At 64.7% G+C, this 54,788-nt stretch carries 57 protein-coding genes, 1 tRNA gene and 2 pseudogenes (2 of these 60 running past the window's edge); 29 read left to right on the top strand and 31 right to left on the bottom strand.

Going from position 1 to position 54,788, the window contains the following annotated elements:
- Positions 1 to 943: the 5' portion of an ATP-binding protein gene (locus AC0L20_RS16735; RefSeq protein ID WP_473289801.1), read on the bottom strand. 371 nt of this gene lie to the left of the window's left edge; 943 of the gene's 1,314 nt are visible here — the first part of the coding sequence; its start codon is at positions 941 to 943; the stop codon falls past the left edge of the window.
- Between the two features lie 104 nt (positions 944 to 1,047).
- Positions 1,048 to 1,920, bottom strand: coding sequence for a tRNA glutamyl-Q(34) synthetase GluQRS (gene gluQRS / locus AC0L20_RS16730; RefSeq protein WP_473289799.1), 873 nt, complete (start codon positions 1,918 to 1,920; stop codon positions 1,048 to 1,050).
- A gap of 111 nt (positions 1,921 to 2,031) precedes the next feature.
- Here gluQRS and AC0L20_RS16725 point away from each other — a divergent pair, with 111 nt between their 5' ends.
- Entirely contained in the window at positions 2,032 to 2,685 is a 654-nt protein-coding gene (locus AC0L20_RS16725) for a DNA-3-methyladenine glycosylase family protein (protein ID WP_473289797.1), read from the top strand.
- On the opposite strand, the gene AC0L20_RS16720 is transcribed toward AC0L20_RS16725, so the two are convergent.
- Positions 2,682 to 3,569, bottom strand: a complete 888-nt coding sequence (locus tag AC0L20_RS16720; protein WP_473289794.1) for a LysR family transcriptional regulator — start codon at positions 3,567 to 3,569, stop codon at positions 2,682 to 2,684. The genes AC0L20_RS16725 and AC0L20_RS16720 overlap by 4 nt on opposite strands.
- 176 nt (positions 3,570 to 3,745) lie before the next feature.
- Here AC0L20_RS16720 and AC0L20_RS16715 point away from each other — a divergent pair, with 176 nt between their 5' ends.
- The 8 genes from AC0L20_RS16715 (at position 3,746) to AC0L20_RS16680 (ending at position 12,566) form a co-directional block, all read left to right on the top strand.
- Positions 3,746 to 4,720 (top strand): NAD(P)H-dependent flavin oxidoreductase, encoded by a 975-nt coding sequence (locus tag AC0L20_RS16715; protein WP_473289791.1) that lies wholly within the window; start codon positions 3,746 to 3,748, stop codon positions 4,718 to 4,720.
- A 33-nt stretch (positions 4,721 to 4,753) separates the two neighbouring features.
- Positions 4,754 to 5,938 carry an ABC transporter substrate-binding protein gene (locus tag AC0L20_RS16710; protein ID WP_473289789.1) on the top strand — a complete coding sequence of 395 codons (1,185 nt, stop codon included), beginning with the start codon at positions 4,754 to 4,756 and terminating at the stop codon, positions 5,936 to 5,938.
- 22 nt (positions 5,939 to 5,960) lie between these two features.
- Positions 5,961 to 7,469 (top strand): acyl-CoA synthetase, encoded by a 1,509-nt coding sequence (locus AC0L20_RS16705; RefSeq protein ID WP_473289787.1) that lies wholly within the window; start codon positions 5,961 to 5,963, stop codon positions 7,467 to 7,469.
- 223 nt (positions 7,470 to 7,692) lie between these two features.
- Complete coding sequence (locus AC0L20_RS16700; protein WP_027514171.1) at positions 7,693 to 8,013, top strand: PepSY domain-containing protein; 321 nt, start codon at positions 7,693 to 7,695, stop codon at positions 8,011 to 8,013.
- Positions 8,014 to 8,025: 12 nt separating this feature from the next.
- Positions 8,026 to 8,655 carry a hypothetical protein gene (locus AC0L20_RS16695; protein ID WP_473289785.1) on the top strand — a complete coding sequence of 210 codons (630 nt, stop codon included), beginning with the start codon at positions 8,026 to 8,028 and terminating at the stop codon, positions 8,653 to 8,655.
- 254 nt (positions 8,656 to 8,909) lie between these two features.
- Complete coding sequence (locus AC0L20_RS16690) at positions 8,910 to 10,685, top strand: flavin-containing monooxygenase (RefSeq protein ID WP_473289783.1); 1,776 nt, start codon at positions 8,910 to 8,912, stop codon at positions 10,683 to 10,685.
- Between the two features lie 132 nt (positions 10,686 to 10,817).
- A complete protein-coding gene (locus AC0L20_RS16685; protein ID WP_456767525.1) occupies positions 10,818 to 11,795 on the top strand; it encodes a peptidyl-alpha-hydroxyglycine alpha-amidating lyase family protein in 978 nt (325 codons plus the stop codon).
- 213 nt (positions 11,796 to 12,008) lie between these two features.
- Positions 12,009 to 12,566, top strand: coding sequence for an HNH endonuclease (locus AC0L20_RS16680; RefSeq protein WP_247357783.1), 558 nt, complete (start codon positions 12,009 to 12,011; stop codon positions 12,564 to 12,566).
- A gap of 74 nt (positions 12,567 to 12,640) precedes the next feature.
- Here the strand turns inward: AC0L20_RS16680 and AC0L20_RS16675 are convergent, their stop codons facing one another.
- Positions 12,641 to 13,642: a glycoside hydrolase family 16 protein gene (locus tag AC0L20_RS16675; protein WP_473289780.1), complete on the bottom strand. Its 1,002-nt coding sequence runs from the start codon at positions 13,640 to 13,642 to the stop codon at positions 12,641 to 12,643.
- Positions 13,643 to 13,936: 294 nt separating this feature from the next.
- Between AC0L20_RS16675 and AC0L20_RS16670 the strand changes: the two genes are divergently transcribed.
- The 3 genes from AC0L20_RS16670 (at position 13,937) to AC0L20_RS16660 (ending at position 16,944) form a co-directional block, all read left to right on the top strand.
- Positions 13,937 to 14,158, top strand: coding sequence for a dodecin (locus tag AC0L20_RS16670; protein ID WP_473289778.1), 222 nt, complete (start codon positions 13,937 to 13,939; stop codon positions 14,156 to 14,158).
- 168 nt (positions 14,159 to 14,326) lie between these two features.
- A complete protein-coding gene (locus AC0L20_RS16665; RefSeq protein ID WP_473289777.1) occupies positions 14,327 to 16,231 on the top strand; it encodes a diguanylate cyclase domain-containing protein in 1,905 nt (634 codons plus the stop codon).
- A gap of 65 nt (positions 16,232 to 16,296) precedes the next feature.
- The gene (locus tag AC0L20_RS16660; protein ID WP_473289775.1) at positions 16,297 to 16,944 is read left to right on the top strand and encodes an HAD family hydrolase; all 648 of its coding nucleotides are present in this window, start codon (positions 16,297 to 16,299) and stop codon (positions 16,942 to 16,944) included.
- Positions 16,945 to 16,975: 31 nt separating this feature from the next.
- Here AC0L20_RS16660 and AC0L20_RS16655 read toward each other — a convergent pair whose 3' ends face one another.
- From AC0L20_RS16655 to AC0L20_RS16620, 8 genes are all read right to left on the bottom strand, one after another.
- Positions 16,976 to 17,944, bottom strand: coding sequence for an ABC transporter ATP-binding protein (locus tag AC0L20_RS16655; RefSeq protein WP_027514177.1), 969 nt, complete (start codon positions 17,942 to 17,944; stop codon positions 16,976 to 16,978).
- Positions 17,941 to 18,936 (bottom strand): ABC transporter ATP-binding protein, encoded by a 996-nt coding sequence (locus AC0L20_RS16650; protein WP_473289772.1) that lies wholly within the window; start codon positions 18,934 to 18,936, stop codon positions 17,941 to 17,943. The genes AC0L20_RS16655 and AC0L20_RS16650 overlap by 4 nt, the downstream gene beginning before the upstream one ends.
- Positions 18,936 to 19,853 carry an ABC transporter permease gene (locus tag AC0L20_RS16645; protein WP_007597392.1) on the bottom strand — a complete coding sequence of 306 codons (918 nt, stop codon included), beginning with the start codon at positions 19,851 to 19,853 and terminating at the stop codon, positions 18,936 to 18,938. Before AC0L20_RS16645 ends, AC0L20_RS16650 begins: the two co-directional genes overlap by 1 nt.
- A complete protein-coding gene (locus AC0L20_RS16640) occupies positions 19,819 to 20,778 on the bottom strand; it encodes an ABC transporter permease (RefSeq protein WP_106941042.1) in 960 nt (319 codons plus the stop codon). The genes AC0L20_RS16645 and AC0L20_RS16640 overlap by 35 nt, the downstream gene beginning before the upstream one ends.
- Positions 20,779 to 20,806: 28 nt before the next feature.
- Complete coding sequence (locus AC0L20_RS16635; protein WP_456767518.1) at positions 20,807 to 22,597, bottom strand: peptide ABC transporter substrate-binding protein; 1,791 nt, start codon at positions 22,595 to 22,597, stop codon at positions 20,807 to 20,809.
- A gap of 261 nt (positions 22,598 to 22,858) precedes the next feature.
- Complete coding sequence (locus AC0L20_RS16630; RefSeq protein ID WP_473289769.1) at positions 22,859 to 24,277, bottom strand: M20 family metallopeptidase; 1,419 nt, start codon at positions 24,275 to 24,277, stop codon at positions 22,859 to 22,861.
- Between the two features lie 153 nt (positions 24,278 to 24,430).
- Positions 24,431 to 24,820 (bottom strand): hypothetical protein, encoded by a 390-nt coding sequence (locus AC0L20_RS16625; protein ID WP_473289767.1) that lies wholly within the window; start codon positions 24,818 to 24,820, stop codon positions 24,431 to 24,433.
- Positions 24,817 to 25,434, bottom strand: a complete 618-nt coding sequence (locus AC0L20_RS16620; RefSeq protein WP_473289765.1) for a hypothetical protein — start codon at positions 25,432 to 25,434, stop codon at positions 24,817 to 24,819. The genes AC0L20_RS16625 and AC0L20_RS16620 overlap by 4 nt, the downstream gene beginning before the upstream one ends.
- A gap of 269 nt (positions 25,435 to 25,703) precedes the next feature.
- On the opposite strand from AC0L20_RS16620, the gene AC0L20_RS16615 reads away from it, so the two are divergent.
- The 3 genes from AC0L20_RS16615 to AC0L20_RS16605 all read left to right on the top strand — a co-directional run bounded on the left by AC0L20_RS16615 (position 25,704) and on the right by AC0L20_RS16605 (position 28,063).
- Positions 25,704 to 26,675 (top strand): S1C family serine protease, encoded by a 972-nt coding sequence (locus AC0L20_RS16615; RefSeq protein WP_473289763.1) that lies wholly within the window; start codon positions 25,704 to 25,706, stop codon positions 26,673 to 26,675.
- A gap of 28 nt (positions 26,676 to 26,703) precedes the next feature.
- Positions 26,704 to 27,774, top strand: a complete 1,071-nt coding sequence (locus AC0L20_RS16610) for a phospholipase (protein ID WP_473289762.1) — start codon at positions 26,704 to 26,706, stop codon at positions 27,772 to 27,774.
- 82 nt (positions 27,775 to 27,856) lie between these two features.
- Positions 27,857 to 28,063 (top strand): hypothetical protein, encoded by a 207-nt coding sequence (locus tag AC0L20_RS16605; RefSeq protein WP_027514183.1) that lies wholly within the window; start codon positions 27,857 to 27,859, stop codon positions 28,061 to 28,063.
- Positions 28,064 to 28,144: 81 nt separating this feature from the next.
- Here the strand turns inward: AC0L20_RS16605 and AC0L20_RS16600 are convergent, their stop codons facing one another.
- The 3 genes and pseudogenes from AC0L20_RS16600 to AC0L20_RS16590 form a co-directional block, all read right to left on the bottom strand.
- Positions 28,145 to 28,804, bottom strand: a complete 660-nt coding sequence (locus tag AC0L20_RS16600) for a DsbA family protein (RefSeq protein WP_473289760.1) — start codon at positions 28,802 to 28,804, stop codon at positions 28,145 to 28,147.
- A 98-nt stretch (positions 28,805 to 28,902) separates the two neighbouring features.
- Entirely contained in the window at positions 28,903 to 29,379 is a 477-nt protein-coding gene (locus AC0L20_RS16595) for a PaaI family thioesterase (RefSeq protein WP_473289995.1), read from the bottom strand.
- Positions 29,380 to 29,385: 6 nt separating this feature from the next.
- Positions 29,386 to 29,811 (bottom strand): annotated as a pseudogene (locus AC0L20_RS16590) (acyl-CoA thioesterase); the annotation flags it as partial.
- A gap of 109 nt (positions 29,812 to 29,920) precedes the next feature.
- On the opposite strand from AC0L20_RS16590, the gene AC0L20_RS16585 reads away from it, so the two are divergent.
- Complete coding sequence (locus AC0L20_RS16585) at positions 29,921 to 30,469, top strand: TetR/AcrR family transcriptional regulator (protein ID WP_473289758.1); 549 nt, start codon at positions 29,921 to 29,923, stop codon at positions 30,467 to 30,469.
- 47 nt (positions 30,470 to 30,516) lie between these two features.
- On the opposite strand, the gene AC0L20_RS16580 is transcribed toward AC0L20_RS16585, so the two are convergent.
- Positions 30,517 to 31,008: a hypothetical protein gene (locus AC0L20_RS16580; protein ID WP_473289756.1), complete on the bottom strand. Its 492-nt coding sequence runs from the start codon at positions 31,006 to 31,008 to the stop codon at positions 30,517 to 30,519.
- A gap of 201 nt (positions 31,009 to 31,209) precedes the next feature.
- Here AC0L20_RS16580 and AC0L20_RS16575 point away from each other — a divergent pair, with 201 nt between their 5' ends.
- Complete coding sequence (locus AC0L20_RS16575; RefSeq protein WP_473289755.1) at positions 31,210 to 31,497, top strand: PsiF family protein; 288 nt, start codon at positions 31,210 to 31,212, stop codon at positions 31,495 to 31,497.
- Positions 31,498 to 31,595: 98 nt separating this feature from the next.
- Positions 31,596 to 32,681 carry an AbrB family transcriptional regulator gene (locus tag AC0L20_RS16570; RefSeq protein ID WP_473289753.1) on the top strand — a complete coding sequence of 362 codons (1,086 nt, stop codon included), beginning with the start codon at positions 31,596 to 31,598 and terminating at the stop codon, positions 32,679 to 32,681.
- Between the two features lie 3 nt (positions 32,682 to 32,684).
- On the opposite strand, the gene AC0L20_RS16565 is transcribed toward AC0L20_RS16570, so the two are convergent.
- Positions 32,685 to 33,224 carry a disulfide bond formation protein B gene (locus tag AC0L20_RS16565; protein ID WP_473289752.1) on the bottom strand — a complete coding sequence of 180 codons (540 nt, stop codon included), beginning with the start codon at positions 33,222 to 33,224 and terminating at the stop codon, positions 32,685 to 32,687.
- A gap of 154 nt (positions 33,225 to 33,378) precedes the next feature.
- Here AC0L20_RS16565 and AC0L20_RS16560 point away from each other — a divergent pair.
- The 3 genes from AC0L20_RS16560 (at position 33,379) to AC0L20_RS16550 (ending at position 34,353) form a co-directional block, all read left to right on the top strand.
- A tRNA-Leu gene (locus AC0L20_RS16560) sits at positions 33,379 to 33,463 on the top strand.
- A 193-nt stretch (positions 33,464 to 33,656) separates the two neighbouring features.
- Positions 33,657 to 33,959: a hypothetical protein gene (locus AC0L20_RS16555; RefSeq protein WP_473289751.1), complete on the top strand. Its 303-nt coding sequence runs from the start codon at positions 33,657 to 33,659 to the stop codon at positions 33,957 to 33,959.
- Between the two features lie 160 nt (positions 33,960 to 34,119).
- Complete coding sequence (locus tag AC0L20_RS16550; RefSeq protein ID WP_247817356.1) at positions 34,120 to 34,353, top strand: hypothetical protein; 234 nt, start codon at positions 34,120 to 34,122, stop codon at positions 34,351 to 34,353.
- 62 nt (positions 34,354 to 34,415) lie between these two features.
- Here AC0L20_RS16550 and AC0L20_RS16545 read toward each other — a convergent pair whose 3' ends face one another.
- Positions 34,416 to 36,242 carry a caspase family protein gene (locus tag AC0L20_RS16545; RefSeq protein WP_473289749.1) on the bottom strand — a complete coding sequence of 609 codons (1,827 nt, stop codon included), beginning with the start codon at positions 36,240 to 36,242 and terminating at the stop codon, positions 34,416 to 34,418.
- Between the two features lie 326 nt (positions 36,243 to 36,568).
- On the opposite strand from AC0L20_RS16545, the gene AC0L20_RS16540 reads away from it, so the two are divergent.
- Positions 36,569 to 36,997 carry an Ig-like domain-containing protein gene (locus tag AC0L20_RS16540; RefSeq protein ID WP_473289748.1) on the top strand — a complete coding sequence of 143 codons (429 nt, stop codon included), beginning with the start codon at positions 36,569 to 36,571 and terminating at the stop codon, positions 36,995 to 36,997.
- A gap of 32 nt (positions 36,998 to 37,029) precedes the next feature.
- Here the strand turns inward: AC0L20_RS16540 and AC0L20_RS16535 are convergent, their stop codons facing one another.
- Complete coding sequence (locus tag AC0L20_RS16535; protein WP_473289746.1) at positions 37,030 to 38,862, bottom strand: caspase family protein; 1,833 nt, start codon at positions 38,860 to 38,862, stop codon at positions 37,030 to 37,032.
- A gap of 133 nt (positions 38,863 to 38,995) precedes the next feature.
- Between AC0L20_RS16535 and AC0L20_RS16530 the strand changes: the two genes are divergently transcribed.
- The 3 genes and pseudogenes from AC0L20_RS16530 to AC0L20_RS16520 all read left to right on the top strand — a co-directional run bounded on the left by AC0L20_RS16530 (position 38,996) and on the right by AC0L20_RS16520 (position 41,902).
- Positions 38,996 to 39,145 carry a hypothetical protein gene (locus tag AC0L20_RS16530; RefSeq protein WP_473289743.1) on the top strand — a complete coding sequence of 50 codons (150 nt, stop codon included), beginning with the start codon at positions 38,996 to 38,998 and terminating at the stop codon, positions 39,143 to 39,145.
- A gap of 138 nt (positions 39,146 to 39,283) precedes the next feature.
- Positions 39,284 to 39,967, top strand: a complete 684-nt coding sequence (locus AC0L20_RS16525; protein WP_473289741.1) for a response regulator — start codon at positions 39,284 to 39,286, stop codon at positions 39,965 to 39,967.
- A pseudogene (locus AC0L20_RS16520) lies at positions 39,964 to 41,902 on the top strand (sensor histidine kinase). The gene AC0L20_RS16525 and the pseudogene AC0L20_RS16520 overlap by 4 nt, the downstream one beginning before the upstream one ends.
- A gap of 117 nt (positions 41,903 to 42,019) precedes the next feature.
- Here the strand turns inward: AC0L20_RS16520 and AC0L20_RS16515 are convergent.
- Positions 42,020 to 42,301 (bottom strand): hypothetical protein, encoded by a 282-nt coding sequence (locus AC0L20_RS16515; RefSeq protein WP_027565657.1) that lies wholly within the window; start codon positions 42,299 to 42,301, stop codon positions 42,020 to 42,022.
- Between the two features lie 235 nt (positions 42,302 to 42,536).
- On the opposite strand from AC0L20_RS16515, the gene AC0L20_RS16510 reads away from it, so the two are divergent.
- A complete protein-coding gene (locus AC0L20_RS16510; protein WP_007597470.1) occupies positions 42,537 to 42,761 on the top strand; it encodes a cysteine rich repeat-containing protein in 225 nt (74 codons plus the stop codon).
- Between the two features lie 96 nt (positions 42,762 to 42,857).
- Here AC0L20_RS16510 and AC0L20_RS16505 read toward each other — a convergent pair whose 3' ends face one another.
- The 4 genes from AC0L20_RS16505 to AC0L20_RS16490 form a co-directional block, all read right to left on the bottom strand.
- Positions 42,858 to 43,571 (bottom strand): hypothetical protein, encoded by a 714-nt coding sequence (locus tag AC0L20_RS16505; protein WP_247285760.1) that lies wholly within the window; start codon positions 43,569 to 43,571, stop codon positions 42,858 to 42,860.
- Positions 43,572 to 43,657: 86 nt separating this feature from the next.
- On the bottom strand, positions 43,658 to 44,368 hold the full coding sequence (locus AC0L20_RS16500) for a hypothetical protein (protein WP_027514200.1): 711 nt from the start codon (positions 44,366 to 44,368) through the stop codon (positions 43,658 to 43,660).
- Positions 44,369 to 44,500: 132 nt separating this feature from the next.
- On the bottom strand, positions 44,501 to 44,749 hold the full coding sequence (locus AC0L20_RS16495; RefSeq protein WP_027514201.1) for a hypothetical protein: 249 nt from the start codon (positions 44,747 to 44,749) through the stop codon (positions 44,501 to 44,503).
- Between the two features lie 141 nt (positions 44,750 to 44,890).
- Entirely contained in the window at positions 44,891 to 45,865 is a 975-nt protein-coding gene (locus tag AC0L20_RS16490) for an NAD(P)H-dependent flavin oxidoreductase (protein WP_473289738.1), read from the bottom strand.
- A 109-nt stretch (positions 45,866 to 45,974) separates the two neighbouring features.
- Here AC0L20_RS16490 and AC0L20_RS16485 point away from each other — a divergent pair, with 109 nt between their 5' ends.
- Positions 45,975 to 47,537, top strand: a complete 1,563-nt coding sequence (locus tag AC0L20_RS16485; protein ID WP_473289736.1) for an AMP-binding protein — start codon at positions 45,975 to 45,977, stop codon at positions 47,535 to 47,537.
- A gap of 10 nt (positions 47,538 to 47,547) precedes the next feature.
- Here the strand turns inward: AC0L20_RS16485 and AC0L20_RS16480 are convergent, their stop codons facing one another.
- The 7 genes from AC0L20_RS16480 to AC0L20_RS16450 form a co-directional block, all read right to left on the bottom strand.
- Entirely contained in the window at positions 47,548 to 48,321 is a 774-nt protein-coding gene (locus AC0L20_RS16480) for a thioesterase family protein (RefSeq protein WP_473289734.1), read from the bottom strand.
- 90 nt (positions 48,322 to 48,411) lie between these two features.
- Positions 48,412 to 49,380, bottom strand: a complete 969-nt coding sequence (locus AC0L20_RS16475; RefSeq protein ID WP_007615379.1) for an NAD(P)H-dependent flavin oxidoreductase — start codon at positions 49,378 to 49,380, stop codon at positions 48,412 to 48,414.
- A 150-nt stretch (positions 49,381 to 49,530) separates the two neighbouring features.
- Positions 49,531 to 50,931 (bottom strand): aspartate ammonia-lyase, encoded by a 1,401-nt coding sequence (locus AC0L20_RS16470; RefSeq protein WP_473289731.1) that lies wholly within the window; start codon positions 50,929 to 50,931, stop codon positions 49,531 to 49,533.
- 31 nt (positions 50,932 to 50,962) lie between these two features.
- Positions 50,963 to 51,499, bottom strand: coding sequence for a hypothetical protein (locus AC0L20_RS16465; protein ID WP_473289730.1), 537 nt, complete (start codon positions 51,497 to 51,499; stop codon positions 50,963 to 50,965).
- Between the two features lie 48 nt (positions 51,500 to 51,547).
- The gene (locus tag AC0L20_RS16460) at positions 51,548 to 52,150 is read right to left on the bottom strand and encodes a YqaA family protein (protein WP_456767491.1); all 603 of its coding nucleotides are present in this window, start codon (positions 52,148 to 52,150) and stop codon (positions 51,548 to 51,550) included.
- Between the two features lie 45 nt (positions 52,151 to 52,195).
- A complete protein-coding gene (gene hisE, locus AC0L20_RS16455) occupies positions 52,196 to 52,597 on the bottom strand; it encodes a phosphoribosyl-ATP diphosphatase (RefSeq protein WP_456767490.1) in 402 nt (133 codons plus the stop codon).
- A gap of 115 nt (positions 52,598 to 52,712) precedes the next feature.
- On the bottom strand, positions 52,713 to 53,084 hold the full coding sequence (locus AC0L20_RS16450; RefSeq protein WP_473289727.1) for a hypothetical protein: 372 nt from the start codon (positions 53,082 to 53,084) through the stop codon (positions 52,713 to 52,715).
- Between the two features lie 224 nt (positions 53,085 to 53,308).
- On the opposite strand from AC0L20_RS16450, the gene AC0L20_RS16445 reads away from it, so the two are divergent.
- Together AC0L20_RS16445 and AC0L20_RS16440 are read left to right on the top strand one after the other, a co-directional pair.
- Positions 53,309 to 54,355, top strand: a complete 1,047-nt coding sequence (locus AC0L20_RS16445; protein WP_473289725.1) for an ABC transporter substrate-binding protein — start codon at positions 53,309 to 53,311, stop codon at positions 54,353 to 54,355.
- Between the two features lie 89 nt (positions 54,356 to 54,444).
- Positions 54,445 to 54,788 carry the 5' end (the start) of a glucan ABC transporter ATP-binding protein/ permease gene (locus tag AC0L20_RS16440; RefSeq protein WP_473289724.1) on the top strand. 1,453 nt of this gene lie beyond the right edge of the window, so 344 of the gene's 1,797 nt are visible here — the first part of the coding sequence; its start codon is at positions 54,445 to 54,447; the stop codon falls past the right edge of the window.

Raw genomic sequence — 54,788 nt, 5'->3', positions numbered from 1 at the left:
GCAGCGCCGGGACCGCATCCATCTCGGCTTCGCCCTTCGACTTGCGGGACTTGCCCGATCCCGTGGCATCCACCGACACCGTCAACGTAAAGGTGGCGCCGCCGCCGGGCCGAGGGGCGACCGTGATGTCACCGCCCATCGCGCGCGCCAGTTGCTTCACCGAGGACAGGCCGAGGCCGGCGCCGCCGAAGCGCGAGGCAATGGTGACATTGGCTTGGGTAAACGGCCGGAACAGCCGCTTGATCTCGGCCATGGTGAGGCCGATGCCGCTGTCGGACACCGCGAAGGCGACACCGACGCTGCCCTTGTTCTTTGCTTTGCCTTTGCTCTTGGTGTTGCCCTTGCTGTTGCTCTTGCTCTTGGCGGAACGCCAAGGCGCGACCGTGAGCGCCACGCCGCCGTGCTCGGTGAACTTCACGGCATTGTCGATCAGGTTCTCGAGCGCGGCGCGCAGGCGGACGGGATCACCGACCACCAGCCCCGGCAGCTTCTCCGAGATATTGACCTCGGCCTGGAGGCCCTTGGCCGCGGCGCGACCGGCCAGCGAATCGCCGGCGTTGCGGGCGAGCGTCCGCAGGTCGAACAAATCCTGCCGCAGCGAGCTTCCACCCCCGACCGTCTTTCCGGTCCCCTTGCCACTTCGGGCGGCATCGACGAACAGGGTGGCAAGGTTCGCCAGATGCTCGGCCCCGGCCTTGATCGTGTCGGCCCAGCGTCTTTCCCGTTCCCCGAGATCCGACGTCGCGAGCAGGTCGCTGATCGCGAGAATGCCGGTCAGGGGGGTGCGGACCTCATGGGCAAAGGCGGCAAGCGCGGCCTGGACGACGTCCGGCTCGACCCGCTTGGTGCTGCGCTTGCGCAACCGGGCAGTCGGCCCGGAGCGCTTCCGAGCCACTCGCTTGGACGTCCCCGTAGTGCGCGCTACGCGCGTTTTCGCCGCCATAACTCCCCTTCGAAGTATCCCCTTCGAACCCCGGGCCGTCAGGTGAGCATGGCACGGCGGAACACCCGGAGTCACGGCGGCGTTTGGCTAACCCCCAGAGAAACTTAATCTAATCCCACCAACTGGCGGATAGCGGCCGGCGTGGCGCCGGCAGCGCGCAGTTCACGAAGGCCGGTCGAGCTGATTGATTTCGACAGTTTCCGGCCACCCTGGTCGCGAACTAGCCCATGGTGGCGGTAGACGGGTTCCGGCAGGCGGAGCAGAACCTGAAGCAGACGGTGGACCGAAGTGGCGTGGAACAGGTCCTGGCCCCGCACGATTTCGCTGATGTCCTGGAGCGCATCGTCGACAACGACGGACAGATGGTAACTGGTCGGCGTCTCCTTGCGGGCCACAATGACATCGCCCCAGGCTTCTGGCCGCGCCGGAACGACACCACGCACACCATCGGGCCCCTCGCCCAGTTCGTTCCAGCTCAGGCCGGCGGCGCGGCGGCAGGCCGCGGCCATGTCGAGCCGAAGCGCATAAGGCGCACCGGTGTCGATGAGGCGGTCTCGCTCGTCGGCGGACAGTGATCTGGCGTCGCCGGGATAGAGCGGCGCGCCGTCGGGATCGCGCGGCCACGGCCCATCCGCCTCGCGCGCCGTAACCAGCCTTGCGATCTCGGCGCGGCTTTCGAAGGCTGGATAGACCAAGCCGAGCCCCGAGAGCCTGTCCAGCGCCGCCCGATACGCGTCGAAATGCTCCGACTGCCGCCGCACCGGCGTCTCCCAGGCGACGCCGAGCCAGGCGAGGTCCTCGTAGATCGCTGTCTCATACTCCGGCCGGCAACGCGTCGCGTCGATGTCCTCGATCCGCAGCAATAGCCGCCCACCGGTCTCGCGCGCGCGGTCGAAATTGAGCAGCGCGGAATAGGCGTGGCCGAGGTGCAGAAAGCCGTTTGGGCTCGGGGCAAATCGGAAAACGGGTGGCGACATATGCACAAATCTCGTCATGGCCGGACTTACCCGATCATCCATCTCCAACACTCTGTTACGATAGGAGATGGATGCGCAAGGCAGGCCCGCGCATGACAAGTTGAGCAAGCGATGACCATCCACCTCGAAACCCAATCCGATCTCGAAGAGGCCGTCCACGCGCTGGTCAAGCGTGATCCGCGGCTCAAGCCGGTGCTCGCAATCGCCGGCATGCCGGCGTTGCGGCGGCGCGAGCCGGGCTTTGCGGGGCTTGCCCATATCGTCTGCGGGCAGCAGCTCTCCACAGCAAGCGCCGCGGCGATCTGGGGGCGGCTGTCGGCAGCTTTCGATCCGTTCGACCATGAGGCGGTCCGCCGCGCCCGCACCGACCGGCTGGGGCGGCTCGGCCTGTCCGCCGCCAAGATCAAGACGCTGAAACATCTCGCGCGCGAGATCACCGCACAGCGGCTGAACCTCGACGTGCTCGCAGAAGAAGACGCCGATGCCGCGCATCACACGCTGATCGCGCTGCCCGGCATCGGACCCTGGACCGCAGACGTCTATCTGCTGTTTTGCCTGGGCCATGGCGACGCCTGGCCGGCCGGCGACCTCGCCGTGCAGGAAGGCATCCGCATCGGGCTCGGCTTGCAGGCGCGGCCAACGGAGAAGCAGATGGCGCCGCTCGCCGAACCCTGGCGCCCCCTGCGCGGTGCGGCGGCGCATCTATGGTGGAGCTATTATCGCGCGGTGAAAAAACGCCAAGGCGTCATTGCGGGACCAGCTTAGCCCCGCAACCTAACGCGATCGGTCCGGGCGCAATCGGCGACGAAGTCGATGACGGCCCGCACCGCCGGCAGCTCGACGAGGTCGGGATGGGCGAGCAGCCACAGGTCCGCCACGCTGGCGAGCTTCTGCGGCGCGACACGCACGAGATCGGGATAGCTTTCGGCGACAAAGCACGACAGGGCGGAGATTCCGAGTCCGGCGCGGACTGCCGCCAGCATGTCGCCCTGCGACGAGCAGCGCATCACCACCCTGGCCTGACGCGTGACGACGTCGCTCCATCGCGCAAGCTGGACGTTGGAGGTCTGATCGGCGAAACCGATGACGCTGTGCCCCTTCCACTCGCCGCGCCGTTCCGGCAAGGACCGCCCGCCGGCGTAGTCCCGCGAGGCGTAGAACCCGGTGCCGAGACGGCCGATCTTGCGGCCGACCAGATTTTCCTCGCCGCTGTCGAAGGGCCGCAGCACCACGTCCGCCTCGCGCCGGCGCACGCTCGCCGGAAACGGATGCGTGATGATCTCGAGCTGGACGTGATCATGCGCGCGCAGGAAAGCAGGCAGGCACGGCATCAGCCAATGCGACGCCAGCGTCGCGCCGATCGACAGCTTGACGGTCCCGCGCGCCTTATGCCCTCCAGCCGAGACGGCCGTCTCGGCCCTCAGCGCGGCCGCCGCCATCGCCTCAGCGTGCTCGCGCAGCGTCCGCCCATCCGCGGTCAGAGCCAGGCCGTCGGCGGCGCGCGCCACCAGCCTGGTACCGAGCTGAGCTTCCAGCGCCGCGATCTTGCGGCTGACGGTGGGATGGCTGCTGTGCAGCCGGCGCGCCGCACCGGTGAAGCTGCCGGTATCGGCGACCGCGACGAAGGTCTTGCAAAGGTCCCAGTCCATCGGCGGCCTCTGTTCAAATCTGAATAGTCATACGTTCAATATTGAACGATAGGAGGCCGCACTCCAACCCCTATAATGGTGTGAAATGAACCATGGGCGGCAACTCGCCCGCGACAATCAACAGGGAAACGCCTCGTCATCCGCCTGCCGGCGGACTGCGTTTCCGGGAGGACATCATGGCGCTGCCCGCTCTCTTGAAGGATTCGCTCGAGCTGCCCGTGGTCGGCTCGCCGCTCTTCCTAGTCTCGGGCCCGGAGCTGGTGATCGCCCAGTGCAAGGCCGGTATCGTCGGCTCGTTTCCGGCGCTCAATGCCCGTCCGGTGGAAAAGCTCGACGAGTGGCTGAGCCGCATCGAGGACGAACTCGGCGAATACAAGTCGCTCAATCCCGGCAAGAAGGTCGCACCCTACGCCGTCAACCAGATCTGCCACGCCTCCAACGACCGACTGATGAAGGACATGGAGATCTGTGTGAAGCACAGGGCGCCCATCATCATCACCTCGCTGCGACCGCCCGCCGAGCTCGTCGAGGCCGCACATTCCTACGGCGGCCTCGTGTTCCACGACGTCATCAACGTCAAGCACGCGCGCAAGGCCGCCGAGCAAGGTGTCGACGGCCTGATCCTGGTTTGCGCCGGCGCTGGCGGACATGCAGGAACGCTCTCGCCTTTCGCACTGGTACGCGAGGTCAAGCAATGGTTCGACGGCGCGATCCTGCTGTCCGGCGCAATCAGCGACGGCTTCGCAATCGCCTCCGCGCTGACGCTGGGCGCCGACCTCGCTTATATGGGCACGCGCTTCATCGCGACGAAGGAAGCCAATGCTGACGAAGCCTACAAGTCCGCCCTGACACAGCACGCCGCACACGACATCGTCTACACCAACCTCTTCACCGGCGTGCACGGCAACTATCTCGGCCCTTCGATCGCCGCGGCCGGGCTCGATCCGGACAATCTGCCGGCCGCCGACAAGACGAAGATGAACTTCGGCTCCGGCGGCAACATGAAGTCCAAGGCGTGGCGCGACATCTGGGGCTCGGGCCAGGGTATCGGCCAGATCGCAGACGCGCCGCCCGTCGCCGAGCTCGTCGACCGGATGAAACGGGAATTCGACCAGGCCCGACAGGATTTCCTGATGCGCGCCAGCGCCTAAGGGCTCGGACCGACAACAAAACGGGAGGACACCATGAAGCTGGCAGCCGCACTGATCGGCATGTCGTTGCTGACGCTCGCCGGCGGCAGTGCCCATGCTGAAGGCAACGAGGAGATTCGCATCGGGCAGACCCTGCCCTACAGCGGTCCGGCCTCTGGCTTCGGCGCAATCGGACGGACGCAGGAAGCGTTCTTCGAGAAGGTCAATGCCGAAGGCGGCATCAACGGCCGTAAGGTCAAGTTCATCACGCTGGACGACGCCTATTCGCCGCCGAAGACGGTCGAGCAGACCCGCAAGCTGGTGGAGCAAGAGGAGGTGCTGATGATGTTCGGCTCGCTCGGCACCGCCACCAACAGCGCCGTGCAGCGCTATCTCAACGCCAAGAAAGTGCCGCAGCTGTTCGTGCTCTCCGGCGCCACCAAATGGGCCGATCCGCAGAAGAACCCGTGGACCATGCCGGGCATGGCGGCCTACGAATCCGAGGGCGTGGTCTATGCCAAATACATTTTGCAGGCCAAGCCCGACGCCAAGATCGCGATCCTCTCGCAGAACGACGATTTCGGCCGCGACTATGTCGCGGGGTTCAAGCGCGCGCTCGGGACCAAGGCGGCCGGCATGATCGTCGCGGAAGCAAGCTACGAGACCAGCGCGCCGACGATCAGCTCGCAGCTCTCGACGCTGAAGGCGTCAGGCGCCAACGTGCTGTTCGGCGTCGTGCTCGGCAAGTTCACCTCGCAGATGGTCAAGGGCGTGGCCGAGATCGGCTGGAAGCCGGAGCTGTTTTTCGTGCCGACCTCGGCGTCCTCGATCTCGTTTCTGGAACCGGCGGGCCTCGACAACGCCGTTGGTCTGATCTCGTCGAGCAACCAGAAGGACACGATGGACCCGCAATGGGCCGACGATCCCGGCGTGAAGGAATATTTCGCCTTCATGAAACGCTACATGCCGACCGCGGACCTCTCCAACTCCAACTACGCCGCGGGCTATCACTATGCCACGCTGCTGATGACGGTACTGAAGGCGTGCAAGGATGATGTCAGCCGCGACAACATCATGCGCCAGGCGGCCTCGCTGAAGGATGTGAAGCTGCCGCTGCTGCTGCCGGGAATGACTGTTGCGACCGGCCCCGACGACTATCTGCCGTTCCAGCAGCTTCAGCTCCGGCGTTTCAACGGCAAGAGCTGGGTCGGGTTCGGCGACGTGCTGGATGACCGCTAGACGAGCGGGATGAGGAGACGCCATGATCATCAGCGGCGAACGCCAGATCAGCTATGACGACATCCGGGCCCGGATCAGGCGGGCGATGAGCGGCTTCCGCGCCCTCGGGCTTGCGGAGGCAGCGCCGGTCGCGATGATGCTGCGCAACGATTCCGCTCTGTTCGAGGTGGTTGCGGCCTCGGCCGCGCTGGGAAGTCCGGTGGTGCCGATCAACTGGCATCTGAAAGCCGAGGAGGTCCGTTACATCCTGGCCGACAGCGGGGCGAAGATCCTGGTCTGCCATGCCGATTTGCTGCCGCAGATCCGCGATGGCATACCGGCGGATGTCCTTCTCCTGGTCGTCGCGACCCCGCCCGAACTCGCAGCGACCTTCTCGATCCCTCGGGAGCTGACCGAGATCCCGGCGGGACTGACCGATTGGGACCGCTGGCGCGACGACCATCCGCAAGCGCAGGAGCCGCCGCGGCGGGCCGCAGCGATGATCTACACATCGGGCACCACGGGCATGCCGAAGGGCGTGCGGCGCATGCCGATGCAGCCCGAACAGGCGGCCGCCTCGGAACGTGTGGGCGGGATCGCCTATGGCATCAAGCCGCGGGAAGACCAAATCGTGCTGATCAACGGCCCGATGTATCACTCGGCGCCGCATTCCTACGGCATGCTGGCGTTCCGCAGCGCTTGCACCATCATCCTCCAGGCGCGGTTCGATGCCGAGGAGCTGCTTGCGCTGATCGAGCGCCACCGCGTCACGCACATTCACATGGTACCGACCATGTTCGTCCGGCTGCTGCGGTTGCCCGAAGCGGTCAGACAACGCTACGACCTGTCGTCGCTGCGTTTCGTCGTGCACGGCGCCGCGCCCTGCCCGCCGGACGTCAAGCGCGCCATGATCGACTGGTGGGGACCCGTCATCAACGAATATTTCGGCTCCACGGAGACCGGGATCCCGGTGTGGCACTCGGCCGAGGAGGCACTGAAGAAGCCCGGCACGGTCGGCCGCGCCATCAAAGGCGGCATCGTCAGGATCTTCCGCGATGACGGCAGCCCCTGCAGTGCCAACGAAGTCGGCGAAATCTACATGCGCCAGACGGCGGTGCCCGATTTCGACTATCACGGCAGGTCGCAGGCAAGGGCCGAGGCCGGCCGTGACGGCCTCGTCAGCGTCGGTGATGTCGGTTACCTCGACGCGGACGGCTATCTGTTCCTGTGCGATCGCAAGCGCGACATGGTGATCTCCGGCGGCGTCAACATCTATCCCGCCGAGATCGAGAACGTGCTGATCGGAATGCCCGGCGTGCGCGACTGTGCCGTGTTCGGCATCCCCGACGCGGAATTCGGCGAACGGCTGTGCGCCTTTGTCGAGCCTGAAGCGGATGCCGAGCTCTCGGCCGACGCTGTCCGATCGTTCCTGCGCGAGCGGCTTGCCAATTTCAAGGTGCCCAAGGACGTCGAATTCCGCGACGCGCTGCCCCGCGAGGCAACGGGAAAGATTTTCAAACGCAAGCTGCGGGAGTCCTATTGGGCCACGTGAGCCGGGAGCTCACTTTGGCCCATGATCGATGCAGCCGAGCTTTTCGAAATACGAACTTCTCAGGCAAAAGTGCAGTCTGCATAAACGGGAAAGAGCGGCAATCGTTCCTGGAGTCTTGAGAATTCGCGAACGTTGAATCCACGCGCTTCGATTTCCGAGCAACCGCAACCAATTCGAATCTCGTCTGTTGTCGACCGGCACAATCACTGCCGGAGGATAAACTATGTCACGTCTAATTTCGCTCGCTGCGGCTGTCCTGCTGCTCGGATCAATGCCCGTAAGCGCGCAATCGCAAAAGGCACAAAGCGGCCCGGGCAACAACGCCGTCAACAGCTCTGATCATAACAACTCAAACGCACCCGTCGCAGGCCGCAACAGCTTCACCGAGGGACAGGCGAAGTCGAAGATCGAGGGCGCGGGCTATTCCAATGTTTCCGGCCTGCAAAAGGACGACAATGGCGTCTGGCGCGGCAAGGCCGACAAGGCCGGGACCAAGGCGGACGTGAGCGTCGATTTCCAGGGCAACGTGAACCCCGCCAAGTAAGGAGGATAAAACATGACCACCACCATTTCTCGACTTTATGACACCTATCCGGATGCGGAACGTGCGGTCAGGCGTCTGGAGGCCGCGGGCGTGCCGCACTCCGACATCAGCATCGTCGCGAACAATTCCGATAATTGGTACGGCTCCTCCACCGGCAAGGTCGACCGCGATCGCGACGGCGTCGACGATCGCGCCGAAGGTGCCGGCACGGGCGCCGGGATCGGCGCTGGCCTCGGCAGCGCGGCGGGCCTGCTTGCAGGACTCGGCTTGCTGGCTATTCCGGGACTCGGACCGGTGGTTGCCGCCGGATGGCTGGCTTCGACCGCAGTTGGTGCCGCGGCCGGCGCCGCGACGGGCGGCATCGTTGGCGCGCTGACCGAAGCCGGCGTCTCCAAGGACGATGCGTCGCGCTACGCGGAAGGCGTCCGTCGCGGCGGAACGCTGGTATCGGCGCGGGTACCCGACCAGGACAGCACGCGTCTCGATGCCCTTTTGCACGAGAAGGCCGTGAACCTGCAGGAACGCAGCACCGCCTGGCAGAAGTCCGGCTGGAACGGCTTCGATGCCGCAAGCCCGCCGTTGTCACCCGACGATGTCGGCCGTGAGCGTGAGCTGTACGGCGCGGGCACGCGGGTGAGGTAGGGATGTTCCGCTCGCCGCTATGCGAGCGGCTGTGAATCCCAAGAGCGCGAGGGAGGCTCCACCAAGGTGGAGCCTTTTTCGCGTGCCCCCTCCTCGAACACCACGAGGGTACCGCAGGTCTCTCTCAACGGGCGCATTCCGCTGAAGCAGGGGCACATGCTCTTACTGCTCGGGTAATCGACTATTGGCCGTCTGCGAAACAGTATAGCTTTCGACCCTAGAGGAAACGCCGCGAAGACGGCACGAGGTCGCGCATGCTGGACAGGACGAAGGATATTGCCGCATCCGCGCAAGCCTGGCTCGACGAATTTGAGCGCACGCTTGTCGCACCTGATGGCGCTGGGCTGGATCGTCTTTTCCTCGCCGACAGCTATTGGCGCGACGTGCTGGCACTCAGCTGGAACCTGCAAACGATCGCCGGCGGCGACTCGATCAAGCAGGAGCTGACAACGCTCGCCGCAGGCGTCGCGCCGGGCAGCTTCAAGATCGCGCCGAACCGGGCGCCACCGCGCTGGGTCACGCGTGCCGGCACCAATAATATCGAAGCCATCTTCAATTTCGAGACCGCAATCGGCCGCGGTAGCGGCATCGTCCGGCTCGTGTCCGACGCCGCCGACAGCGACCGCCTGAAAGCGTGGACGCTCCTCACCGCGCTCGACGAGCTCAAGGGCTTCGAGGAGCAGCTCGGCACCTCGCGGCCGCGCGGCCAGGCCTATTCGCGCGACTTCCGTGGACCGAATTGGCTCGACCTGCGCAACGCCTCGCGCGACTACGCCGATCGCGATCCCGCCGTGCTGGTGGTCGGCGGCGGCCAGGCCGGGCTCGCGATTGCGGCGCGGCTGAAGCAGTTGAAGATCGACACGCTGACCGTCGATCGCGAGGCACGGATCGGGGACAATTGGCGCAAGCGCTACCACGCGCTGACCCTGCACAACCAGGTGCAGGTCAATCATTTGCCCTACATGCCGTTTCCGCCGAGCTGGCCGACCTATATTCCCAAGGACAAACTCGCCAACTGGTTCGAAGCTTATGTCGAGGCGATGGAGCTGAACTTCTGGACCGGCACCGAATTCGAAGGCGGCGCCTACGACGATGCCAAGGGCAATTGGACCGTCACATTGCGAGGCGCCGACGGTGGCAAACGGACCATGCAGCCGCGCCATGTGGTGATGGCAACCGGCGTCAGCGGCATCGCCAATGTGCCTTTCATTCCGACCCTCGACAACTTCGAGGGCACGCTGCTGCATTCGAGCCGCTACGAGGACGGCGAGACCTGGACAGGCAGGCGCGCCATCGTCATCGGCACCGGCAATAGCGGTCACGACATCGCGCAGGATCTTCACTCCAGCGGCGCCGACGTGACGCTGGTGCAGCGTTCACCTACGCTCGTCACCAACATCGAGCCGTCGGCCCAACTCGCTTATGCGACCTACAATGAGGGCACGCTTGAGGACAACGATCTGATCGCGACCTCGATGCCGACGCCGCTGGCGAAAAAGACCCATGTGATGCTGACGGAGCAATCGAAGGACCTCGACAAGGAGCTGCTCGACGGATTGCGGCGCGTCGGCTTCAAGCTCGACTTCGGCGAGGCCGGCACCGGCTGGCAGTTCAAGTACCTCACCCGCGGCGGCGGCTATTATTTCAATGTCGGCTGCTCCAACCTCGTCGTCGAGGGTGCGATCAAGCTCAGGCAGTTTTCCGACATCGAGAGCTTCGTCACCGGGGGCGTCCGGATGAAGGACGGCACGATCCTTCCGGCCGAATTGATCGTGCTTTCGACCGGTTACAAGACACAGGAATATCTGGTGCGGAAACTGTTCGGCGACGGCGTCGCCGAGCGCGTCGGCCCGATCTGGGGCTTTGGCGACGGCCTCGAGCTGCGCAACATGTATGCACGCACGAAGCAGCCCGGCCTCTGGTTCATCGCCGGCAGCCTCGCGCAATGCCGGATCAACTCGAAATATCTCGCGCTGCAGATCAAGGCGATCGAGGAAGGGATTTTGGGGCGTGAGGCGGGCGCAATTTGAGCCGCCTCGCCATGGCGAGCGCAGCGAAGCAATCCTGTGTCTATTCGGAGAGACAGCCTGGATTGCTTCGCTGCGCTCGCAATGACAGTGTGGAGACGATCGCGCATCGCCGACACGAAGAGGAGAACACCCATGCCAGCCATTCTCGGCACCGGCGAGCACCGCTACCGCGTCGTTGAAAATTTCGCAAAGCTGCCGGACGGATGGCAGCTCACCGACGTCGCTTCGGTCGCTGTCGACAGCAAGGACCGCGTCTACGTCTTCAACCGCGGGGCCCATCCGATGGTCGTGCTGGACCGCGAGGGCAATTTCTTGCGTAGTTGGGGCGAAGGCCTGTTCTCGCGCGCTCACGGCCTGCACATCGATGCCGACGACAATCTCTATTGCACCGATGACGGCGACCACACCGTGCGCAAGTGCACCACCGACGGCAAGGTGCTGCTGACGATCGGCATTCCCGAGAAACCGTCGCCATTCATGAGCGGCGATCCCTTCCACCGCTGTACCCACACCGCGCTGTCGCCGAAGGGCGAAATCTACGTCTCCGACGGCTATGGCAATGCGCGTGTGCACAAATTCACGCCCGGCGGCAAGCTGATGACAAGCTGGGGGGAGCCCGGCACCGACCCCGGCCAGTTCAACATCGTGCACAACATCGCCACCGATGCCGACGGCTTTGTCTATGTCGCCGACCGCGAGAACCATCGCGTTCAGGTGTTCGACGGCAACGGCAAGTACGAGACGCAGTGGAACAATCTGCACCGCCCTTGTGCGCTATGCTGCTGCGGTGGGGCTAAGAGCCCGACCTTCGTTATCGGGGAACTCGGCCCCGGCCTGGCCGTCAACCGCAAGGTGCCCAATCTCGGCCCGCGGTTGTCGATCGTGGACGCCAAGGGCAACCGCATCGCGCGGCTCGGCGGCGAGGCAGGCCCGGGCGTTGCGAGCGGTAAATTCCTGGCACCGCACGGCATTGCACTGGATTCCAGGGGCGACATCTATGTCGGCGAGGTCGGCGTCACCGACTGGAAAACCAGCTTTCCGGATGAGGAGATGCCGGCCGCGGTGCGCGCGACGCGATGTCTACAGAAGCTGGAGCGGGTGCGGGAGTAACTGCCTCGGCACATCTACGTCGCGCTGTCAGGACGACGCTGCCCCATCGCCTCGGACCTGGAAATCACGGCGTTTTGCGCGCTTTGCCACCCCCCGGCCGCATTGCTTGCGCCGGAATAAGTCGCTCAACGGGCTTCACAATCCCGTCACGCTGCATGTAGTATGTGAGTTACGTGCTGCTTCGCAGCGTACATTGGAGGCCAGGAGCGTTACTTGAACGCACATGTCTCGCAAGGCCATTGGCCGGTGTTGGTGCTGAATGCGGACTTCCGGCCGCTGAGTTACTACCCACTGTCTTTGTGGTCGTGGCAGGACGCGATCAAGGCGGTATTCCTCGACCGCGTCAACATCGTCGCGCATTACGATCAGGCCGTCCACAGCCCCACGCTGCAAATGCAGCTGCCGAGCGTCGTCTCGCTCAAATCCTTCGTCAAGCCGACCACCCACCCTGCCTTCACCCGATTCAACGTCTTCCTGCGCGATCGTTTCGCCTGCCAATATTGCGGCTCGCCCGAAGACCTCACCTTCGACCATATCATCCCGCGCAGCAAAGGCGGCCAGACCACCTGGGAGAATGTGGTCGCGGCGTGCTCGCCCTGCAATCTGCGCAAGGGCAATCTGACGCCGGTGCAAGCCAGGATGTTTCCACGCCAGCACGCGTTCGCGCCGACCGTGCACCAGCTCCACCGTAACGGCCGGCTGTTCCCACCGAACTATCTGCACGACAGCTGGCTGGACTACCTCTACTGGGATACGGAGCTGGATCCGTAGCGTCGGCGCGCAGGCCCGCGGCAGTCCATCGTTGACTCGCGCCGCTCAACGCCGGGAGAGATCAGCGAGCGTCGCTATCTGCGCGCCTGCTCCAGATCGATCTGATAGACGGAAATCCGGTCGATCTCGAATGCGACGGTAGGCGGCGACTCCGCGTCGACCGGTCCGACGCCGAGAAAGAATTTCGATCCGATCGCGAGATTGACGATCATGTACATGGGATCGTCGAAACCGATCGGGACCTTGATGTCGGACACCGGCCTGCGGTCGATGAAATAGACCAGGCGATCCTCCTCCCACAGCACACCGTAAGTGTGGAATGTGCTCGACGCGTCGCCGACCGCGAAGTCGAAGCCGCAGGACTGGATCTTCTGGGTCGAGGGAATCCGCCAATGCGTCGTCATCACGAGATCACCCGGCTTTTCGCCGCGGCCTTCCAGCACGTCGACCTCCGGCGGCCAGCCGCCGTCATCCGCCAGCATCCAGAACGCCGGCCATACCGCGTGCCCGACCGGCACCTTGGCGCGGATCTCGAAATAGCCGTGCTTCTGCGCGAACGTGCCCTGGGTCGTCAGTATCCCGGAGATGTACTCGTTGTCGAACAGCACCGGTTTCAATTCCGGCGGCGTGCGGCTGGCGACGATCGACAGCACGCCGTCCTTGACCTTGAAGGGATCGAGCCCGAGCGGCGCCGCGGCGCGCCCGGCGTAGCGCGGATCGACATAGATCTGTTGCTCACCATTGGCGCTGGTCTTGCGCTTGAACTCGGAGCCGTCGCCGCCCCAATAGCGCGCCTCCGGCCAGGCCGCACCGCCGGCGTAATGCGGCACCCAGCGTCCGTTCGCCAGCGGATGCTCGTCAAAATCCTCGTTGAAGGTCCGGCGTAGCGGCAAGAAGACCAGCGAGGCCGGATTGACCGTTTCCAGCCGACGGCACTCGATGGTGGAGGGATCGGTCGTGACCTGCAGCGACATGCTCACCGGCGCAGCATCGAGATCGTCCTGCGCGATGGCCGGCGCAGGCACTACGCAGAGACCGATCGCAGCCAGAGCGCCCCTCGTCCAACGCGCGATCATCACCGCTCTTCGAAAATGCCAGAGGAAGGGCGGAAGTTAGCTCGCCCATATCGCGACGGGCAAGAGCGGGGCCCGCGACCGCGTACCAATTCGGGAGCGCCACCCGCCCACGCCATCCAGATTTTCGTGCACTTATAAAAAATGGAGCACCGCGCGCGGCAGGCGACCGGCGGGTCTCCCTCGGGGACGGAACTCGAAGCGCCGGCATCCGTTCAGAGTCGAGGCCGGATGTCGCGCGGACGCCGGTTGTCCGCGACATATCCGGCCCCGCCACAGCACAAGGGGAGAATAGTCATGGCCGCAAGCGAGACGGATCACGTCTACAAGATCCTGGAACTGGTCGGATCGTCCGAGACATCAATCGAGGAGGCGATCAAGAACGCGGTCAGCCGGGCCGCCAAGACCGTTCGCGAGATGAAATGGTTCGAGGTGGTGCAAACGCGCGGCCATATAGAGAACGGTGCCGTGCGCCACTACCAGGTGACGCTACGGGTCGGCTTCACGCTGGATGAGTAAGGCAGAAAACGCCGGGCGAAGCCGACGCCCGAGACCAGCCTGGTTAGCTCGACAATAGCCCGTCCATTGCCGAGGATTGTTCCAACCGGAAGCGCACAATCCGCGCGGATGTTGCAACAGGCCGTTAAGGCCAAAGTGAGAGGTTTGCACCGAAATGGAGCAAGCCTGATGGCCACGGGCCGCGAACTCGGAAAGACGCGCCTTCCGCTCTGGGCAGCGGGTTTCGTCATCCTGACCTGCTTCGCCATCCTCGGCTTGAGCGGCTGGCGTGAATGGGAAACACGCAATGCCGATCTCAAGAACGCCGAGATCGACGTCGCCAATCTGGCGCATTCGCTGATTCAGCACGCGGACGACACGTTCGAACTCGTTGATACGATCCTCGTCGGGTTAGTCCATCGGCTCGAGATCGACGGCACGGGTCCGGACACGATTACCAAGCTTCAGGCCTATCTGCCGACACGGAAATCGTCGGACCGCATCCGCGGCATCTTCGTTTATGACGCGACCGGGCAGTGGCTTGCCACGACCGAGCGGCTCGACTTCTCCAAGCTCAACAACAGCGACCGCGGATATTTCCAGCGTCATCGCGACTCGCCCGAGATGGGCACGTTGATCGGACCGCCCGTGAAGAGTCGAGCCGGGGGCCAATGGGTCGTCACCGCGTCCCGCCGGATCAACGATGCCGACGGCGGCTTCGCCGGTGTTGCCCTGCTCACGATCGACGTCAGCTATTTCGTCAAGTTCTACGAGCGGTTTGACATCGGTACCAACGGCTCGGCATCGCTGCTCAACGATAGCGGCATCATGCTGGCGCGCAGCCGCGACGACAGCGGCGCCTTTGTCGGACGCGACCTGTCCAATGCGCCCTTGTTCAAGGGATGGGAAAGTCGTCCCGCCGCGGCAGTCTACTATTTCAAGTCGCCGCTCGATGGCGTCCAGCGGCTCAGCTATTACCAACGCAGCAGCCGCTATCCCCTGATGGTGCTCGCGAGCAAGTCGCGGGACGACGTGCTGGCGCCCTGGCGGCAAGCCGCGGCTGCGCGCACCATCTTCGTCCTTGGCCTCGTGCTGCTGATCGCGGTGATCGGCTTCTACCTGGTCCGTCAGCTCGTGCAGCGGCAGCGCATGGCCCAGGCCCTTGTCGTCAGCGAAGCAAACTTCCGCCTGTTGGCCGAGCAATCCAGCGACATGGTGACCCGGATCGGGCTGGACAACCGGCTGCTCTACGTTTCCCCCTCGTGCGTGCGCATCACGGGCTGGTCCTCCGACGAACTGCTGTCCACCTCGGCCCTGGCCGGCATTCACGCCGACGACATGGAGCGGGTCGAGCAGGCTATCGCCGCGCTGAAGAATGGCGAGGCCGAGGAGACGCGGTTCGTCTATCGCCAGCGGCATCGCGACAAGGGCGAGATCTGGGCGGAGGCGGCGTTGCACGTGACCCTGGCGTCGGACAGCGGCGAGATCGACGGCGTCGTCGCGGTGGTGCGCGACATGACCGAGCAGAAGGATCTTCAGGACAAGCTCGCCTCTCTTGCAACGACCGACGGCCTCACCGGCCTCGCCAACCGGCGCGCTTTCGACGAGCGTCTCGCAGACGAATGGGCGCGCGCAAGGCGCGACGGCACGCAGCTCTCGCTCCTGCTGATCGATGTCGATCATTTCAAGAAATTCAACGACCAATACGGCCATCTGGCCGGTGACGGATGCCTGCGCGCGCTGGCCCAGATCCTGTCCGCGCACACCAAGCGCCCGGCCGATCTCGCGGCACGCTATGGTGGCGAAGAATTCGCCGTGCTGTTGCCGAACACCGGTCCCGAAGGCTGCGCCGAGGTCGGCGATGGGATTCGCAAGGCCCTGCACGATCTCGCCATGCTGCATGCGCAAAGTCCCCCTTCCCGCCTGGTGACTGCAAGCGTCGGCGGCGCGACGAGCCTTCCATCCCAAACCACGACGGACTGCAGCACGCTGGTCGCCGCCGCCGACCGCGCGCTCTACGCCGCCAAGGACAACGGCCGTGACCGGCTGGTGATGTCGGGACAGGTCGTTCCCTGGCCCGCCAGGAGCGCGTGACGGATCGACCGCTGGCCCGATTTGTCGCCGGCGCTCCAGCGCGGTATGGCTTGGATCACGGCCGGATGTTCGACCCATCCGAGAGTGCCGCTGTGACTGGTAGAATCAAGCTCGTCCTCTTCGACATGGACAATGTCCTTTGCGACTACGACAGGGCAAAGCGTGTCGCATGGCTGGCGAAGCTTGCGGGGACCACGAGCGAATCCGTCCACAAGGCGATCTGGGACAGCGGCTTCGAGTTGCTCGGCGATTCCGGCACTCTCGATGCCGCGGACTATTTGCGGGGTTTCGGCGACCGCATTGGCTATCCGCTGTCACTGGACGAGTGGATCGAGGCGCGACGCCGGTCAATGCAGACCGATCATGCCATGCTGGAGATTGCCGGCAGCTTGCGTCAAACCGTCGACATTGCCGTCCTGACCAACAACAGCACGCTGGTCGCCGACCATATCGCTGCGCTGCTGCCGGAATTGCCGCCGCTGTTCGGCTCGCGGATCTACGCCTCGGCCCGGTTCAAGACGGCGAAGCCGGACCCGCGCTGCTTCCGCCTCTGTCTGTCTGAGCTCGACGTGAAGCCGGAGAGCGTCCTGTTCGTCGACGATCTCATGGCCAATGTCGCCGGCGCGCGAGAGGCTGGTCTGTTCGCGCATCACCACACCTCGGTTGAGGCTTTCAGGCAGGCCCTTTCGGAGCACGGCCTGCTTCACGCATGAATGCGCGCTCCGGATTTCTCGGCGTCAGGCGTCAGGCGAGATGGCACGCCACAAAGTGCCCGCCCGCTCCTTCCTTCAGCTCCGGTGCGCTTTCCGCGCAACGTGGCTGGGCGATAGGACAGCGGGTGTGGAAGTGGCAGCCCGACGGCGGCTTCATCGGGCTCGGAACGTCGCCCTTGAGCCGGATGCGCTCGCGCTTGAGCTTCGGATCGGGCACCGGCACCGCTGATAACAGCGCCCTCGTGTAGGGATGCTGCGGATTGCGGTAGAGGTCGCTCGCCTTGGCGAGCTCGACGATACGGCCAAGATACATGACCGCGACGCGGTCCGAGATGTGCTCGACCACCGACAAATCGTGCGCGACGAAGAGATAGGTGAGGTTCAGCTCGGCCTGGAGATCTTCCAGCAAGTTGATGACCTGCGCCTGGATCGAGACGTCGAGCGCGGACACCGGTTCGTCGCAGACGATCAGCTTCGGCTCGACCGCGAGCGCGCGCGCGATCACGATACGCTGGCGCTGGCCGCCGGAGAATTCATGCGGATAGCGCCGCATGTGCTCGGCCTTGAGCCCCACCTTCACCAGCAGGCTCGCGACGCGATCCTCGCGCTCCTTGGCCGATGAGCCGAGCTTATGGATGACGAGCGCCTCGCCGAGGATGGCGCCGACCGTCATGCGCGGATTGAGGGAGGCGAACGGGTCCTGGAACACGAGCTGCATGTTCCGCCGCATCGCGCGCAAATCGGTACCGCTGAGCTGGCCGACGTCCTGGCCGTCGAACACGACCTCGCCGTCGGTCGGCTCGATCAGGCGCAGCACGCAGCGTCCCGTCGTCGACTTCCCGCAGCCGGATTCGCCGACGAGGCCGAGCGTCTCGCCGCGATTGACCGAAAATGAGACTCCGTCGACCGCGTAAACGCTGCCGACCTGGCGCGACAACAGCCCGCCGTGCACGGGGAAATATTTCTTCAGGCCGCTGACGCGGAGCAAGGGCTCGGTCATGCTGCGCCTCCCAACTGCGTATCTCCCAGATGACAGGCCATGCGGTGGCCGGGCGCGATCTCGCGCAGCAACGGCTCCCTCTCGGTGCAAACGCTCATGGCGTGGCGGCAGCGCGGCGCGAAGCGGCAGCCGACCGGCGGATTGATCAGGATCGGCACCGAGCCGCCGATCGCCTCCAGCCGCACCTTGTGCTCGCTGGCGAGATCGATGCGTGGGATCGAGCGGATCAGTCCCTGGGTATAGGGATGACCGGGATTGCCGAAGAGGTCGTCGACAGGCGCCTCCTCCACCACCTTGCCGGCATACATCACGACGACGCGTTGCGCGGTCTCGGCGACGACACCCATGGCATGGGTGATCAGCATCACCGCCATGCCGAAGCGTTCCTTCATGTCCTGGAGCAGGTCGAGGATCTGCGCCTGAATGGTGACGTCGAGAGCCGTGGTGGGTTCGTCGGCGATGATCAACTTCGGCTTGCAGGCGAGCGCCATCGCGATCATCACGCGCTGGCGCATGCCGCCGGAGAACTGATGCGGATAGTTGTGCACGCGGCCTTCGGCGTTGGGTATCTGCACCAGCTTGAGCATCTCGATGGTGCGCTCGAGCGCCTGTTTCCTGGTGACGTTCTCATGGCGGCGCAGGCTTTCGGCGATCTGCTCGCCGATGGTGAGCACCGGATTGAGCGAGGTCATCGGCTCCTGGAAGATGAAGCCAATCTCCTTGGCGCGGATCTCGTCGAGCTGACTGCTCGTCAGCGGCACGAGATCGCGGCCTTCGAAGATGATCTCGCCCGCCGCGATGCGGCCCGGCGGCATCGCGATCAGCTTCAGGATCGACATCGCGGTGACGGTCTTGCCGCAGCCGGATTCGCCGACGACGCAGAGCGTCTCGCCCCGGTTGATGGAGATGTCGACACCGTCGACGGCCTGGAGGATGCCGTCGTCGGTGGAGAAGTGGGTTTTCAGTCCCCTGATCTCGAGCAACGGCGCCATCAGATCACCCGCCGCGCATCGAGCGCGTCACGAAGGCCGTCGCCGATGAAGTTGATGGCGACCACTGCGATGAAGATCGCGCCGCCCGGAAACAGCGCCCAGTGCGGGCCGATGTCGAGAAAGTCCTTGGCATCATAGAGCAGCCGGCCCCAGGTCGGCGTATCCGGAGGGAAGCCGAGGCCGAGGAAGGACAGCGTCGATTCCGCGATGATGGCTGCGGCGACGTCGATGGTGCCGGCGATGATCACCGGACCCAGCGCATTGGGCAGGATATGGCGCACCACCTGCCGCACCGGGCTTGCCCCGAGCGCGCGCGCGGCTTCGACGAATTCCTTCTCGCGGATCGACAGGAACTGGGCGCGGACGAGGCGGGCGACCGGCATCCACCGCAAGCCGCCGATCACGAGCACGATCAGGATGAAAATGCCGCCCTCGGGGCCGAAAGCGGCCTTCAGCCCGTCGCGGAAGAGATAGATCAGCAGCAGCAGCAGGGGCAATTGCGGCAGCGACAAAAAGAGATCGGTGAGCCACATCAGTCCATGACCGAGTGCACCGCGCGACATGCCTGCGAGCGCGCCGATCAGCACCCCGACAAAGACCGAGACCAGCATAGCGGCGAGACCGACCGCGAGCGAGATGCGCCCGCCATAGATCATGCGGGCAAGGATATCCTGCCCGAGATCGTCGGTGCCAAAGGGATGGGCCAGCGACGGCCCCTGCATGCCCGCCACGATATCGATGTCGTCGATCTTGACCCGCCAGATAAAGGGGCCGACCACCACCGCCAGGATCAGAACGAGGAGCAGGAACGCGCTGACCACGGCAAGCTTGTGGCGGCTATAGCGCCGCCACGTCTCGCGCCAGGGCGAGTAGACGCGCCGCTCAGCGGAGGGAGATGCGAGGGTCAAGCCAGCCATAAAGAACGTCCGCGATGAGATTGAACAGCACGACCAGGCACGCGAAGACGAAGGTGACGGCCATCACCACCGGCGTGTCGTTGGAAAGGATGGAGGAGATCAGCAGCGAGCCGATGCCGGGGATGCGGAAAATCTGCTCGGTGACAATGGCGCCGCCGAATACCGCCGGGATTTGCAACGCAATCAGCGTGACGACCGGGATCATCGCGTTGCGCATCACATGCTTGATGATCACCCGCCGCTGGCCGATGCCCTTGGCGCGAGCGGTGGTGACGTAGTCGAGCCGGATCACGTCAAGCATCGCCGAGCGCACGAAACGCGTCATCGACGCAGCCTGGAACAGGCCGAGCACCGCCACCGGCATGATCGCCTGACGGATCGTCTCCGCCAGCCAGTGAATACCGGTGCCCTTGATGTCGGTCGTGTAGACGAAAGGCAGCCAGTCCAGCGTGACCGAGAAGATCAGGATGAACAGGATGCCGGTGAAGAAGGTCGGCAGCGAGAAGCCGACAAAGGCGAGCGTATTGGCGACCTGGTCGAACAGCGAATAAGGTTTCGTTGCGGCGTAGACCCCGACCGGGATCGCGATCAGGAGCGCCAGAATCTGCGCCGAACCGATCACGTAGAGCGTCGTTGGCAGTCGCTGGAGGATGAGCGTGTCGACGTTCATCCGGCTGACGAAGGAGAAACCCCAGTCGCCGTGCAGCATGGCGTTGAGCCAGTGCAGGTAACGAAGGTAGATCGGATCGTCGAGGCCGAACTTCGCCCGAAGCGCGAGAGCGACTTCGGGCGGCACGTTCGGATTGGTCGCCAGCTCCGAGAAGGGATCGCCCGGGGCTAGTGCGAGCACGACGAACAGCACGAGCGAAATTCCGAGCAGGCTCGGAATCGCGATCAGGAGGCGACGCAGGACATACTGGCTCATGAAGAAGGACCGCTCTAGGCGTGCGTGATCATTCTTCGCGGTACCAGTCGAACAAATTGTCGGTCTCGTTGGCCCAGCCGGAAACGACCGGGCGCAGATTGTTGGCGGCTGCCTCGACCTTCAGGCGGTGCTGCACCGGGATGAAGACGATGTCCTGGTACATGAGGTCATTGGCCTTGATGTAGAACGCCGCGCGCTTGACCGGATCCATCTCGCCGTCCGCGGCAAGAATGGTCGCGTCGTACTCCTTGTTGACCCAGCGCGGGAAGTTGGTGCCCTGCCACTTATTTTCCTTGGTCGCGACGAGGTTCGAAAGATAGCGACGCATGTGCTGCGACGGATCGGGCTGGCTCAGCGGGATCTGGAACATCTCCATGTCGGCGTAGAACTTGGAATAGGTATCGGGATTGCCGACGTCGGAGGAGAAGAACACGGAGGCGACGACCGATTTCAGCTCGACGTCGATGCCCGCCTTCTGGCAGGCCTGCTTGACGATGGCCTGCGTCTTCTGGCGCGGCCCGTTGATCGCTGTCTGGTAGAGGAGCTTCAGCTTCTTGCCGTCCTTCTCGCGGATGCCGTCGGCGCCCGGCTTCCAGCCGGCGTCGTCGAGGATCTTCGAGGCCTTCTCCACGCTGAACTCCCACGAGGTGTTCTTGGACACGAATTTTTCGGGCCCATTGAGGAAATTGGCGGTGGTGCGGCCGGCGCGGCCGTAGATCGCCTTCTTGACCGACTCGCGATCGATCAGCAGCGAGAGCGCCTTGCGCACCGCTGGATCGGAAAACAGCGGGTGCTTGGTCTTCATCGAGGAACGTTCGCCATCGACCTCGGTGTTGGGATCGGTGAAGTTCAGTGCGATGAATTCGGTGTCGCCGCCGACGGCGTAGACGGTCTTTCCCTTGCCGCCCTTCTCCAGGCGCAGCAGCACGTCGTCCTCGACCTGAATGTTCCAGCCGAAATCATATTCGCCGGTCTGGATCACCGCGCGCGCGGCAGAGACGGCGTCGCCGCCCCCCTTCATCTCGATCGAATCGAAATAGGGCCGGTTCGCCATGTGATAATCGGGATTGATCACGCCGCGGACGAGATCGCCCGGCTTGAACTCGACGAACTTGTAGGGGCCGGTGCCGACCGGCGAGAGGTTGGTCGGCGCCTCCCGCGACTTGGACCCCATATAGTCCTTGAACAGATGTTTCGGGATGATGGTATTGGGAGCCCCGACAAAAGCGTCGGCCCAGAACGGCGTCGGCTTGTTGAAGAGGATGCGGACCGTAAGGTCGTCCACCTTCTCGACGGTGATGTCGCGGAGCGTCGCGATCGTCAGCGCGGAGGTCGCCGGATCCTTGGCATATTCCCAGTTGAAGACGACGTCGTCGGCTGTGAACGGCGTGCCGTCGTGCCATTTGACGCCGGGCTTGAGCTTCCAGGTCACCGACTTGCCGTCAGCGGCGAGGCCGCCGTTCTGGATCGAGGGAATTTCGGCGGCCAGAACCAGCTTCATATTGCCGTCGGGATCCCAACAGGCGAGCGGCTCGTAGAACAGGCGCGCGCCGTCCTGGTCTTTGGTGCCGGTGGCAAAATGCGGATTGAGCAGGGTCGGCCCCTGCCACCACAGCAGCTTGAGCGCACCACCACCGCCGCGCTTGGTCGGCTTGTAGGTCGAGACGCCCTCGGCCATCGCGACGCCGCCAAGCGCGAGGATCTGGTTCGCCAAAGGCGCGGTGAGACCCACGGCAGCCAGGCGCTGAATGAAGCCGCGGCGATCCATCCGCCCGTCCTTCACGTCACCGATCATCGAACGCAGTTCTTTGTCCAGCATGGTTGTCCCCGTCTGGTTCCCGTATGGATGCAGGCGGTCGCGCGAGGCAACCACCGGGCTTGGCTGGCGGTAGATGGCACACCGAATGGGGTGCGCGTCAACTGCGACCGTGTGTATGCAAACGGTCTTCTGACTGTCTGTTGGGCAAAACCATATTCCGCAGCCCATCCGTTCGGCAATCCAGCATCAAAACACGCTGAATTCCGCGCTGCACTGCAGAAAATTTGATCGCCGCATCAGACGAAGTATCGAGGCGAAATTCTACGCCACGGACATGTCGAGCGGCGGCGCGACGTGGTCTGGCAGCGGACAGACGTAAGGCGTCTTGGCCGTCCGCTTCTTAAGGTCAGCCTTGGCAGCCTTGATCAGCTCCGGATCCGTCAGCGCCTTGATGCCGATGCCGGCCATCGCCTTGGCGGCCTGCACCATGGCTTTGTGCGCGTGCGCGCTCTTGCCCTGCGCGACCACCTGCCAAGTGTGGAAGGGTGTGCCGATTGCAACTGTGGGTGCGTGGACCTGCACGGTCGGCACCACCCAGCTCACGTCGCCGACGTCGGTCGAGCCAACCTGCGGGTTACGCTTGGCATCGAGCGGCACCAGGAAGTCGGCCAGCGGCCGCTCGGTCGGCTCCATGCCAATCGCATAATAGACCGCGGCGATGTCCTTGTCGCTCAGCGTTGCGCGGATTTGGCTCGCGAAGTTCTTGTCGGCGTCGTCGAAATGCGGCGGGCCGAGCTCTTCCATGACCCGGTGCAGCGCTTGCTCCAAGGGAGCATTGGGCAGGATGTTGGAGACCGCGGAAACGATCTTCATCTCCATCTTGGTCTCGGTCATCAAGGCTGCACCCTGCGCGATCTTGTTCACGCGCCCGACCAGCTCGTTCATGCCGGGCAGGTCGCGGGCGCGGATCGAATAGCGCACACGCGCGTGGGCCTGCACCACGTTCGGCGCGATGCCACCGGTATCGAGCACCGCGTAGTGGACGCGCGCATCGCTCGGCATGTGCTCGCGCATATAGTTCACGCCGACATTCATCAGTTCCACCGCGTCGAGCGCGGAGCGGCCGAGATGCGGCGAGGCCGCCGCATGCGAGGTGCGGCCGGTGAAGATGAAATCGGCGCGGGTGTTGGCGAGTGACGGCGTCACCGCCACCTCCCAGAAGCTGCTCGGGTGCCAGGTGATGGCGATGTCGGCGTCTTCAAATGCGCCGGAGCGCACCATGAAGGCTTTTGCCGCGCCGCCTTCTTCCGCCGGGCAGCCGTAATAACGCACGCGGCCGGGCACCTTGTTCTCGGCAAGCCAGTCCTTCACCGCGGTCGCGGCCAGCAGCGCCGCCGAGCCGAGCAGATTGTGACCGCAGCCATGGCCGTGGCCGCCGGTCTCGACCGGACGATGCTCCGCGACGCCCGCCTCCTGGCTGAGGCCCGGCAGCGCGTCATATTCCCCCATGAAGGCAATGACCGGCCCGCCCTCGCCCCATTCGCCCATCACCGCGGTCGGAATGCCCGCGACCTGCTCGGTGATGCGAAAGCCCTGATGACGCAACTCGGCAAGATGCTCGGCGGCGGACCGCGCCTCGGTGTAGCAGACTTCGGGCATGCCCCAGACCTTGTCGCTGAGGTCGATGAAACGTGCCTTGATCGTGTCGATGCCACGCCAGATGTCGCTGCGGTTGTCCATGCTTCGGTCCGTGATCCCTAGGTCAAACGAAGCGGCAATGGTTAGCAGCTTCGGCATGGTCCGCCTAGCAGCGGCGGGGACACCAGCCATGCGGCCCCGGCAGGGTCTCATAGCACGGCTCAAGGCGATTGGCCTCGCGAAGCCGCGGCGAGACTACATTCTCGGCCTCGACAGCGCGTCTTTGCTCACGAACAGGAGGCGTCGCCGAAAGGCCGTCGGGCTCTCGGCAACCAGTACTCCCTTCAGAGACTGCAGACCCCCTGCGAAGAATGGTTCGCGAAGCCCGTTGCCGTGAACCTCGGTCCATTCCGGTATTTGTAATCCGTAAACGCGCGCAAGGTGCTCCGCCACTGCAGCCGCATAGGCGTCGTGCACGGCATCGATCGAAGCGGGCCGTTCCTCGATCGCCTGCCGGCGCGCGTGCGGGTTCGTGTAAAACCAATCGAGAAATTCGCGGAGCGACGGGTCAAACTTCTGCTCGCCAGCTTTTGCGCGGCGAACCACCTCATTCAGCGTTGCGGGCTTCTTGTCGAACAGGCTCATGGCTGACTCGGCAAAGAGGGCGTTTGATCATTGTCGGGGCCAACTTCGAGATTTGAAAAAATCTCCTCAAGACCCAACCGTGTTTTGGGTTGAAGCATGTTTTGTGGATAAAATTTTTCGACCAGCGTCAACGCGTCCTGGCTGTTCTTGATACCGATGGCGCGGGCGAGGAGCTTGATATCGTCGATGTCTGAGTTCGATTCGACGCCACCGACACGCATGGCGCGGCATTTCATGGCGAACGGGTATTCCGGTCTTGCCGTATAGACCCGGAGGCCGGGCTCGTCCTCAGTTGGATACGTCTTAAACAAAGCCTTCACATCCGGATCAGCGTCCCTCTTGCTCAGCCACCCCTTCACACCATCGTTCAACCAGTTTTCGTCCCACCCGAGCTCCTCGGCCATCTCGGCTGCCAGCTTCTTAATGAACCCCCCGTTTCCTTCAAATACCGCATCGACGTCTCCGGTGTTGATCTGCCGGTTCAAGGTCAGCAGGAGGGCCGATCCACCGTAGATCACGATTTCAACGGTGCGGCCGGCCGCAAAAGCCCTCCGGCCGAGTTCAGCCAGCGCATACTCCAGAGTGGATCTATCGAAATTCTTGTCGTCGCTCATGGTTTCTTCCGCGGCTCGCAGAACGATACGTCTGCAAAACAAGGCCGACAATAGCCTTCCGCACCCGGCAGCTCGCCGGCCATCGAAACGACTGGGGAATAGACCGATCCAAGGGGCGTTCCTGCCTGGACTTGCGAGGATCGTGCTCAATCTCCTGCAAATGGTCGCGACAAGTCTTTAAAATCGATCATTCGCAGCTTAGATTAATTCTGCTTCGTGCGTCGTTCCGCTAGCCACAGCGGAGCGATGCTCTCAGCCAGGAGAACTCGATGCCCGCCCTGACCGAATGGAGAGTGCCGCCGGCCAATCAACCGCGTGCGAGCGATTACGGTTTCGATCTCGACCGCGCGCTCGCCTCCGTCGTCGGCCTGCATGCCATCATCCCGCCGGACGCCTTCAGCGCCGAGACGCTCGGGACCGAACGCGCCGGCAACGGCGTCGTGATCGACGATGGGCTGGTGCTCACCATCGGTTATCTCATCACCGAGGCAGAGTCCGTGTGGCTGCATGTCGGAGACGGGCGCGTGGTGGAGGGACATGTGCTCGGCTTCGACGCCGTCACCGGCTTTGGCCTGGTGCAGGCGCTCGGCCAGCTCGACGTCGCCCCCTTGCCGCTCGGTATCTCGGCCGAGACCCGGCTCGGCGACCGCGTCGTGGTCGGCGGCGCTGGCGGACGCACGCGCTCGGTCGCGAGCCAGATCGTGGCCAAGCAGGAATTCGCCGGCTACTGGGAATATCTGTTGGACGAGGCCATCTTCAGCCATCCCGCGCACCCGAATTGGGGCGGCACGGCGCTCCTCAACGAGTGCGGCGAGCTGATCGGCATCGGCTCGCTCCAGCTCGAACGCGAGCGCGACGGCAAGGCCGAGCACGTCAACATGATCGTGCCGATCGACCTGTTGAAGCCGATCCTCGACGATCTGCGCAGGTTCGGTCGCGTCAACAAGCCGGCACGGCCATGGCTTGGACTCTTTTCGACCGAGATCGACAACCGCGTGGTGGTGATCGGAATCTCCGCCAATGGTCCCGCCGCCCGCGCCGAGCTCAAGACCGGCGACGTCATCCTCGCGGTCGACGGCGAGAGGGTCACAAGTCAGACCGGCTTCTACAAGAAGCTGTGGGGCCTCGGCGCCGCCGGCGTCGACGTGCCGCTGACGGTACATCATGAAGGCGTCACCTTCGACGTCACGGTGACCTCGACCGATCGCTTCAAGCTCTTGAAGGCGCCGAAGCTGCACTGACAAGGCGAACTGACGCAGGGAAACGACGATGAGCGAGGCCGTCGTTGACGACATCCTGGCCGTGCTGCCGCCGCTGCTCAATGCGCTGGAAGCGCTCGGCTTCTTTCAGCGCAACCTGCACCCGCCGGCCTTCGCCTCGGTGATGAACGCGATCGGCGCTCCCGACGAGGCGCTGCAAACGGCACGCGGGGCAATCGGGGAATGGCCGGAACACTTCCTCGGGCTGCGCCAGCGGCTCGATCGTGCCTGCGACGAAACGCTCGCCGCCTTTGCCAGCCTGCGCGAGGTCGAGCGCGGCAATGGCGACCTCGTCGCGGTCTTCCGCGCGCTGCGCCATCTGCCGCGCGCGCAGGAGGCACTCTATCCACTGGCGGTGCAGTTTCCGCCGGTGAGCAGCTTCTTCCTCAACGCCGCCATGCGCGAGAATGCCGACCTGTTGTCGCGGCTCGAAGCCGGCGCGGAGGCGCACACCGGCATCATCCACGATCACAACGAGCCCGGCAGCCGCGGCGGCTTTTCGGTCTACGTGCCCGAATATTATACGCCCGATCGCGCCATGCCGCTGGTGATGGCGCTGCATGGCGGCAGCGGCAACGGCCGCGGTTTTCTGTGGAGCTGGCTGCGCGACGCCCGCAGCCTTGGTGCGATACTGGTGGCGCCGACCGCGACCGGCCCGACCTGGGCGCTGATGGGTGACGATTCCGACACGCCCAACCTCATCCGCATTCTCGAAACCGTGCGCAGCCGCTGGACCATCGACGCCTCGCGCATGCTGCTCACTGGCATGAGCGACGGCGGCACCTTCTGCTACGTCACCGGGCTTGACGGCGCCTCGCCCTTCACGCATCTCGCGCCGGTCTCGGCGACCTTCCATCCGCTGATGGCGGAGATGGCCGACGCCACGCGCCTGCAGGGCCTGCCGATCTTCATCACGCACGGCAAGCTCGACTGGATGTTTCCGGTGCAGACCGCGCGGCAGACGCAGGCAGCCCTCGCCGCCGCCGGCGCGAATGTCACCTATCGCGAGATCGACGACCTCAGCCACACCTATCCGCGCGAGATCAACGCGGAGCTGATGCAGTGGCTGAATGGAGAATGAACAACCTCTCCTTACCTGCGCCGCACTGTCGCGGAACAATCCATCCGGGTCGACGTTATCGCCCGTCATTGGAGGTTTCGCGATGCGGATGTTTCTTGGAATGATTTTGGGCGCGCTGCTACTCGGCTGCGGCGTTTATGTATACGACTCCATGCAGACGTCGTCGGTCGCCAATGGCGAGGTCGCGACCACCAATCGCACCATCGTGAACTGGGATGTCGCCAAAGCCGATTGGGACGCGCTACGCGATCGCGCGCACAAGGACTGGGTCCGCATCTCCTCGAAGTAACGACGTGGTATCATGAATGAATGAGGCGCCGTCGCGGGTCCGCGGCGGCGCCTTCGTATTGCGCGGTGAATATCGCTCGGCTCAGTTCATCTTGGCCTTGCGGGCGTCGGCGATGACCTGCTCGAACTCGTTCATGCTGAGCACGCCCGGCACGCGGTACTTGCCGACGATGAAGGAGGGGGTGCCGCGGAAGCCGAAGGCTTCGGCCTGCTCGTTGTTGCGCTTGAGCACGGCGTCGATGTCCTTGGCGTGGTCTCCGAGATCGCGCTTCAACCGATCCATGTCGACGCCGGCCGCCGCGAGCAACTCGTTAATGCGCGGCTCGGTCAATCGCGAGCTGACGCCCATCATGGCGTCATGGGCCTGGTGGTATTTGTCCTGGAATTTCGCCGCGAGCGCCGCCCGCGCCGCGGTGACCGAGACCGGCCCGAGGATCGGCCAGTCCTTCATCACCAGCCTGACCTTGCCGTCGTCCTGGATGACCTGACGCAACTCGGGCTCGAGCTTGCGGCAATAGGGGCAGTTGTAGTCGGACCATTCGATAATGCTGATATTCCCGTCGGGATTACCGGCGACAGGAACATCCGGGTCGCGCAGCACCTTGGCTTCGGTCAGCACCTCGTCTTCGTCGGTCGCCGCGCGCGCCGCGGTGATCCCACCCGCGACAAGGGCGCCCGCTCCAATCAGCGTCAGCGCCGCGCGCCGCGTCGGCACAAGGGCTCTATTCCTGAATTCAGCCATATCTCGTTCCATTTCGGTCCCATCTCCGTCGATACGGTTCGAGACTGGGAATTGTTACAGCTCATATAGAGTGTCGCGGCGCCGATGTCATGGCCACGCTATGCGGGTATCGGGGTCGGCGCTTGCGCAGCCGCAACGCGCGGCAGCATTGTCATCAGCGTCCCGGTCATCGTGGCGATCAACGTGACCTTGCCGTCGTGCTCGGCAAACGCCTTGGCCTCGCAAAAGGTCAACGTGCGGCCGGGCTTGACCACCTCGGCCTTGAAGACGAAACGCTCGCCCCGTGCCGGCGCGAGCAGCGTGGTCTTGAACTCGACGGTGAGGATATCGGCCTCGCGCGGCATCAGGGTGAAGGCGGCGACACCACAGGCATTGTCGAGTCCTGCGGTAATGATGCCGGCGTGGACAAAGCCGTTCTGCTGTGTGAGGGCCGGCGAATGCAGCATGGCGAGTTCAGCCTCGCCCGGCGCAAGGCGGACGATCGCGATGCCGAGCGTGTGCATCGCCGGCTGGCCGTCGAACATGGCGATGGCAGCCGCGCGATAACCGGGGTTCTTCGGTTCGTATGCGGCCATGGCTGAGGCCTCGGCCGGCTCGGTGAGATGCCTCAAGGCGATCTCGCGGATGGCGTCCGTGAACGGCACCGATTTGCGCTGGCTGCGGTCCATGTGCACGCCCGTGATCTCGCAGAACGCGGCGATCTCGCCGGTCTCGGCATTGGTCATATCGTGCCGGAAGCGGATCGATTTGTCGCGGATCTCCAGCAGATGGCTGCGGATCTCGACGATGTCGCCGGCGAGCAGCTCGCTCTTGTAGGTGATGTTCTGCTGCACGGCGGCCATGCCGCGGCCGGAGCCGCGCAGATAGCTCGGCGTCAGCCCGAGGCGGGCGAACAGATTCCAGTTGGCCTCGTCGAATTTGCCGACATACCACATGATGTTCATGTGGCCGACGTGATCGCACTGGCACGGATAGACCGTGCCGCGATAGGTCGCCTCCTGCTCCATCGCAATTCTCCCTGGCCTTTTCTGGCTTTGATTGTTGATACGGTAGCGTATCAACCTCCTCCCGCGTTAGCAATACGGTACCGTATCAAAAATCGGCGAGGCTTCCTGCATGAGTGACGGCAAAGGCGATGTCTGGGTCGAGGCAGGGTTCACCGAGCTCGCCCGATCTGGGGTCGAGGGGGTTCGGGTCGAGGTGCTCGCCAAGAATTTGGGCGTCACCAAGGGCGGCTTCTACCGCCGCTTCGCCGACCGTGCCGCGCTGCTCGGTGCCATGCTGGAGCGCTGGCGCGCGGGGCGCTCCACGGCGATCGCGCAGCAGACGAGTCTCGATGGCCAAGAGCCCCGTGAACGGCTGCGGGCAGTGATCCAGCTCTATTCGGAGCGGCTCAATCCGGACGGGATCGCAATCGAGCTTGCGATCCGGCAATGGGCCCGCTCGGACGAGGGCGCGGCGGCAGCGGTGGCGAATGTGGACGCGGCGCGGCTGAAGCACGTCGCTGAACTCTATCGCGCGACCGGCCTCGATACCGAGGCGGCTGAAGCGCAGGCCTTCCTGTTCTACTGCTTCATCTTCGGCCAGAGCCTGCTGTTCGTCGAGCGCGGCCCGCGCAAGCGATCGCAACTCGTGGCGAAATCGGCCGAGAAGCTACTGGATTAAAGCAAGAGGCCGGAGTTTGGCTCCGGCCTCTGCGTCGTCTTGAAGCCTCAGGCGGCGCCCTTCAGCTTTTTGTTGCATTCGCTGTAATAGCCGCCGCCCTTCTCGATCCACTTCATGCCGCCATTGCCGTTGGTGGTCTTGTTGGCGTTGTACTGGTCGACGCAGGTGTGCAGGCGCCCCTTGCCGGGGGTCTCCTTGGCGTATTTCGGATCGACCGCATTCGGATAGATCGCGGGGCCGGCCGGCAGCGTCGGCGCGGCAGCCGGGGCGGCCTCCTTCTTCGCCTGCTTCGGCTCGGCGGGAGCGGCAGGCGCAGCAGGAGCGGCCGCGGTCGGCGCAGCCGCTGACGTCGCATCCGCGCCGCATTGGGCCTTGCGGAAGTCATTCCACTTCGTGGTGCCGAGCGAGCCGTCCTTCTTGGCGGCCTGGTATTTCGCGCTGCACTCCTGCGAGGTCAGCGCCTGCGCCGGCGCACTCGCCACCAGCGCGGCAAAGCCCGACAGCGCAACTGCACACAGCAACTTTGATTGAATGGTCATCCTTGGTCTCCTCCTTGATCTTCCCCGAGGGAAGTGAACCGAGGATTGCTATCCTAGCGTGCCGCCCGCTCGCGACAAGGAAGCGATGGCTGCTGCCGCCAAAATATAGTGATCCTCCACGTTCGAATTATTCATGTCGCGTTCAGCAACGCCAGTCGACTTTCGCGCCCTTCGCAATTCCCGCAAGAAGAGTGCAGCACCATGACCTTCACCTCCCGCCTCGCCGTCGTCGCTCTCGCCTCGCTGCTCGCCACCGGCACCGCCTTCGCGCAGACCGCCGCGCCGGCAGCAAAGACCGACACCAAGACCACAACCGCCGCCCCCATGGACAAGAAGGCACCGAAGGAGCACTCGGCCGAGTCACTCGAATGCTCCAAGCAGGCGGATGCCAAGGCATTGAAGGGCAAGGAGCGCAAGAAATTCCGCCGCGAATGCATGAAGGAAGCCAAGGCCGGCGCGACCGCCGCCCCTGCTGCCGAAAAGAAGTAGATCCGTCACGGTCTTCGCCGGCTTCGGCGAGAGGCGCGCGCATTGAGGCATGACGTGGCCGCAATTGTGCGGCTCTCGCTGATTTGCGATAAGGTGGTGTGAAGCAAATCACCGCCTCCCTGCCGTTCGAATGGCCGAGCCGTGCCAAGATCTTGAGCACGGTGGAAACGCTCGTCGTCGGCACCGCCGGGGGGCTCGTATTTCTGCTCGCGGGTTTTCCCGGGGGATTGATCTCGGGCTCGATGATCGCGGTCGGGATCGCCGCGATCGCCGGTCGCCAGCTGACGCTGCCGCCGATCCTGACCCAGACCGTGCTGGTGCTGCTCGGCATTTCGTTAGGGTCAGTCGTCTCGCGCCACCTGCTTCAACAGGTCAGTGCCTATCCGCTCACCATCGGGCTGCTCGCGCTCGCGACCTTCTGCTCGACCTTCGGCTCCAGCTATTATCTCCAGCGCATCCACGGCTGGGACCGCACCTCGGCCTTCCTCGCCGGCAGCCCCGGCGCGCTGTCGCAGATCACGATTTTGGCGGTCGAACGCGGCGCCGACCTGCCGGGCATCGCGGTGGTGCAGACCATGCGCGTCATCATCCTCACAGCGGCACTGCCGATGGTGCTGGCGTTCGCCGGCGTCGCGCCCTCCGTCGCGCCGTCGCTGACGACGACCATCGCCTCGCCGCTCGACCTCGTCGAGCTGGTCGCGGCCTCGCTGGCCGCGGCACTCCTCCTGCGGCTGATCAGGTTTCCGGCGAGCTGGATGTTCGGCGCGATGATCGGCTCAAGCGTGCTGCATGGCGCAGGCTGGGTCGAGGGCGGCCTGCCGGACTGGGTACGCGGCGTGGCGCTGGTCGGCATCGGCGCCCTGATCGGCAGCCGCTTCGCGCGAATGCGGATCAAGACGCTCGCCGGCCACATCAACGCGGCGCTGGGCTCGTTTGCCGTCGCCATCGCCGTCTCCGCGATCTTCGTCGGCATCGTGGCGCTCACCACGCAGGTGAAATTCTCCGACGTCGTGGTCGCCTATGCACCGGGCGCGATGGACGCCATGCTGGCGCTGGCCCTGACGCTGCACATCGACCCGATTTTCGTCGGCGCCCATCATCTCTCGCGTTTCGTCTTCGTGACGATCGCGACGCCCGGCATCGTGCACCTGTTCGGCCGGACGCAGGACGACGTGGATGATTGAGCGTCAGCGCTTCGCCGTTGCAACGAATCCCCACGCGGCGATCGCAGCCATCAGGAGCGAGATCAGCAAATTGTAGCCGGCCAGCGAGAGGCCGAGGAAGCGCCACTGCACCTCGTCGCAGCGGACCACCTTCACGGTGTCGAGCCGCGACAACAGGTCGGTGGCGCTGCCGAGATTGACGACGGGACCGGAGCAGTCAGTCGGCCCCTTCCAAAAGGCCCACTCGACGCCGGCGTGATAGGTGCCGAGCCCGGCATTGGCGAGGCTCGCCAGCACAAGGATCGCGAGGCCCGCGAGCAGCAGCGGCCTCGGCGCACTGCTCCGCGCCGCGAATGCGATGAGCAGGCCGAGCGGGATCGCGAGGTAATAGGCGTAGCGCTGCTCCAGGCAGAGCGGACAGGGCACGATCCCGAGCACCAGCTGGAAGAACCAGGCGCCCGCGATGGTCGCGGCTGCAATCAACGTGACCGCGAGCGAAGCGACCAGCGCGGGGCTCGTGGCCGCCGGTTTGAATGCAGGTATTGCGGCACTCTGGGTCGTCACGGCAGCCTCTTTTCGATGGGTCGCTTTCCAAGGCTGTAACCCCGGCTCATGCGGCTGTCGAGAACGGCCGGGATCACTTTAGCGCGGGTTGACCCCGCTTGGTCCATGGCTATAGTCCGCCGGCTTCGCGACGCCCGCTTAGGGCGGACCGAGGGCCCCTGTGGCGGAACTGGTAGACGCGCTCGACTCAAAATCGAGTTCCGCAAGGAGTGCTGGTTCGATTCCGGCCAGGGGCACCAGCCTTCGCTGCTTCGCAGCTACGGCTTGGCAAGCCGGGCTAAATCCTAGCCATGCGAAGCAGCGAAGGCTGTCCCGCCGAAGCCATGGCGAAGGCGGACTGGTTCAACGAGTCCAGTACCTCCCCCTCCCTAGCAATCGTCACATCCCACCTGTATAAACCGGTAGCTTCTTCCGCAATTCGAAGGAGCTCATATGAACGACCTGCACACGTGGCTTTCGCAACAGCACCACGGCCTGCGCACCTTCCGGATCTTTCAGCAAAAGCTCGAGACGCTCGGCCGCGACGACCCCGAACAGCGCGGCCTGTGCCGTCTGTTGAGCGGTCTCGTCGGCAGCTATGTCGAGACGTTCGATGAGGCTCCGCTACCCGTCGAGGTCGCTGACGGCGCCTATCATCGCCTGCTGACGCTGGTCGCAAGCCTCGACCTCGAGGGCGACACCAGCCGGCGGCTCGCGGACATCAACCGGGTTGCGACCTGCGAACTCTGGCAGTGACGAGAGCGGGCCGCCATACGGCTCACATCCGCATCCCTGGGACACTTCGCCAGGAGAGGGCCGCGTGCTTCCCCGCACGAGCCTTCCTCGACGGGTTCGACTTCGCAGAGCCAGTCCCTATATCGTGCGGCAACGTATGTTGATGCAGCGAGCAGCTTCGATGGCCAGGAGACGCGCGACGGAAACGGACGCCGACGACCTCCCCCGCTTCTTCGTCTGGGTCCGGGGCCTCGAAGGCCCCGAACCGCAGAAATGGATGGCGATGGATTTCGGCGTCGGTGACTGGAAACGGCCGCTCGTGCTCGCCTATCTGGAGCTGCCGGAGGGCGAGCGACACTTGCCGTTGTCGGCGCTGGCCCGGCGATATCCGCCGCCGCGGGGAGAGGCTTCGTAGAGGGGCCATCCTGGACGGACGCGAGGATCTCGCCGGCCCTCAACCCAGGGCGAGCAACCGCATCACTGGCAGTACTGCTTTCCGCCATAGGTATAACATTTGCCGCCTTCGTTGCTGGCCGGAGCAGACGGCGCGCGCGGGTTCGGTTCGTGGCGGGATACCGGCTTTGGTTTCTGGGGTGGCGTATCAGGACGCCGCTGGCATACCCCCTGGGTATCCAGCACGAAATTGTTGTCACAGACGATCTGGACGCAGCGGTCGCCGACCGCCTTTTGCCCCCTCGCACAAACCAGGGGACAGATGCGATCGGGCCGGGCGCGCACCGCATCGAGCGCGTCGAGGCTTGCAACCTTCACATCGAACTTGGTGCCGGCATATCTGTTGAAGCTGTCGAGCGCCTTTTGCGACGGGGTCGTCCAGGCGCCATCGGCCGCACCGGGATCGCAGCCGACGCGCTTCAGGTGCGCCTGGAGCAGGCGGGCGACGTCCGCAGGATCCATCGCCGGCGCAGTGGTCGGCACCACGGCGACAGCAGGAGGCGGCGCGGCGGGCGGGGTCAGAGCGGCAAGCGTAGCCTGGCGCTCGCGCTGTTCCTGTTCGCGCCTTGCGGCCTCGATCTGCTGCTGCGCATTGAGCGCGGCCTGCTTCTTCGCCTGCTCGACCTGAACTGCCGCGTCCTCGGCCTGCCGGCGCGCCTCCGCAACCTGCCGCCGGGCATCGTCGAGCTCACGCTTGGCCTGGTCTGCGATGCGTTGGCGCTCCTTCTCCAGATCGCGCCGGACCTGCTCGGAGATCTGCTGCGTGGCCCGTTCGGTCTCGCGCGCCGCCTGCTCCTCGATCTGTTTCCTGAAATCGTCGCTCTTCTGCCGGACCTGCTGCTCGGCCTGCCGCTGTACGGCATCGGCGTTCTCGCTGATTTTTTCTGCGGCCTCGAGCTTGTCGAGCGCCGCATGCGCAAAGTTGGCATAGATGCCGCTGGCATGAACAGCGAGAAAGGAAAGCCAAGCCTGCTTGGTGCCGGCCTGCGCTGCAAGCTCATAATCCCGCCGGGCTCCCGCGTTCGGATCGACCTTTGGGGCAACCGGCGGCACCAGCGCCACGGTATCGCCGCCGAGCGATCCGTAGACGAAGGGCTCCTGCCGCCGCCCCGTGCTCTTCAGCACCTCGTCGCGAACCCGGCCAAGCGTCAGGCGAAGATCGAGGCCCGGCGTCGCCAAATGATTGAGAAGCGCGGTCGCAAACGGGCTGTGCGCACCGTCGCCGTCGCCAGCGACCGCGCCGGCCTTGGCGGCGAACGCAATCAGCGTATCCGCCGTCGCGGGCTCGATCTTGGCAAGGCCGCGGTTCATCGAACGCGTGGCGACACTGCGTGTCATCCGCTCCGCAAACGGGTTGTCGCGGCAGGCATCGAGGATGACGAGCCGCAGCCGCTTCGCCGGATTTATCGCCTGGAGAATCCGGTCCAGCGGGACCGCCTCGTCCTCGACGTCGAAATCGCTCTGCAGCCTGGCGTCAGCCGGAATCAGGAAGTTCGCGCCGTTCACCTCGATGCCGTGACCGGCGTAATAAACTACCGCCATATCGGAATCTGCAGCAACTGCAGCAAAATCGCGCACCGCCCGCCGCATCTCGATAACGCCGAGATCCCGGCGCAGCTCGACGACGTCGAACCCCATGCGCTTGAAGACGTCGCTGATGGCGGCCGCGTCGTTGTCGGGATTGGCCAGCCGCGCGACGCTCTGGTAGTTGGACACGCCAAGGACCAGCGCCACCCGCTTGTCGGCCTGCGCGGTCGACGCCGCGACCAGCATCCACAAGACCGATAGCGCCAGCCGGCAGGCCAACCGGCTCGAGCGCAACGTCGGGACTGAAGGGCTCAATCGGACCATGATGCGGGCTTCGTTCCACGCTTCGGCGATGGGCTGCAATCTGTATGAATAGTATTTCGGTAGCGGTCCGCCCTCAGGTCTGTGCCATCGATCACATATCAGCCCGGCCTTCAGGCGGACGGTCGCCGCCGCGCCGCGTCCTGCCGGCGACTCCCTGCCCGAAATGATAGTGGAAGGGGCATGGCATTGGGAAGCCGTCCTGCAACCTTCCGCAGATACTTGCCTCCCCCGGGCGCTTGAGCTTCTATGTCGACATAAATCGCTCTTGCTTCATTGGCCGCCAAGGGGTTTCCAGACAAGGGGTGTTCAGAATGATCCGTCCTTTCATGACAATTGTGTTGTCGCTCGCAACCTTCGCCCTGTTGCTGCTTTCCGACACTGCCGGCGCCGACAAGATGCGCCCGGGCTACAAGAGCTACCAAAACGCTCACGGTTTGAATGCCAACACCGCTTGCCGTCGCCCGCATTTCAACATCTGCCAGGGTTGCAATGTCGTCATCCCGATGCGGGTCGCGCAGGATCGCGGTTGCGGGTTCAATTTCCAGTCGCTGGGTCCGTTCGTGGGCCAGGACGTCGTCGTCGCTCCGGCGAACGGGTCTTACAGCCTGGTCAACTCGACAAAGGCTGTGTACCGGCCGAACTCCGGCTTTACGGGCAGCGACCGCTTCGAGAGCCGTCTCTACTTCGAGGACGGTGCCGGCAAGCGCACGTTCCTGAATCTGAAAGTCAACGTCAACGTCGTTCCCAGCCTGTGAGCTGCCGAGGCACCGTGCCCTCGGCACCGGTCTCAATCGCCCTCACAGCTGCCGCTGCATGAATCGGCTCCGCCGGACGGACGTGCGCGGCCGCGCGGGCTCGGCTCCTGGCGCGATACCGCCTTCGGCTCCTGGCGCGACACCGCCTTTGGCTTCTGCGGCGGCGGATCGGGACGCCGGCGGCACACGCCCTGGGCATCCAGCACGTCATTGCCGTCGCAGACGATCTGGACGCAACGATCGCCTTCTGCCTTTTGTCCCTTGGCGCACACCAGCGGACAGACACGATCGGGCCGGCCGCGCACCGCATCGAGCACGTCGAGGCTTGCAATCTTGACGTCGAATTTGGTGCCGGCGTTTCGGTTGAAATTGTCGAGCGCCTTTTGCGACGGCGCCGTCCAGGCACCGTCGGTAGTCCCGGGATCGCAGCCGACGCGCTTCAGATGGGCCTGGAGCAGGCGGGCGATGTCCGCGGGATCCATTGCCGGCACGACAACGGGCGCAGGGGCAGGCGCAGCCGGCGGAGTTAGCGCGGCGAGTGTGGCCTGTCGCTCCCGCTCGCGCTGTTCCTGTTCGCGCCTTGCGGCCTCGATCTGCTGCTGCGCGTCCAGCGCGGCCTGCTTCTTCGCCTGCTCGACCTGAAGGGCCGCGTCCTCGGCCTGCCGGCGCGCCTCCGCAACCTGCCGCCGGGCATCGTCGAGCTCGCGCTTGGCCTGGTCGGCGATGCGTTGGCGCTCCTTCTCCAGATCGCGCCGGGCCTGCTCGGAGATCTGAAGCTTGGCCTGTTCGGCCTGGCGCGCAGCCTGCTCCTCGATCTGCTTCTTGGCGTCCTCGTTCTTCTGCCTCGCCTGCTGTTCGGCTTGCCGCCTCAGCAAGTCCGCGTTTTCACGGGCCTTCTCCGCCGCATTCAGCTTGTCGAGGGCCGCATGAGCAGACGCAGCGTAGAGGCCGCTACCGTGAACGCCGAGAAACGACGTCCATGCCTCCCTTGTGCCGATCTGCGCTGCAAATTCGTAGTCCCGCTGGGACTCCGCGTCCGGATCGATCTTTGGGGCAATTTGCGGCACCAGCGCCACCGTGTCGCCGCCGAGCGATCCGTAGACGAAGGGCTCCTGCCGCCGCCCCGTGCTCTTCAGCACCTCGTCGCGAACCCGGCCAAGCGTCAGGCGAAGATCGAGGCCCGGCGTCGCCAAATGATTGAGAAGCGCGGTCGCAAACGGGCTGTGCGCACCGTCGCCGTCGCCAGCGACCGCGCCGGCCTTGGCGGCGAACGCAATCAGCGTATCCGCCGTCGCGGGCTCGATCTTGGCAAGGCCGCGGTTCATCGAACGCGTGGCGACACTGCGTGTCATCCGCTCCGCAAACGGGTTGTCGCGGCAGGCATCGAGGATGACGAGCCGCAGCCGCTTCGCCGGATTTATCGCCTGGAGAATCCGGTCCAGCGGGACCGCCTCGTCCTCGACGTCGAAATCGCTCTGCAGCCTGGCGTCAGCCGGAATCAGGAAGTTCGCGCCGTTCACCTCGATGCCGTGACCGGCGTAATAAACTACCGCCATATCGGAATCTGCAGCAACTGCAGCAAAATCGCGCACCGCCCGCCGCATCTCGATAACGCCGAGATCCCGGCGCAGCTCGACGACGTCGAACCCCATGCGCTTGAAGACGTCGCTGATGGCGGCCGCGTCGTTGTCGGGATTGGCCAGCCGCGCGACGCTCTGGTAGTTGGACACGCCAAGGACCAGCGCCACCCGCTTGTCGGCCTGCGCGGTCGACGCCGCGACCAGCATCATAGCAACCGCCAGCGCAACACGGCCGGCGAGATGCTGCAGGCGGGACATCGGAGCCGGTGGGATCAATCCGACCATGGTGCAGGCTTCAATCCGTAAGGAGTCCTTAGGCAGGCTCCGGGAAGATTTCGAGGGTCTCCTCCCCTAAGTCAACCCGTCTGTGGCCTACCTCACTTCCCCCGTGCCGCCGTCTGCGTCAGGCCGACCTCCGGTGGCATGGCTGCGGCCGGCGAAGCTCGACGTGATCCAGGGGCCCTATCAGCAGTTCTTCAAGAACAATGCCGGTACCGCGCGCACCGTCATGCAGCGACTGCCGAGCCCGCCTATGCCGCCGGACAAGCCGGCCGCGACGAAGCAGTAGGCATCGCGTCGGGAACGCCAGAGCGATGCATTGCGCCCCCAAGATCTTGCGCCCCCATGATTATGGGTGTCGCGGCGCCCGCACCGCGGCTAAACTTGGCCCTGCGCCGCGGGGGACACGCGGTGCAGGACGATGATCATGACCGAACAGGGCGAGACGGGTGAAGCCATCACCATCCTCCTCGTCGAGGACGACGCGCCGACCTGCTGGCGGCTCCACGACGCGCTGGTCAAGGCCGGCTACGAGGTGCGCAGCGCCGGCACGCTCGCGGAGGCCCGCGCCGGACTCGGCGAGCGGGCGCCGCGCGTGCTGCTCACCGATCTGCGGCTGCCCGACGGCCACGGCGTCGAGCTGATCCGCGAGACAAGGCAACGCTTTCCCGACACCGAGATCATGGTGATCTCGGCGCTCGGCGACGAAGAGAGTGTGATCTCCGCGATCACGGTCGGCGCCACCGGCTATCTCCTGAAGGATGCGTTCCCCAACGATATCGCCACCACCGTGCGCGATCTGGTCGCCGGCCATTCGCCGATCTCGGCCTCGATCGCCCGTTTCATCGTGCGCAGAACGCAAGGTACCCCGCAGAATGCGGCCGAGCCTCCGCCGGGTCCGGCCCTCAACACCGCAAGGCTCACCCCACGCGAGATCGACATCCTCTGGGGCATCGCCAAGGGTTTCAGCTACGCCGAGATCGCGAGCCATCTCGGCCTGTCCAGGCAGACCGTGCCCGGCCACATCAAGAACATCTATCGCAAGCTCGAAGTGCACACCCGCAGCGAAGCGGTGTTCGAAGCGGTGCAGCAGGGCCTGATCAAGCTGTGAGCGAGATCGCGGCGAAGGCACCGGTCAAACCCGCGCGACGCCGGTTGCTGGTCTCGCGACTCGTGCCCTATCTGCTGCTCCAGGCGCTGATATTGGTCGCGACCGTCCTCGGGCTGCGGCTGCTCCAGCCCAGCGATCCCGACGACTTTGCGCTGAGCGAATTCTCGCTGCGCGAGGACGGCGTGGCGCGTCCCGTGACGTTGCCGCATTTCACGTCGTCACGCTATTCCCTGGCCGACCCGCCGCTCTACACCGGCGCCTTCACGTTCCGCCGCGGCGACGCGGCGTCGGGCTGGTCGGTATTCCTGCCGCGCTTCAGCAACGCGGTGGAGGTCGCAATCAACGGCGTCGTCATCCTGGATTCCCGACGCGATGCCAACGCCAACCGGCCCGACCGCAACACTCCGCAGATCGGCTCGATCCCGTCCTCGCTGCTGCGCGAGGGCGCGAACGAGATCACGGTGCAGCTGTTGGTTTGGGGACCGCTCAAGGGCTTTCTCGACACCGTCTATGTCGGGCCGGATGCGGCCTTGCGCCCGGCCTACGAGACACGCACGCTGATGTTCGTCACGTTGCCCGTGGTGTTCTCCGCCTGGCAATCGATCCTCGCCGTCATCCTGGCGATCATGTGGCTGATGCGCCGCCGCGAGCCGGTTTACGGCGTCCTGGCCGTGGCGATGGTGCTCGGCGTGGTGCAGGCCTTCGCGCCGCCGCCGGTGCCCCCCGTCAACACCTCCCGGCTCGCCGCAGTGTTGCTCGCGTCCGCACCGATCGAGAGCGCCCTGGTCGTCGTCTTCGGCGTGCTGTTCTTCGGCTGGCGCTGGCCGCGTTACGGCATGCTGCTGTTCGCGCCGGGGCTCGTCGTGTTCGGTGTCGGACTGATCGCCGGCCCGCCGCTGCCGCGCATTCTGTTTCTCCTGTTGGGGATTCCCACCGTCGGGCTCTGCCTGCTCCTGATGGCCTGCGTCACCGCTGCCGCAGTGGTGCGGCGGCAGGACGCGGCAAGCTTCACGCTCGGCTGCGCGGTAACCATCGTGCTGATATGCTGGGTCCACGACATGCTGTCGGTGTTCGAGATCGTGACCGACGAGCGCATCTTCCTGTCGCGCCTGTCCTATTCGGCGATGCTGGTCGCGATCGGCGCCGGCTTGACCTGGCGGTTCGCGCGCGCGCTGAACCAGGTCGACAGCTTTGCCGGCCAGCTCGTAACGCGCGTACGGGAGGCCGAGGAGCGGCTGAAGGCGAGCTTTGCCCGCGAGGAGGAGCGTGCACGGGCCGCCGCGCTTGCCAATGAGCGCACGCGGCTGATGCGCGACCTGCATGACGGCCTCGGCGGCCAGCTCATCAGCATCGTGGCACTGTCCGAGCGCGGGCACGAGGGCGCGACCCATCACCGACGCCGCCCGTGCGGCGCTGAAAGACCTCCGCCTCGTCATCGACTCCATGGACGACATCGGCGGGGACCTGATGCTCGCACTCGGCTCCTGGCGCGAGCGCGCGGCCGCACAATTGCGACCGCACGACATCGCACTGGACTGGCACGTGGCGACGCCGCAGGGGCTGCCGCTGCATCCCGAGCTCAGGCCATGGCATGTCATCCAGATCGTGCGCATCCTCGACGAGGCCGTGACCAATGCGGTCAAGCACGCAGAGGCCCGCCGCATCGCGGTCACCATCGAGACGGTCGACGGAGGTCAGGGACCGTACGGTGTGATCAGGGTCGCGGATGACGGCAAGGGCTTTGCGAACGGTTGTGCGCCGGTCGGCAGCGGCGGGGCCACCGACGCGAGCCAGACCGCGCGGGGCCTTCGCAACATGAGGAGCCGTGCCGCGCGCTGCGGGGCGATGCTCGATCTCGGTTCGGATTCCTCAGGCACGCGCGTGCGGCTGCAATTACCGCAGATTTTCCCCGACAGCGATGCCGCCGTCGGCTGAAAAGCCCCCTCTCCGAACGTGTGGGACGCGCGGAGAGAGGGACGGGCCGGATGATTTGCCTGCGGAGGACGGGGGGTTCGTCCGCACGGCTCCTTCGCCCGAACTCTTTCGTTGTTCTCAGCGCACGCCCACGCGATTGACCGGACCACCGCGATTCATCGGCGTGCCCGCGCGTACGCCGACACCGGGCGCACCGACCCCGGGTGTCGCCACGGCGACCGCGGCGGCCGGCGCTACCCTCACCGCTGCCGCCGGTCGTACCACGCAGCCTTTGGGTATGCCGACCGTCTTGCAATAGACCACCGCTTGCGCCGGGCTCGTGCCCAGCGACACCATCGCCGAACCTGCCAGCGCCAAAATCGTCAACCCGGCGCTCAGCGCTCCCGCTCTTTTCGACATCTTGCTCTCCTGCTTGCCGTTCGGCGTCCCGATGCAATCACCGGGTCTCGCAGCCGACGTGCAGCCTGAATGACAAAAGACGGCGCGCTGATACATGCCATGAAAATGGGGGTACGGCGGCGGGACGGGCTGGCCGATGCCATGAACATGGCATGGACCTGCGCCCGGCGGTCGCGAGATGGTCCGGCCCGCTTGATCCCAGGCGGGACCAACGACATTCCCAAGGAGGTGTTTTATGAAGATTTCGGTTCTTGCCGTGCTGCTGCTCGCCGCTACCGCCCAGACCGCCGCTGCGCAATCCGGTCCGACCCCGCAGGAGCAGATGACCTGCCGAAGCGACGCGAGCAAATTCTGCGCCGAACACATCGGCAAGCCGCCGCAGATGAATGCCTGCCTGCGCGAGAACAAGTCGAAGCTTTCGGACGGCTGCCGCAAGGTCGTGGAGTCGCACGGCGGGTGAGTGGTCGCCGTCCACAGCACAAATCTCGCCGGTGTTGCGTCAGACCATAGCCGTCGATGCGCCCGTCATAGATCGCGCGCGACGGCGAGGACGGACCTAATCGTCGTCGCCGAATAGCCTGATCTGCGGAAAGCCGCCGCGCGGCCGGCTCGGGACCTCGCGCGCATCGGCATCTTCGCGGATGTTGCGCGCGACGTCGTCCCAATCGGTCCGGTCGCGCATCCCACGCGGCTCGCGGGAATCGTAATGACGTCGCTCGGCCCAGCGCTCACGGCGCTCCGTCCGGCGCCGTTCAGACGTGGCCCGCTTGACGTCAGAATCCCTGGCCTTGGCAAAGGCGTTGTCGGGTGGGGATGACGGCTCTGTCGACGCCTGCTGTGCAGCAGGTTTCGCGAGTTGCGGAGGCGATGCCGGCGCTGGCTTGGGCGGCTCTACCGCAGCCGCTTGCGAGGGCTGTTGCGCCGGCTGTTCAGCGTTGGCCTGAGTGGTCTGCGTGCCGGGCTTCGCAGCTTCGGATTTTGCTTCAGGCGTGGACTCGGGTTTAGCGTCGGATTTGGCTTCGGCCTGCGCTGGCGCGGCGACCATGGCGCCGAAGGCTTGCGAGCCGGTGAGATATTGCAAGCGCTCGGATGGCGCGTCCGTCGTGGCGGGCTTGGCGTCGGCGCGTTGCGCCATCTTGCTGGTATCAGGCCCCTGCTTGGGCGAGACCGGATTCATGATATTGCCGGCGACAATGCCGCCACCGAGACCAATGGCTATGGCTGCGACGATGGTTCCTGCACCGACGAAATAGGCTGTCGAGGCGCGCATTGGTCCACTCCCTCTTTGGAGCGGGCAACGCCTGTCGATTGCCGGATGTTCCCGATATAGCCGCAATTCCGGAAGGAACTTGCGCGTCAGATCTGCTGCGCCACCTTCTCGAGCCCGATGATGCGGGCGAGTTTGCGCACTTCCTCTTTCTGGTCGTCACGCAGCTGGAACAGCAGCGGCATCGCGGCCGACTTCAACTGCTGGACCTCGTCGCAATTGGGATCGATCGGAACACCCTGCACGTTCGGATTGGACAGCTTGTTTGCCGAGATCTTGCGGACAACATTGCGCAGCGCGGTTTCGACCGAGGGCCAGTAATATTCTTGCGACGACGACAACTTCAGACGGTCCCTGATGCCCGCGATCTGCACGTCGGACAGCAGCGAATAGGATTTCTGCGGCTGCGGCTTGGCGACGACCTTCGGCTTGGCCGGGACTTCGACGGCAGGAATCTCTGCAGCGGCCGGAGCCTCGTTCACGCTCGCCTTGGGCATCGGGAAATCGGATGGCGTGGCGGCGGCAAACGCCTGGCGCAGCGGCTCGGTCAGCACCGGCATTTGCGAGAGCTTGTCGGCAGGGACCTGGACCGGATCGAACGCGGCCGAGGCCAGTGCGAGCGTGGGAACCAGACGATCGGCCTTGGCGGCCCGATTGGTTGCAAGCGGCTTGGGTGCCGGCGCCTGCGTGATCATCTCGGCGCTGACGCTGGGCACGCTGTCGCGGCCGAGAATGGCGGTGGTGGCGGCGCCGAGGACGAGGAAGCAGGTCAGCACGACAATGGTGATGGCTTTCGACAAACGTCTCTCCGCAACCGGCTTCAAGTCCACGTGATCACTGCCCGGAAACTGGGCGAAAATTAAGGCTTAACCGTGCCATCGCAGCGGCAATCGCGCGGACTGCGGCGACATGACATTGAAAGCTCAACAAAATCAGGCAGCTATCGCCAGATCGTAGGCGTCCTGGATGTCGGCCACGATCTCCGAGGCCTCCCAGACTCCGCGCGGCTCGACCGATTGCAGCGCCACCGTCCAATTGCCGCCCCGGCGGGTGCGCGGGACGCTGACGATGTCGAAGCGCACATTGCGGCACAGCGGATGGCGGGCCAGCGCATGGGCTACGCGAACACGAATCTCGTCCAGCGAAGCCGCCGTCTTGGCGTTCAGAAAATCGAAGTCCATCGCCTGTCCCTCTCGGTCCTGATTGGCGGCCGTGAGAGGGATTCTTGCCGGGCGTTGGTTAATCTGCCGTTAAGTGGGGGCCTCTAAGGAGCGCTCGATTAACCGTGAGGGGGGCGACGGGCCCTGTCGGTCTCCGCATTTTTACGGGGAAAGGCGGCCACCCGCCTCCCGATACTCCGCGACCGTCCGCGCGACGAGACCGTTGACCTCCATCACTTCGGTCACACCCGATATCGAATGCCCGCCGCTCCAGATATCGCGCCAGCGCTTGGGGCGGCTCTCGCGTGCGTTGACGTCGATGTCCTTGCCGATGTCGATCGCGCCGCGCGCCGGCAGATCGTCGGGGTCGAGACCGGCCGCGACGATCGACGGTTTGAGCATGCTGGTCTGCAGGCCCGTGAACGCGGTGGTCAGCAAAATGTCGTCCGCGCTGCCGTCGACCAGCATGCGCTTGTGACGCTCGTCCGCCATGCTCTCGCGCGTCGCGATGAACTTCGTGCCCATGTAGCCGAGATCGCAGCCGAGCACTTCGGCAGCGCGCAATGCGTGGCCGTCGCTGATGCCACCCGCGAGCACGATGATGCCATCGTAGAACGCGCGCACCGCGCGGACGAAGGCGAACGGGTTGAGCCAGCCAGTCTGCCCGCCTGCGCCCGCGGTAAGCAGCACGAGCCCGTCGGCACCTGCTTCCGCCGCGCGTTCGGCGTGGCGGATCGAGGCAACATCCGCAAGCACCAGCGCGCCGGCTTCATGCAGCGGCTTCAACACCGGCGCGGGCGATCCAACGGAGGTAATGACGAGCTCCGGCTTGTGGCGCAGCAGCACGGCGAGATCCTGCTCCAGCCGTGCATTGGAGCGGTGCACGATCAGGTTTGGGCACAGCGGCGCGGCCTTGCGGCCGGTTTGATCTTCATGCCGCAGCAGCCGCGCTTCGATGTCGGTGAGCCATTCATCGAGTTGTTCGGTGCTACGGCAATTCGCGCTGGGGAAGCTGCCGATCACGCCGTTGCGGCACGCCGCGACCATGAGCTCGACGCCCGACACCAGAAACATCGGCGCGGCAATCAGTGGCAGGGCGAGACGCCCGTGGAAACGTTGCAGCCGATCCGACGTCACGCATGCCTCCCCTCGCGCGGGCTTTGTCGTTCCATCCCGCATTCCCTATGCTAGCGTTGCGGCAAACATTGGCACGCCAGAAGCCGATGACAAAGCAGCGAGGAAACATATGTCCGATCCGCTCCACGCATCCTCACCGACTTGCGCGCAGGCGCTGCGGGCACTGTCGCGCTATCCCGGCCGAACTGCTTTCGCATGGCCCGGCGGATCGCTGAGCTATCAGGGCACCATCGACCTGATCGGACGCATCCAGGGCGTGTTCATGCGCCTTGGATTGCAGCCCGGCGCGCGCGTCGCCTTCCTCACCGCGAACCGCGCCGACACCTGGTGCGCCGGCGTCGCCGCGCAATTGTCGCGGCTCTGCGTCACCGGGCTGCATCCTTTGGGATCGCGGGGAGACCAGCTGTTCCAGCTCGAGGATTCCGGGGCCGAAATGCTGGTGGTCGATGCGGCCGCCTTCCGCGATCGCGGCGGCGAGCTCGCCGCGCAGGCGCCCTGGCTCAAGGCGGTCTTCACCATGGGACCGGCCGACTATGGCGTCGACCTCTTGCAGGCGATCGAGAGCGAAGGCCATGCCAGCGCGCATTGCCTCGCCGGACCCGACGATCTCTCGACGCTGAATTACACCGGTGGCACGACCGGAAAATCCAAGGGCGCGTTGCGCTACCACCGCGAAAATGCCGGGGCCGCGGCCGCTATCCTCGCCGATTTCGAGATCCCCGATGGCGCGCGCTATCTCGCCGTCGCCCCGATCAGCCATGTCGCCGGCACGAAGGTGCTGCCGACCCTGATGCGTGGCGGCACCGTACACATGCTGAAGGGTTTTGATCCCGAGGCGGTGCTGGCGACGATCGCACGCGAGCGCATCAACTTCACGCTGTTCGTGCCGACCATGATTTATGTGCTGCTCGATCATCCCGCGTTGAGCAGGACCGACCTCTCCTCGCTCGAACTGGTGCTCTATGGCGCCTCCGCGATGTCACCGAGCCGGCTGATCGAGGGGATCGAGCGCATCGGGCCAGTGTTTTCGCAACTCTACGGCCAGACCGAATGTTATCCCATCTCGGTGTTGCGCAAGGCGGATCACGATCCCAACAGGCCGGAGCTGTTCCTGTCATGCGGTTTCCCGATGGCGGCGTGCGAGGTCAAGATCCTCGACGACAACGACCAGGAAGTGAAGACGGGCGAAGCCGGCGAAATCTGCGTCCGCGCTCCACACGTCATGGCGGAATACTGGAAGCGGCCGGACATCACCGCCGAGACGCTGAAGAACGGCTGGGTGCACACCGGCGACATCGCTCGCAAGGACGATCGCGGCTACATGTTCATCCTCGACCGCAAGAAGGACATGATCGTCTCCGGCGGCTTCAACATCTTTCCGCGCGAGGTCGAGGACGTACTGTCGCAGCATGCGGACGTAGCCATGGTCGCGGTCGTCGGCATCCCCGACGAGAAATGGGGCGAAGCCGTCACCGCTGTCGTCGTCCTGCGCGAAGGCGCAAAACCTGACGCCGATGAACTGATCAATCTGGTGAAGACGCGAAAAGGCTCGGCCCATGCGCCGAAGCAGATCCAGTTCGTCAAGCAACTGCCGATGACCGGCGTCGGCAAGGTCGACAAGAAGGTGCTGCGCGCGAGCTTTTGGAGTGAACGGGGCCGGATGGTGGGATAGATGAGGTGCCTTACCGCTTCTCGATCACAAGGCTTTGCACGGCGCGGCCGAAATAGCCCTGCCGATCGGCGAGCCGCGACATCGCGAGCCCGGCACCATCGGGACCGATCCAGGAATCGCCGTCGAGCAGGATCCATTCGCCGATCGGCTGGCGCGAAAAGCTCACGGTGAGGTCGGCGTTGATATAGGTCCAGGCGCGGAAATCGAGCGACGAGGCGGTGCCGTTGGAAAAATCGGCCGCAACCACGGCGCGCATCGCCTGCGAGAGCGGTTCGCCTGCGATCAGGGGATGGTCGACGCGAAACCAGATCGCGCCGGCGCCGGCCTGGCCGAAGCGGCCGCGCGCGGCGCGCATCGACACGGATCGTACGAACGGGCTGGTGGCGGCATGACCGTCCTCGAGCAGCGAGTCCTCCGGGGACGGCAGCGTAACCGGCAGCGCCTTGACGTCTCCGGGCAGCGTCAGCGCCTGGCGCTTGATCTTGAGCACGGTGGCGCCGACCACCTGGACGCCGTCGGCGAACAGCTTGACCCCGCAGAGCTGGATCTTGCGGCCCTCGCGCAAGATCTCGGTGGCGATCGTGAGCGGCGCCACCGGCACCGGGCGCATCAGGTCGATGGTGACGCGCGCGATGTCCATTGCAACTGGCGTCGGAATGCGCTCAGCCGCCCACGTCACCAGCGAGGCCGGCGCCGAACCGTGCTGCATACGCCGGTCCCACGGGCCCGCGGCATCCGGGCTGGTGACGACGCTGTCGCCGTCGACGCGGTAGATGGGGGTCATCGGTTCTCCGTGATGCACATCCGGCGCTCAGCGAGAGCTGTCGTCCCGGCCCCCCGTGCGCAATTGCGCACTAGGCCGGGACGACTAAGATCACAACGGCGGATCGACCGCCTCGTCGTATTCCTTCTTGAAGCGCGCGATCATTTCGGCGGCGGGCACGATGCCGTCGATGCTGCCGACGCCTTGGCCTGAACCCCAGATTTCCTTCCAGGCTTTTGGCTTGGCACGCTCGCCGGAGGCATCAGTGCCGAAGTTCATCTTGGAGGGATCGGACGTCGGCAGGTTCTCCGGATCCATGCCGGCGGCGAGAATCGACGGCTTCAGATAGTTGCCGTGCACGCCGGTGAAGAGGTTGGAATAGACGATGTCGTCGGCCGTCGCGCCCGCGATCATTTCCTTGTACTTCTCGACCGCATTGGCTTCCTTGGTGGCGATGAAGGCCGAGCCGATATAGGCAAAGTCGGCGCCGAGAATGCGCGCGGCGCGGATCGCCTTGCCGTTGCCGATCGCGCCCGACAGCGCGATCGGGCCGTCGAACCATTTTCGAGTTTCGGCGACGAACGCCAACGGTGAGATCGTGCCGGCATGACCGCCCGCGCCCGCCGCGACCAGGATCAGGCCGTCGGCACCCTTCTCGATCGCCTTGTGCGCGAATTTCTGGTTGATCACGTCGTGGAAGACGATGCCGCCCCAGCCGTGCACGGCCTGATTGAGCTCCTCGCGCGCGCCGAGCGACGAGATGATCATCGGCACCTTGTACTTGGCGCAGAGCTGCATGTCATGGTCGAGCCGGTTGTTCGACTTGTGCACGATCTGGTTGACCGCAAACGGCGCCGACGGCTTGTCGGGATGCGCGCGGTCATAGGCCGCGAGCTCTTCGGTGATGCGCGCCAGCCACTCGTCAAGCAGCTCCGGCGGCCGTGCGTTCAGCGACGGAAACGAGCCGACCACGCCCGCCTTGCACTGCGCGATCACGAGATCGGGCACCGAGATGATGAAGAGCGGCGAACCGATCACCGGGATCGACAGGCGTCCCCTAAACAAGGCAGGCATGGACATTGCGGAACGGTCCTCTGTTAGCAGACGCATTGAAGGTTGGGATCCATACCAACAAGGCAATCTTTCCACTGTCAAGTATTGCGTTTTGCCGCCGTGGAGGACGGCGTTACCGCAATTCCAAGCCGCGGAATTCAGCGCGGGACGACGCCATCACGCAATCAGATCCGGATTGATCAGACGCTCGAACGAGAACATCTCGTCCCATTTCTCCTGGGTCAGCAGCTTACGCTCGACCACGACGATCTGGTGCAGCGACTTGCCGCTCTTGTAGCCCTCGCGCGCGATCTCGGCGCATTGCTTGTAGCCGAGCAGCGGCTTCAGCACCGTGACGATACCCAGCGAGTTCAGCACCATGTTGCGGGTGTGCTCCGCATTGGCAGTGATGCCCACGACGCAATTCTCGCGCAGGCTGTTGACCGCGCGCTCCATGGTGCGGATGGAGAAGAACAGCGCGAACGAGATCACCGGCTCCATCACATTGAGCTGGAGCTGACCCGCGGACGCCGCAAGCGTCACGGTGGTGTCGAGCCCGATGACGAGGAAGCTGGTCTGGTTGACGACCTCGGGGATGACAGGATTGACCTTGCCCGGCATGATCGAGGAGCCCGGCTGAAGCTGCGGCAGGTTGATCTCGTTGAAGCCAGCACGCGGGCCCGAGGCGAGCAGGCGGATGTCGTTGCAGATCTTGGTCAGCTTGCTCGCGGTGCGCTTGAGGACGCCGGAGAGCTGCACATAGGCGCCCGTATCCGACGTCGCCTCGACGAGGTCGCCTGCAAGGATGAAGTCGACGCCGGTGAGCGCGCTCAGATGCCGGACCGCGAGCTTAGGATAGCCGTGCGCAGCGGTGACGGAGGTGCCGATCGCGGTGGCGCCGAGATTGATCTCGCGCAGCAGCGCGCGGGCCTCGGAGATTCGATCGACCTCCTCGCCCATGGTGGTGCCCCAACCGCGGAATTCGGCGCCGAGTGACATCGGCACCGCGTCCTGCAAATGGGTGCGGCCCATCTTCAGCACGCGATCGAACTCCCTGCCTTTGGCGAAGAACGCCTCCTGGAGCTGACGCAGCGCCGTCATGTAGCTCTCGAGCCGCAGGATCAGCGCCAGCCGAAAGGCGGTCGGATAGGTATCGTTGGTCGACTGGCCGTAATTGACGTGATCGTTGGGGCTGACGTGCTGGTAGTCGCCCTTCGCAAAGCCGAGCGATTCCAGCGCGAGATTGGCGATCACCTCGTTGGCGTTCATGTTGGTGGAGGTGCCGGCCCCGCCCTGGATGAAGTCGGTGACGAACTGGTCCATCATATCGCCGGCGATGACGCGATCGCAGCCCACGATGATGGCCTCCGCGACCTTGGTGTCCACCGCGCCGAGATCGCGGTTGGCCATGGCGGCGGCCTTCTTGACGTAACCGAGCGCCTTCACGAAGTAAGGCTCCTGGTTCATCGGAATGCCGGTGATGTGGAAGTTCTCCTTCCCGCGGATGGTCTGGACGCCGTAATAGATGTCGTCGGCGATCTCACGCTGTCCGAGGAAGTCCTGCTCCGTGCGGCTCATGGGCGCTCCTTGCTTTGCTCGCGCGACGTCCTCAGTTCTGGCACAGCGCGCTGGTGACGAAGGTATCGGTGCGGCAGTCATCCGGCTTGCGTTGCCTGCCCGGGATCAGAACCTTGGCCGAACACTTTTCCGCGGAATCGGCATTCAGGCTCTTGCCTTCCGTGTAGCCCTTGCTCTGGCAGAGTTTGTCGGCGGCGAGCTTGCAGTCGGGCGCACCGTTCGACGAGGCCGGACAGGCCACGCGTCCCGACACCATGGTCGACGGCTTCGCCAGGCGCGACAAATCGTTCATGGTCTCGCTCGGGCTTTTGATCGGCGGCAGGATCGAGGGCAGCTTGTCGAACAGCTTGCCCATTTCGTTGATCAGCCCGGGATTTTCCTCATGCACCGGCGGCGACGGAGGGGCTGTCGAGGGCGCCGGTGCGGCCTGCGGTCCTTGCTCCTGCAAGCCGAGCGCCGGAGGTGCGGATTGCGGCCATCCGGTACCGCCGGCAACGAGCAGGAGGGAAAGCACCGCAAATATCAGCGTGCCCAGTCGCAAGACCGCATTGCCGGATCGAAGCATCATGACGGCAACCGTAGCCGAACGAGACGCGGCGGCAAAGCGCCTTGGGTGTTAGATCAATTTGACTGCGACGACAAAGCCGAGCACGAGCACCGCGGCGCCGATTGCCACCACCAATCCGAGATGCTTCTCGATCTTGACCCGGATCCAATCCCCGTAGCGGTTGAGCAGAATCGCCACGATAAAGAACCGCCCGCCACGCGCCACGATCGAGCACAGGATGAAGAGCCCGATATTGTAGCCGGCAAAGCCGGACGTGATGGTCACGAGCTTGTAGGGGATCGGTGTCAGGCCCTTGAGCAGGATGATCACGGCGCCCCATTCGGCATAGGAGGCACGGAAGGCGTCGACCTTGCCGCCGAGGCCATAGACCTCGATCAGCCAATGGCCGACCGAGTCGAAGAGCAGCGCACCGATGGCGTAGCCCAACAGCCCACCCAGCACCGACGTCGCAGTGCAGATCCCCGCATAGACCCAGGCGCGTTGCGGGCGCGCCAGTGACATGGGGATCAGCATCACGTCCGGGGGGACGGGAAAGAAGGAGCTTTCAGCGAAAGCCACGGCGCCCATGATCCAGAGCGCGTAAGGCTTGTGAGCGGCGTCGATGCACCAATCGTAGATACGTTTCAGCATGGCGCCGCGATGAAGCACCATGGGACGGATTTGTCCATGCCGAGATGGGACCGATTTGTACCAATACTAGTGGCGCTTGCGCGCGGTGCGGCCTTCGAGCGCGACGATTGGCCGCCTGGCGACACGCGGTGACGCACCTTTGGGCAGTTTCATCGCCGACTTCGGCAGCTTCTCGGCGATGCCGAGCATGTCTTCACGCCGCGTCATCTCGCGCCAGACGTCCTCGGGGCGCACGCCGGCCGAGGCCCAGAGCACGGTCAGATTGTAGAGCAGGTCGGCGCTTTCCCGGATCACGGCTTCGCTATCGCCGTTGACCGCGTCGATGACGACCTCGATAGCCTCTTCAGCCAGCTTCTTCGCCATTTTTGACGGGCCGCGCTGAAACAGCCGCGCGGTGCGCGATGTTGCCGGATCAAGGTCCCTGGCCGCGAGCACAGCCAGATATAGCCGCTCAAGCGAATCACTCATGTACGCAAAGCTACTCTAAACCCATAGCGGGGACGTTAACGCACGACAACAAAAGCAAAAAGCCGGCCGTCGCGGCAAGCGCGACGGCCGGCTGGTCAACACTTGCTAGCCAAAGCTAGTAGCAATTCGAAAGGTTACCTTGGCCGCCTTGCGCGGACTGGTACGGGCCGCCGCAACGGTGATACGGGCGCGGACCGATATACGAGTCGCCGCCGTAATAGACCGGACCGTCGTCGTAGTAGACCGGGCCGCCGCCGTAATAGGCAGGAGCATCATAGGCGTAGGCGTCACGAGTCGCTGCGATTGCGAGGCCGGTGCCGATAGCACCGGCAATGGCCGCGCCGGCAAGGGCCGCACCGCCGCCGCCACCATGCCAATGACGGCCGCCCGCGTATGAAGCGGTCGGAGCCATTGCGGTCAGCGCCAGCACCGCGGCGGTAGCGAGAACGGCCTTACGGCCGACAAATCCCGAAAATCTATCAAACATGTCCTGGACCCTCCTTGGGACCTCGAATGGTGCCTGATGACAGGCTCGTGTCTCTCAAACACCCGCATCCCATGTTGGGTTCCCCTACCCCAACACAAGCTGAACGGGGTTGCGTGATCGTGACGCAACCGCCGCTCATCCGCCGTTCATATTGGCGCGGACAAGCTTGTCGCCAGCCGGCGCTCCGAGCGTCACCAAATCATAACACCGAACCGGCGCGACTGATGTTCGAATTCGCGACAATCGCTCTTCGCGGCCTGCTGGCCGCTGCAATTTCTCTTGCGGCGCTCACTGCGCGCGATGCTACCGCGGCCGAAACCGCCGCGCCCTCCATTGCAATCCACTTCACTTTCGACCGCCCGATCGATGCGAGCATGGCGCCGTTCTTTCTTGCCGCAAAGGACGGCAGCTTTAGCGCCGAACGTCTCAACGTCTCCTTCAGCAGCGCGGCCGGATCGCCGGAGGCGCTTGCGCGCGTCGCCAAGGGCGACAGCGAGCTCGCGCTCGTCGACATCAACGAGTTGATCCGCTTCCGCGACAAGGATGCGACACCGGTCAAGGCGGTGTTCGTGCTGTTCAACCGCGCGCCCTACGCGATCGTCGCCCGCAGGAGCCGTGGCATCCACCTCCTGCCCGACCTGGACGGCAAGACCGTCGGCGTTGCCGATAGCGATCTGTCGATGCGGCTGTGGCCGGCGCTGGCGCAGCAGAACGGCATCAACGCGGCTCACGTGAAATTCCACAAGATCAGCGCCGCGGTGCGCGAGCCGATCCTCTCCGCGGGACAGGTCGATGCCGTCGCCGGCTTCAGCTATCTCTCGGCAGTGAACCTGCGCGACCGCGGCGTACCAGGCGGCGATCTCGTCGCGCTTCGGTATGCCGATTATGGTTGCGAGGCCTATGGCTTTGCCGTCGTGGTCAACCCGGCTTTCGCCGCGGCCAAGCCGGACACCGTGAAGGGATTCGTTCGCGCATTGATCGCCGGCATCAACGCGACCGTCAAGGAGCCGGCGCGCGCGGCGGACGAGGCCGCGAGCCGCATTGAGGACGGCGACCGCGATCTTGAGCTGGAGCGCCTGCGCACCGTCCTCGTTGACAACATCCTGACCGACGAGGTCCGCCGCAACGGCCTCGGTGATATCGACCCGGCGCGCATGGATCGCGCGATCGACCAGATCGGGCAGGATTTCAAATTCCGCAAACGACCGGCGGCGGGCGACATCTTCGACGGCGGGTTCTTGCCGCCCGTTGCAGGGCGGTTGATCAACTGAGCAAAACCGGCAGCTTCCGCTATATCTCGCAGCCGATCCCTGATTAGAGTATGGGCTCACTCCGTTCTATCCGCCCGAGCTCCTCGCCCATGCCCATTCTCCGCCTCTACACCCGCGTTCTCGAGCTGCTCGGCAAGGAGGCACGGCTGGGCTGGCTGCTCGCGATCGTCAATCTCCTGCTTGCGGGTTCGCAATTCGCCGAGCCGGTGCTGTTCGGCCGGATCGTCGATGTGCTCTCGGGCAAGACGGTCGCAGGCTCCAACTCGGCCTGGCCGTTCCTGGTTGCATGGGTCGCGTTCGGGCTGTTCACCATCGCCTGCAGCGCGCTCGTGGCGTTGCAGGCCGACCGGCTCTCCCACCGCCAGCGGCAGGCCGTCCTGACCGACTATTTCGAGCACATCCTGCAACTGCCGCTGACCTTCCATTCCGGCAC

The sequence above is a fragment of the Bradyrhizobium sp. Kon58 genome (assembly GCF_055807455.1).
The sequence above is the reverse complement of the archived record's forward strand: the minus strand, read 5'-3'. Positions and strand labels throughout refer to the sequence as shown.

Bases quoted from the DNA above. Each gene is read 5' to 3' on its own strand.
- AC0L20_RS16695 (WP_473289785.1), top strand. From the start codon at position 8,026: ATGACCACCACCATTTCTCGACTTTATGACACCTATCCGGATGCGGAA.
- AC0L20_RS16600 (WP_473289760.1), bottom strand. From the start codon at position 28,804: ATGGCTGAATTCAGGAATAGAGCCCTTGTGCCGACGCGGCGCGCGGCG.
- AC0L20_RS16650 (WP_473289772.1), bottom strand. From the start codon at position 18,936: ATGGCGCCGTTGCTCGAGATCAGGGGACTGAAAACCCACTTCTCCACC.
- AC0L20_RS16575 (WP_473289755.1), top strand. From the start codon at position 31,210: ATGACCTTCACCTCCCGCCTCGCCGTCGTCGCTCTCGCCTCGCTGCTC.
- AC0L20_RS16585 (WP_473289758.1), top strand. From the start codon at position 29,921: ATGAGTGACGGCAAAGGCGATGTCTGGGTCGAGGCAGGGTTCACCGAG.
- AC0L20_RS16580 (WP_473289756.1), bottom strand. From the start codon at position 31,008: ATGACCATTCAATCAAAGTTGCTGTGTGCAGTTGCGCTGTCGGGCTTT.
- gluQRS (WP_473289799.1), bottom strand. From the start codon at position 1,920: ATGTCGCCACCCGTTTTCCGATTTGCCCCGAGCCCAAACGGCTTTCTG.
- AC0L20_RS16640 (WP_106941042.1), bottom strand. From the start codon at position 20,778: ATGAGCCAGTATGTCCTGCGTCGCCTCCTGATCGCGATTCCGAGCCTG.
- AC0L20_RS16555 (WP_473289751.1), top strand. From the start codon at position 33,657: ATGAACGACCTGCACACGTGGCTTTCGCAACAGCACCACGGCCTGCGC.
- AC0L20_RS16465 (WP_473289730.1), bottom strand. From the start codon at position 51,499: ATGATGCTTCGATCCGGCAATGCGGTCTTGCGACTGGGCACGCTGATA.
- AC0L20_RS16475 (WP_007615379.1), bottom strand. From the start codon at position 49,380: ATGTCCATGCCTGCCTTGTTTAGGGGACGCCTGTCGATCCCGGTGATC.
- AC0L20_RS16645 (WP_007597392.1), bottom strand. From the start codon at position 19,853: ATGGCTGGCTTGACCCTCGCATCTCCCTCCGCTGAGCGGCGCGTCTAC.
- AC0L20_RS16605 (WP_027514183.1), top strand. From the start codon at position 27,857: ATGCGGATGTTTCTTGGAATGATTTTGGGCGCGCTGCTACTCGGCTGC.
- AC0L20_RS16700 (WP_027514171.1), top strand. From the start codon at position 7,693: ATGTCACGTCTAATTTCGCTCGCTGCGGCTGTCCTGCTGCTCGGATCA.
- AC0L20_RS16540 (WP_473289748.1), top strand. From the start codon at position 36,569: ATGACAATTGTGTTGTCGCTCGCAACCTTCGCCCTGTTGCTGCTTTCC.
- AC0L20_RS16460 (WP_456767491.1), bottom strand. From the start codon at position 52,150: ATGGTGCTTCATCGCGGCGCCATGCTGAAACGTATCTACGATTGGTGC.
- AC0L20_RS16480 (WP_473289734.1), bottom strand. From the start codon at position 48,321: ATGACCCCCATCTACCGCGTCGACGGCGACAGCGTCGTCACCAGCCCG.
- AC0L20_RS16725 (WP_473289797.1), top strand. From the start codon at position 2,032: ATGACCATCCACCTCGAAACCCAATCCGATCTCGAAGAGGCCGTCCAC.
- AC0L20_RS16705 (WP_473289787.1), top strand. From the start codon at position 5,961: ATGATCATCAGCGGCGAACGCCAGATCAGCTATGACGACATCCGGGCC.
- AC0L20_RS16495 (WP_027514201.1), bottom strand. From the start codon at position 44,749: ATGGACTTCGATTTTCTGAACGCCAAGACGGCGGCTTCGCTGGACGAG.
- AC0L20_RS16690 (WP_473289783.1), top strand. From the start codon at position 8,910: ATGCTGGACAGGACGAAGGATATTGCCGCATCCGCGCAAGCCTGGCTC.
- AC0L20_RS16625 (WP_473289767.1), bottom strand. From the start codon at position 24,820: ATGAGCCTGTTCGACAAGAAGCCCGCAACGCTGAATGAGGTGGTTCGC.
- AC0L20_RS16535 (WP_473289746.1), bottom strand. From the start codon at position 38,862: ATGGTCGGATTGATCCCACCGGCTCCGATGTCCCGCCTGCAGCATCTC.
- AC0L20_RS16615 (WP_473289763.1), top strand. From the start codon at position 25,704: ATGCCCGCCCTGACCGAATGGAGAGTGCCGCCGGCCAATCAACCGCGT.
- AC0L20_RS16485 (WP_473289736.1), top strand. From the start codon at position 45,975: ATGTCCGATCCGCTCCACGCATCCTCACCGACTTGCGCGCAGGCGCTG.
- AC0L20_RS16630 (WP_473289769.1), bottom strand. From the start codon at position 24,277: ATGGACAACCGCAGCGACATCTGGCGTGGCATCGACACGATCAAGGCA.
- AC0L20_RS16710 (WP_473289789.1), top strand. From the start codon at position 4,754: ATGAAGCTGGCAGCCGCACTGATCGGCATGTCGTTGCTGACGCTCGCC.
- AC0L20_RS16660 (WP_473289775.1), top strand. From the start codon at position 16,297: ATGTTCGACCCATCCGAGAGTGCCGCTGTGACTGGTAGAATCAAGCTC.
- AC0L20_RS16445 (WP_473289725.1), top strand. From the start codon at position 53,309: ATGTTCGAATTCGCGACAATCGCTCTTCGCGGCCTGCTGGCCGCTGCA.
- AC0L20_RS16470 (WP_473289731.1), bottom strand. From the start codon at position 50,931: ATGAGCCGCACGGAGCAGGACTTCCTCGGACAGCGTGAGATCGCCGAC.
- AC0L20_RS16685 (WP_456767525.1), top strand. From the start codon at position 10,818: ATGCCAGCCATTCTCGGCACCGGCGAGCACCGCTACCGCGTCGTTGAA.
- AC0L20_RS16505 (WP_247285760.1), bottom strand. From the start codon at position 43,571: ATGCGCGCCTCGACAGCCTATTTCGTCGGTGCAGGAACCATCGTCGCA.
- hisE (WP_456767490.1), bottom strand. From the start codon at position 52,597: ATGAGTGATTCGCTTGAGCGGCTATATCTGGCTGTGCTCGCGGCCAGG.
- AC0L20_RS16515 (WP_027565657.1), bottom strand. From the start codon at position 42,301: ATGTCGAAAAGAGCGGGAGCGCTGAGCGCCGGGTTGACGATTTTGGCG.
- AC0L20_RS16715 (WP_473289791.1), top strand. From the start codon at position 3,746: ATGGCGCTGCCCGCTCTCTTGAAGGATTCGCTCGAGCTGCCCGTGGTC.
- AC0L20_RS16595 (WP_473289995.1), bottom strand. From the start codon at position 29,379: ATGGCCGCATACGAACCGAAGAACCCCGGTTATCGCGCGGCTGCCATC.
- AC0L20_RS16675 (WP_473289780.1), bottom strand. From the start codon at position 13,642: ATGATCGCGCGTTGGACGAGGGGCGCTCTGGCTGCGATCGGTCTCTGC.
- AC0L20_RS16450 (WP_473289727.1), bottom strand. From the start codon at position 53,084: ATGTTTGATAGATTTTCGGGATTTGTCGGCCGTAAGGCCGTTCTCGCT.
- AC0L20_RS16665 (WP_473289777.1), top strand. From the start codon at position 14,327: ATGGCCACGGGCCGCGAACTCGGAAAGACGCGCCTTCCGCTCTGGGCA.
- AC0L20_RS16655 (WP_027514177.1), bottom strand. From the start codon at position 17,944: ATGACCGAGCCCTTGCTCCGCGTCAGCGGCCTGAAGAAATATTTCCCC.
- AC0L20_RS16670 (WP_473289778.1), top strand. From the start codon at position 13,937: ATGGCCGCAAGCGAGACGGATCACGTCTACAAGATCCTGGAACTGGTC.
- AC0L20_RS16620 (WP_473289765.1), bottom strand. From the start codon at position 25,434: ATGAGCGACGACAAGAATTTCGATAGATCCACTCTGGAGTATGCGCTG.
- AC0L20_RS16510 (WP_007597470.1), top strand. From the start codon at position 42,537: ATGAAGATTTCGGTTCTTGCCGTGCTGCTGCTCGCCGCTACCGCCCAG.
- AC0L20_RS16550 (WP_247817356.1), top strand. From the start codon at position 34,120: ATGGCCAGGAGACGCGCGACGGAAACGGACGCCGACGACCTCCCCCGC.
- AC0L20_RS16720 (WP_473289794.1), bottom strand. From the start codon at position 3,569: ATGGACTGGGACCTTTGCAAGACCTTCGTCGCGGTCGCCGATACCGGC.
- AC0L20_RS16545 (WP_473289749.1), bottom strand. From the start codon at position 36,242: ATGGTCCGATTGAGCCCTTCAGTCCCGACGTTGCGCTCGAGCCGGTTG.
- AC0L20_RS16610 (WP_473289762.1), top strand. From the start codon at position 26,704: ATGAGCGAGGCCGTCGTTGACGACATCCTGGCCGTGCTGCCGCCGCTG.
- AC0L20_RS16635 (WP_456767518.1), bottom strand. From the start codon at position 22,597: ATGCTGGACAAAGAACTGCGTTCGATGATCGGTGACGTGAAGGACGGG.
- AC0L20_RS16525 (WP_473289741.1), top strand. From the start codon at position 39,284: ATGACCGAACAGGGCGAGACGGGTGAAGCCATCACCATCCTCCTCGTC.